Raw genomic sequence first — 56,045 nt, 5'->3', positions numbered from 1 at the left:
TTTCAGCAGGCTCATCCCGTATTCATGGGCGGCGACATTGGCCTCCCAGATCTTCAGGCTGGCCGGGTCCACCTCGCCCGCGAACAGCGTCCGCTCCAGCGCGGTGTAATAGCCGCTGATCATCGGGAAACAGTTCAGCGACAGGATGTCCCCATGCTTCAGCGCGCGGTTCGTCACCGGGTTATGGGCGCCGTCGGTGTTCAGCCCGGACTGGAACCAGACCCATGTGTCACGGTATTCGGCATCCGGGAAGCGGCGGGCGATCTCGCGCTCCATCGCGTCGCGGCCGGCCATGGCAATCTCCAGCTCGGTCGCGCCGATGCGGATCGCGTCGCGGATGGCATAGCCGCCCACATCGGCCACATTGGCGCCGTGCTTGATCAGCGCGATCTCGGCCGCGGATTTGCGCATCCTTTGTTCCATCGTGCCGGGCGAGATATCCATGCCGCGCTTCGGCTTCAGGAAGGTGTTCAGCTTCTCGGCCCGCTCCATCGTCAGATGGTCGGCCTCGCAGCCGATGGCCTTGCCGGTGCCTGTGACGCTGGCCACCGCGCGCCAGTAATTGTCGCGCGTCCAGTCTGTGTAGGTGATGTTGTCGCCGATGCTGCGCCGCCACGGCTGACCCGCGTCGATGCCCGCGCTGATGGTGATGCAGTCCTCGGCCGTCACCACAGCCGCATAGGGCCGCCCGAACGAGCAGTAGAGGAAGCCCGCATAATAGGCCACATTGTGCATCGAGGTCAGCACGACGGCATCCAGGCCGTGCAGCTCCATCAGATCGCGCAGACCGGCCAGCCGGTCATGATATTCCTGATCCGCGAAAGGCAGCGCGTCCTTCTGGCCACCATTGTGGTAGCGGTACATCTGCGGTCGGTCGAGGTTCGGGCGGTCGAGTGTCATGGAAGACCCCTTCATATGGGGCCGCATGTCTGGCGGACCCCGAAAGGTCCCGGCGTTCAGGACGGACGCGGTATCCCGCGGGCATCGGGGCCTATGCCCCTGTGGCGACGCCATCGCCACGGCCTGCACCTGTTGTGCCGCGCACCGCGCCCCGGGGCAAGCCGGAACGCGACGCGAAGCGCGGGAAAGCGACCTCAGGCCGCCCCCGTTCAGACCGCCCCTCTCAGACCGACCGCGTGATCCCGCCGTCCACCCGCAGGTTTTGCCCGGTGATATAGCCCGCCCCGTCCGAGACGAGGAAGGCCACGGTGGCCGCGATCTCCTCGACATGGCCATAGCGGCCCATCGGGATGCGGTCCCTGAAATGCGCCTTTTCGGGCAGGCTGTCGATGAAGCCGGGCAGCACGTTGTTGATGCGGATGCCGTCTTTCGCATGGGCATCGGCATAAAGCTTGGTAAAGGCCGCCAGCCCCGCGCGGGCCACCGCGCTGGTCGGGAAGGCAGGGTCAGGTTCAAAGGTGGCGAAGGTGGTGATGTTCACGATGGCCCCTTTTCCTTGGGCCGCAAAGATGGGCGTCACCGCGCGGATCGGGCGGATGGCCGACAGGAAATAGATGTCGAACCCCTGATGCCATGCCTCATCGGTGATTTCTGCCACCGGCGCGCGGGGGCCGTGGCCTGCGCTGTTCACCAAGGCGTCGATCCGGCCCCAGCGATCCATCGTGGCATCGACAAGGCGCTGGATATCCTCGTTCGACTGGTTCGATCCGGTGACGCCCAGCCCGCCCAGTTCCTGCGCCAATGCCTCGCCCCGGCCCGAGCTGGACAGGATCGCCACCTTGTAACCCTCCGCCGCCAGCTTGCGCGCGGCCCCCGCCCCCATGCCGGAGCCCGCCGCCGTGATGATCGCCACCTTTTCCATGTTGTCCTCCTGCGCTGTTTGCCGCCAGCATAGGCAGAATGATCCGGGGCGGAAGGGGGCGGCGGCGCAAGGGGGGCTGTCTGCCCCCCACGGGCGCAAAGGGCGCCCTCCCCCCGAGGATATTTGAGGACAGAAAATGCGGGCGGGGCCAAGAAATCTGATCACCGATGTGGCGGGGCTGCGGGTCGGCAATGCCTCGGACCGGGCGTTGCGGTCGGGCGTGACGGTGCTGACGGCGGACCTGCCCTTCGTGGCGGCGATGCATGTGATGGGCGGCGCACCCGGCACGCGCGAGACCGATCTTCTGGCCCCCGACCGCATGGTCGAAGCGGTGGATGCGCTGGTGCTGTCCGGCGGGTCGGCCTTCGGGCTGGACGCCTGTTCGGGCGTGGCCGAAGGGCTGCGCGCCGCGGGGCGGGGCTTTGCCGTGGGGCCGGTGCGGGTGCCAATCGTGCCCGGTGCGATCCTGTTCGACCTTCTGAACGGCGGGGCGAAGGAGTGGGCAATCAATCCCTATGCCGGTCTGGGCCGTGCCGCGCTGGCGGCGGCAGGGGCGGATTTCCCGCTGGGCACCGCGGGGGCGGGCTATGGCGCGATGACGGGGCGGTGGAAGGGCGGCCTCGGCTCGGCCTCCGCCGTGCTGCCATCCGGCATCACCGTGGGCGCGCTGGTGGCGGTGAATGCGTTGGGATCCGTCACCGCAGGGGATGGGCCATGGTTCCATGCCGCCCCGTGGGAGGAAGGGGCGGAATTCGGTGGGCTCGGCCCCGCGCCGCGCCTGCCGCCCGAGGATGCCCCGCTGCCGCGCAAACGGATGGGAGAGGCCACGACCATCGCCGTGGTGGCGACCGATGCGCGGCTGACCAAGGCGCAGGCGCAGCGGATGGCGGTGGCGGCGCATGACGGAATGGCGCGGTCTATCGTGCCCTCGCACACACCCCTGGACGGCGATCTGGTCTTTGCCGCCGCAACCGGCGCGCGTGAGATGGCGGAGCCGGTGACGGACGGATTCCAGATCGGCCATGCCGCGGCGACCTGTCTGGCGCGGGCGATTGCACGGGCAGTGTTCCTGGCCAGGCCGCAGCCGGGCGATCTGCAACCGGCCTGGGCCAGCCGCTTCGGCTGATCACCAACGGGTCAGCGCGTCCTCGTCACTGTCTTTGGCCGCGACCCAGACCGCCCCATCGGCGCCGGTCTCTTTCTTCCAGAACGGAGCGCGGGATTTCAGCCAGTCCATCAGGAACTCCGCCGCTTCGAAGGCCGCGGCGCGGTGGCGGGCGGCGGTGGCGACCATCATGATCGGCTCACCCGGGCGCAGGGTGCCGTGGCGGTGGATCACCAGCACATCCGTCAGCGACCAGCGGGCGGCGGCCTTTTCGACATAGGCCCGGATCGCGCGTTCGGTCATGCCGGGATAATGCTCGATCTCCATAGACGAAAGCGTGCCGCCCTCGTCCCGCACCAGCCCGGTAAAGGTGACCACGGCCCCCGCCCCGCCTGCGCCCGCGGCAAAAGCAGCAGTCTCGGCGCCGATGTCGAAGGGTTGGGCCTGAACGGAAACCCGCATCTCAGCCACCGGTCATCGGCGGAAAGAACGCCACCTCGCGCACGCCCGCCAAGGGAGCCGAGAAATCCGCCAGTTCCTGATCCAGTGCGACGCGCAGGCTGGCGGTATCGGCAAAGGCATAGGCGTGGTCTTCGTCCCGCGCGCGCAGTTCGTCGATCAGGTCGGCCACGGTGGCGGCCTGCGTCTCCACCCGTTCGCGCGGCAGGCCCACCCGCTCGCGCACCCAAGCGAAGTAGAGCACCTCGATCATTTCTCGTCCCGCAGATGCGGCAGGGCCTTGATGAAATATTCCAGCCCGGTGATCGCGGTCAGCAGGGCGGCGAACCAGATCAGCCAAAGCCCGATCAGATTGGCGAAAGAGGCGCAGTCGCGGCGGCCGCAGCCCAGAATGGGCTCTGCCGCGCCGTCCACCACCGCCTGCGCATATTGCTCGGGCGTCATGCCATGCATGGCCACGCCGTTCAGATATTCCAGCCCGGTGCCCAGAAACAGCGCGGCAATCGCCACCATCTGCGCCGTGGTCTTGATCTTGGCCAACCGGGTGACCTTCAGCAGCCCGGCCTTCGCCCCCAGAAATTCGCGCAGGCCGGAGACGAAGACCTCACGGAACAGGATCACCGTCGCCGGCAGGATCAGCCAGGGTGTCATGCCGTTGTAGCCGGTGATGACCATGATCGCGATCAGCACCATGGCCTTGTCGGCGATCGGGTCCATCATGGCGCCGAACTTCGATTCCTGCTTCCACAGCCGGGCCAGATAGCCGTCGAACCAGTCGGTGATGGCAGCCCCGATGAACAGCGTCAGCGCGAACCAGTCCGCCCAGGGCCGCTGGAAATACAGGAACATCACCGCCACGCCGGGCGCGGCCAGCAACCGAAGAACCGTCAGCGTATTCGGGATCGTCCATTTCATGTGCAAAGTCGTAACCGATGCCGCCGGAAGGGGGAAGGGGCTGGCTGCCGCATCTTTGCCGCGGCGGTCAGCCTGCGGTCAGATGGTCGACAAGGATCATCAGCCCCAGCCCGGCCAGTGCAATGCCGCCCAAGCCCTCGGCCCAGCGGCCGAAGCGCAGCCCGACCAGCCGTCCCGCCAGAATGCCTGCCGCGCTCATCACCGTGGTGGCAAGGCCGATGGCCAGCGCAATGATCACGATATTGACCTCCAGAAACGCCAGCGACACGCCGACCGCCATCGCGTCGATGGATGTGCCCACGGCCGTGGCGATCAGCGCCCAGCCTCCGGGCGGCGGCGCGGACTCTTCCTTTGCGCGCAAAGCCTGCATCAGCATCCGCCCCCCGACCGCCGCCAGAAGACCGAAAGCGATCCAGTGATCCACCTGCTGCACATATTGCGAAGCGACAACGCCCATGGCCCAGCCGATCAGCGGCGTCAGCGCCTCGATCACGCCGAACAGGAGGCCGGTGCGCAGGGCAAGGCCGAAACCCGGACGCCGGTGCTGCGCCCCCCGGCCCAGCGACGCGATGAAGGCATCGACAGACATGCTGACGGCGATCACGCCGATAGAGATCGGAGACATTTCATCCTCACACAGGGGCAGGCCGGACGGCACCGGGACCCCGCCCGCAGGGCCCCTCCGTCACGGTCTTGCAAGGCCCGAAGGCTGGCGCGCCACGCGGGACATCGCCCGCGAGAATGTTGACACGCCTCCGCTGCCGGTCAGGTGGCGGTTGCTACTCCCCGATGGGCGGGGGATAGGCCGCCGGACCGGCCCCGTCAAGACAGAATTCTGAAATTTCCTATAATAATCATATAGATAATACTGAGACGCATTTGCATTTGCAACTGCGCCATCAGTCCCGGTGAAAGAAGTTGTAGACCGTCTCGGCCATGGCTTCGGAAATGCCGTCCACCGCCATCAGGTCGGGCAGGGCCGCGCGGCTGACCGCCTTGGCGCTGCCGAAATGCGCCAGAAGCGCGCGTTTGCGCGCGGCACCGATCCCCGGGATTTCATCCAGCGGCGTGGCGCCCACGGTCTTCGCGCGTTTCGCCCGGTGGGCGCCGTTGGCCCAGCGGTGCGCCTCGTCCCGCAGGCGCTGGATGAAATAGAGCACCGGATCGTTCCGCTGCAGCGCCTTCACCGGCAGGCCCTGACGGTGGAATTCCTCCTTGCCGTGGTCGCGATCGATGCCCTTGGCCACACCGATCACCTGCACCTCATCCACGCCCAGTTCCGCCAAAATCCCCTCGACGGCCGAGACCTGCCCGGCGCCGCCGTCGATCAGCAGAAGGTCGGGCCAGCTGTCGGACTTGCGGTCGGGATCTTCCTTCAGCAGACGCTCGAACCGGCGCATCAGCACCTCGCGCATCATGCCAAAGTCGTCGCCCGCGGCGCCCGCTTCGCCCTTGATGTTGAACTTGCGATACTGGCCCTTCAGGAACCCCTCCGGCCCCGAGACCACCATGCCCCCCACGGCATGGGCGCCCTGAATATGCGCGTTGTCATAAACCTCGATCCGGCGCAGCGGGCCGTCCAGATCGAAGGCTTCGGCCAGACCTTCCAGAAGCCGGTTCTGCGTGGCGCTTTCCGACATGCGGCGGGCCAGGCTTTCGCGGGCGTTGCGGGTGGCGTTTTCCACCAGCTCGGCCTTTTCCCCCCGCTGCGGCACCGCAAGCTCCACCTTGCGGCCCGCGCGGTCCGACAGGGCCTCGGCCACCAGATCGGGGTCTTCCAAGGGGTGGGACAGGAGAATCAGCCGGGGCGGTTCCTTGTCGTCGTAGAACTGGGTCAGGAAGGCCTGCAGGATTTCCGGCTCTTCCGCGCCCGATCCGGTCTTGGGATAGAAGTCGCGGTTGCCCCAGCTCTGGTTCGCGCGGATGAAGAAGACCTGCACACAGGCCTGCCCGTGATCCAGATGCACGGCCACCACATCCGCCTCGGTCACGCCGCGGGGATTGATGCCCTGCGCCGTCTGCACCGCGGTCAGCGCCTTGATCCGGTCGCGCAGGGCGGCGGCGCGCTCGAACTCCATCTCATCGCTGGCGGTCTGCATCTGCGCGGCCAACGTGGCCTGAACGGCGGTAGATTTACCCTGCAAAAACCGCTCGGCATCGGACACCAGATCGGCATAGGCCAGCTCGCTGACCTTGCCCACGCAGGGCGCGCTGCACCGTTTGATCTGATATTGCAGGCAGGGCCGGGTCCGGGCAGCGAACATGCTGTCGGAACAGTTCCGCAGCAGGAACACCTTTTGCAACTGGTTCAGCGTGCGGTTCACTGCGCCCGCACTGGCGAAGGGGCCGAAATAGGCGCCCTTCTCCTTCTTCGCGCCGCGATGCTTCTTGATCTGGGGAAAGGCATGTTCCTTGCCGATCAGGATGTTCGGGAACGATTTGTCGTCCCGCATCAGCACATTGTAGCGCGGCTTCAGCTGCTTGACGAGGTTCTGCTCCAGAAGAAGCGCCTCCACCTCAGTCCGGGTGGAGAGGAACATCATCGAATGCGTCTCGTGGATCATCCGGGCGATCCGCGCCGAATGCTGCCCCGGCCGGGCATAGTTCGACACCCTCGCCTTCAGGTTGCGCGCCTTGCCGACATACAGCACCTCGGCCGCGGCATTCAGCATGCGGTAAACCCCCGGCGAGGAGTCCAGCGTGCGGAGGTAATCTGCGATCACCTCATATCCGGTGGCGGGGCGTTGGGTCATTCCGAAAGACGGGTCCTGAAGATCGCGATTCTGGGGCGGGGGCTGCAATGAACCACGCCCGGGGGCAAGAGGGAAGAAGTCCACCGTTTCTGTGGATAAGTTTGCGGAGAAGATTTCGCCAAGGCGGAATTTTCCTTGTTTTCGGCCCCTCTCCGCAAAGCGCCCAAAAAACAGGCAGTATTGCAAGGCATTGATTCATAAAGAAAGAAAAATTAACGCCTCGCAAATCCCTGAGAAATCAGACCCTTACGTCACAGCCTTGTTACAACTTGGGCCGCGGTGGACAACTTGCATGCCGTCACTCGCGTCCCAGCACATCCGGGGTGCGCCAGGCCAGATGCTGGCCACCGTCCACGGCGATCATCTGACCCGTCACGGCGGGGCTGTGCAGGAAGAAACGCAGGGCCGCCACGATGTCTTTTTCCCCCGCACCCCGGCCCAGAATGGTGGCCGCGCGCTGCCGGGTGAAATGGTCCTCCGGCTGGCGCGCGCCGCGCAGGGTGGGGCCGGGGCCGATGGCATTCACCCGGATGTGCGGAGCCAGCCCCTGCGCCGCCGTCTGCGTCAGCGCCCAAAGGCCCATCTTGGCGATGGTATAAGTGGAAAACTCCGGCGTGGGCTTCCAGATGCGCTGGTCGATCATATTGACGATCAGGCCCTGCGCCACCGGCTCTCCGGCGTCATCCGTCACCGCGGGCGGGCATTGGCGGGCGAAGGCCTGGGTCAGCACATAGGGCGCCCGCAGGTTGGACCCGATATGCCGGTCCCAGCTTTCCCGCGTGGCAGTGTCGATCCGGTCATATTCAAAGATCGAGGCATTGTTGACCAGCACGGTCAGCGGGCCAAGCGCCGCCACGGCCTGCGGGACCAGCGCCGCCGTCTCCTCCTCATCCAGAAGGTCCGCGCGCAGGGTCACCGCCCGGCGGCCCATGGCGCGCACCTGATCGGCCACCGCCTCGGCCTCATCGGCAGAGGTGGCGTAATGCACGGCCACGTCATGCCCGGCCTCGGCCAGAGACAGCGCCATCGCCCGGCCCAGACGGCGCCCGGCGCCGGTGACCAGCGCGGTCATGCCTTCTTCCCGCAGGCGCAGGGACCACGCCCGATCCGGGGCCGCCCGCAGGACGGGCATTTGGCAGCACCCCGCCCCAACCGGGCCGAGGCGCCGGGGAACATGAGCTTGCCGATCATCCCCACCAGAACCATGGCGCAGAGAAAGACGATGACGATTTTCCAGAGCATCCTAAAGCCCGTAGCGGGCCCAGAGGGCGCGCTCCTCAAGAGTGGACAGGGCGGTGTCGGCGGCCGCGAGGCCGAAGCGCGCCAGCAGGCCGCGTTTGGGCGACAGCGGCAGAAGCCGCACCTTGTCCCCGTACAGCGCCTGCAATTTGGGTTTCAGATGGGCCACGCCGTCGGCCAGCCCCAGCTCCACCGCCCGCGCGCCGATCCAGATATCGGCGTTGAACAGATCCGCCCCTTCTGTCAGCCGAGCACCGCGGCGGGCCTTCACATGGGCGATGAAGGTGTCGTGCAGCGGGGTCAGCAGCGCGCGGATACGGGCCACATCCTCTTCGGTCTGCGGGCGGAACGGATCGGCAAAGCTTTTCGACCGGCCCGCGGTATGGATCCGGCGTTCGATCCCGTGCTGTTCCATCAGCCCGGTGAAGCCGAACCCGGCAGAGATCACCCCGATGGAGCCGACGATGGAACTGGCATCAACCCAGATATCATCCGCCGCACAGGCCAGCCAATAGCCGCCCGAGGCCGCCACATCCTCGACAAAGGCATGGACCGGGATGCCCTTCTCCTCGGCCAGCCGACGGATGCGCCCCGCGATCAGGCTGGATTGCGCGGGTGATCCGCCGGGGGAGTTGATGACCAGCGCCACCGCCGCCGGTTTGGCGCGGAACGCCTTTTCAATCAGCGGGGCCAGGCCAGCATCATTCAGCCCGCGGCCCGAGGCGGCGATCTGCCCCTGCAGGCGGATCACCGGAACAAGGGGGGGCTTTTTCAGAAAGGGGATAAAGCGGCGCATGCGACATAGCTAAGCACAGTGCCCCTTGCGGGCAAGGACCCGTCGCGCCACCTTGGCCGCCATGATCGACAAGTTGCAGATGTTCATCGCCCTTGCCCGCGAGAGGCACTTTGGCCGTGCGGCCGAAGCCTGCGGCATCACGCAACCCTCGCTCTCCTCCGGCATCCGCCAGCTGGAGGAACAGCTGGGCGTGCAGCTGGTGCATCGCGGCAGCCGGTTTCAGGGCCTGACGCCCGAAGGCCAGCGGGTGCTGGACCGCGCGCTGCGGATCGTGGGCGATGTGCGCGCCCTGCGCGACGAGATGCGGGCCGCCCGCTCCGGCCTGTCCGGGCACCTGCGGATCGGCGTCATCCCGACCGCGCTGCCGATGGTGGCCGATCTGACCCGGCCTTTTCTGGACCGGCATCCGAATGTCTCGCTGTCGATCCTGTCACGCACTTCGGTCGAGATTCTCGCGGGGATCGAAAGCCTCGATCTGGATGCAGGCATCACCTATCTGGACAATGAACCCCTGGGCCGGGTGTCACAAGTGCCGCTTTATGCGGAATTCTATCGTTTCGTCTGCGCGCCCTTCAGCGAATATGCCGGGCGCGACCGGATCACCTGGGCCGAGGCGGCGCAGGCGCCGTTGTGCCTCTTGTCCAGCGACATGCAAAACCGGCGGATCGTCAACCAGCATCTGGTCGAGACGGGGGGCAATACCGCACCCACGGTCGAATCGAACTCGACCATCGTGCTGATCAGCCATGTGCAGACCGGGGCCTGGGCCTCGATCGTGCCGAAGCGGCTGGCCGACATGTTCACCGGCGGCGGGCGGCTGGTCTCTGTCCCGTTGGTGGAACCGGAGGCCGAGCATCTGGTCGGGCTGATCACCGCGCGGCGCGAACCGCAGACGCCGGTGCTGACCGCCCTGATGGACGAGGCGCAGCGCCTGTCGAGATCCCCGGCTTGATAGGCGTTCCCTATTGATCAACGGGCAATTCGGATTGATACGCCTATTATTCGGGCTAAACTTGGACGCGCTAGCCAAGGGTTGCCCGCAATGCTCGATACCGTCGATATGCTCGCGCGTGTGCGCGAAATCCTGGAAGACCATCGCACCACGGAGGGGGCGCTTCTGCCCATCCTGCATGATGTGCAGGCGGCTTTCGGTTACATTCCCGAAGGTGCGCTGCCTGTCATTGCAGAGGCGCTGACGATCTCGCGGGCCGAAGCCTATGGCGTGATGACCTTCTACCACGATTTCCGCGAAAGACCCGCGGGGCGGCATGTGCTGAAACTGTGCCGGGCTGAGGCATGCCAGGCCGTCGGGGCCGAGGGGATTGCCGCCCATGCCTGCGAAAAGCTGGGACTGGACTGGCACGAAACGGGCGCCGACGGCCGTGTCACGCTGGAGCCGGTGTTCTGCCTTGGCCTTTGCGCCTCTGGTCCCGCCGCAATGGTGGATGGCAAGCTGGTCGCCCGGCTGGACCGCGAAAAGCTGGACAAGATCATCGAGGGGTTGCGTTGATGCGGATTTACGTTCCCCTTGATGCCGCCGCCCGTGCCCTTGGCGCCGATGAGGTGGCAGAGGCCATCGCGCATGAAGCCGCGGCCCGCGGTCTGGATGTCACGCTGGTGCGCAACGGCAGCCGCGGCATGCTCTGGCTGGAGCCGCTGGTCGAGGTGGTCACAGATCTGGGCCGTCTGGCCTTTGGCCCGATGGAGCCCGCGGATGTGCCCGCGCTGTTCGATGACCTGACCGCCCATCCCAAGGCGCTTGGCCTGACCGAGGAACTGCCGTGGATGCTGCGCCAGACCCGGCTGACCTTTGCCCGTGTCGGCGTGATCGACCCGCTGAGCCTTGCGGAATACGAACTGCACCATGGGCTGAAAGGCCTGCGCCGCGCGCTGGAGATGACTCCCGCCGATGTGGTGAAGGAAGTCACCGATTCCGGCCTGCGCGGACGCGGCGGCGCGGGGTTCCCGACCGGCATCAAATGGAAGACCGTGCATGATGCGCCGGGCCCGCAGAAATACATCGTCTGCAATGCCGATGAAGGCGACAGTGCCACCTTTGCCGACCGCATGCTGATGGAAGGCGACCCCTTCACCCTGATCGAGGGCATGGCGATTGCCGGCATCGCCGTGGGGGCGACCCGGGGTTACATCTACACCCGGTCCGAATATCCCGATGCGATCAGCCAGATGACGAAGGCCATCGAGATCGCGCGCCGCGCCGGTGTCCTTGGCGCCTCGGTCCTCGGCTCCTCCCACGCCTTCGACATGGAGGTGCGCGTCGGTGCCGGTGCCTATGTCTGCGGCGAGGAGACCAGCCTGCTGAACAGCCTTGAGGGCAAGCGCGGCGTGGTTCGCGCCAAACCGCCCCTGCCGGCGCTTCAGGGTTTCATGGGCCGGCCCACGGTGGTGAACAACGTAATCTCGCTGGCCTCGGTCCCGGTGATCATGGACCGCGGGGCGGCCTTCTACCGCAACTTCGGCATGGGCCGGTCGCACGGCACCATGGCGCTGCAGCTGGCCGGAAATGTCCGCTATGGCGGGCTGTTCGAAACCGCCTTCGGCCTGACCCTGGGCGAGATTGTCAACGACATCGGCGGCGGCGCGGCCAGTGGCCGCCCGGTCAAGGCGGTGCAGGTGGGCGGCCCCCTGGGCGCCTGGTTCCCCCCCGCGCTGTTCGACACGCCTTTCACCTATGAAGACTTTGCCGCAAAGGGCGGGCTGATCGGCCATGCCGGGCTGACCCTCGCCGATGACAGCGTGGACATGCTGCGGATGGCGCGCTTTGCGATGGAGTTCTGCGCCATCGAAAGCTGCGGCAAATGCACCCCCTGCCGCATCGGTGCCGTCCGCGGGGTCGAGACGCTGGACCGCATCCACCGCGGCGACACTGCGGCCATCCCGCTGCTGACCGATCTGTGCGAGACGATGAAATCCGGCTCGCTCTGCGCGCTTGGCGGCTTCACCCCCTATCCGGTGATGTCCGCCCTGACCCATTTCCCCGACGATTTCGCCCGCGCGAAAGAGGCCGCGGAATGAGCGAACCTGTCAAAGGCCCCGCCTCATACTTCCCTTCGATCGAGGCGAAATACGGCCAGCCGGTGCAACACTGGCTGGACCTGATCGCCGGTCAGACAGGCCAGCCCCATATGAAGATCGTGGGCTGGCTGAAGGAAACCCACGGTCTTGGCCACGGCCACGCCAATGCGCTGGTTGCCCATGCGCTTCGCCAGAAGGATGCCTGAGATGAAAGACTTCATCATCCCCGACCGTGACTTCGGCACCCCTGCCGCGAAATCGAAGCAGATGGTCACGCTGACCATCGACGGGTTCGACGTGACGGTGCCCGAAGGCACCAGCATCATGCGCGCGGCAGCGGAACTGGGCATTTCGGTGCCGAAGCTCTGCGCGACGGACAGTGTCGATGCCTTCGGTTCGTGCCGGTTGTGTCTGGTGGAGATCGAGGGGCGGAACGGCACTCCGGCCAGCTGTACCACTCCGGTTGCGGCGGGGCTGAAGGTGCACACCCAGACCGGCAAGCTGAAGCAGCTGCGCCGCGGGGTGATGGAGCTTTACATCTCGGACCACCCGCTGGACTGCCTGACCTGCGCTGCCAATGGTGATTGCGAGTTGCAGGACATGGCGGGCGCCGTGGGCCTGCGCGATGTGCGCTATGAAGCGGAAGCCACCCATTTCAAGGCAAAAAACACCAGCGGCGAGGCCAATCCCGAATGGCTGCCCAAGGATGATTCCAATCCCTATTTCACCTATGATCCGGCCAAGTGCATCGTCTGCAGCCGCTGCGTCCGCGCCTGCGAAGAGGTGCAGGGCACCTTCGCGCTGACCATCTCGGGCCGGGGCTTCGACAGCCGCGTCCATGCGGGGGCCAAGAACGATACCTTCCTGTCGTCCGATTGTGTCAGCTGCGGCGCCTGCGTGCAGGCCTGCCCCACCGCCACCCTGACCGAAAAGTCGGTCATCGAGATCGGCACGCCGGACCGCGCCGTGATCACCACCTGCGCCTATTGCGGCGTCGGCTGCCAGTTCAAGGCCGAGATGCGCGGCGACGAACTGGTGCGGATGGTGCCCTACAAACATGGCAAGGCCAACCGCGGCCATTCCTGCGTGAAGGGCCGCTTCGCCTATGGCTATGCCAGCCACAAGGACCGCATCCTGAACCCGATGATCCGGGATTCGATCAACGATCCGTGGAAAGAAGTGTCCTGGGCCGAGGCGATGGAATTCGCCGCCGCCCGGATGACGGCCATCCAGCAGAAATACGGCCGTCAGTCGGTAGGGGTGATCACCTCCTCGCGCTGCACCAATGAGGAAACCTATCTGGTTCAGAAGCTGACCCGCGCGGTCTTCATGAACAACAACACCGACACCTGCGCGCGGGTCTGCCATTCGCCCACCGGCTATGGCCTGGGCCAAACCTATGGCACCAGCGCAGGCACGCAGGATTTTGACTCGGTCGAAGCGGCCGATGTCATTCTGGTCATCGGCGCCAACCCGCATTCCGGCCACCCGGTTTTTGCCAGCCGGATGAAGAAACGGCTGCGGCAGGGGGCAAAGCTGATCGTGGTCGACCCGCGGCGCACCGAAAGCGTGGAAGGCCCACATTACCGTGCGGCCCATCACCTTGCGCTGAAGCCCGGCACCAATGTCGCCATCGTCACCGCGCTGGCCCATGTGATCGTGACCGAAAAGCTGTATGACGAAGCCTTCATCCGCACCCGCTGCGACTGGGATGAATTCCAGGATTACGCCGAATTCATCGCAGATCCGCGCCACGCGCCCGAGGCGGTGGAGCTGCTGACCGGCGTGCCCGCAGCCGAGGTGCGCGGCGCAGCCCGGCTTTACGCCAAGGGCGGCAATGCGGCGATTTACTACGGCCTTGGCGTGACCGAGCATTCGCAGGGTTCCACCACCGTCATCGGCATTGCCAACCTTGCCATGCTGACCGGCAACATCGGCCGGGCGGGCGTGGGGGTGAACCCGCTGCGGGGGCAGAACAACGTGCAGGGCTCCTGCGACATGGGGTCCTTCCCGCATGAGCTGCCGGGCTATCGCCATGTGAAACTGCCCGAGGCGCGGGCGATCTTTGAAAAGGCCTGGGGCGTGACCATCGACCCGGAGCCGGGCCTGCGCATCCCCAACATGCTGGATGCCGCGGTCGAGGGCAGCTTCAAGGGCCTCTATTGCCAGGGGGAGGACATCCTGCAATCCGACCCCGACACCCATCACGTCGCCGCCGGTCTGGCCGCGATGGAATGCGTGATCGTCCATGACCTGTTCCTGAACGAGACGGCGAATTACGCGCATGTGTTCTTCCCCGGCTCGTCCTTCCTGGAAAAGGACGGAACCTTCACCAATGCCGAACGCCGGATCAACCGCGTGCGCAAGGTGATGGCGCCGAAACAGGGCTATGCCGACTGGGAGGTCACCCAGATGTTTGCCAAGGCCATGGGCGCGGACTGGGGCTATACCCACCCGGCCCAGATCATGGATGAAATCGCGCTGACCACGCCCTCTTTCGCAGGTGTCAGCTATGACAAGCTGGAGGAGCTGGGCTCGGTCCAGTGGCCCTGCAACGAAAAGGCGCCCGAGGGCACGCCGATGATGCATATCGACGGATTTGTCCGCGGCAAGGGCAAGTTCATCCGCACCGAATATGTGGCGACGGATGAAAAGACCGGCCCGCGCTTCCCGCTTCTGCTGACCACGGGGCGCATCCTCAGCCAATATAACGTGGGCGCGCAGACCCGGCGCACGGCGAATGTGGTCTGGCATGATCAGGATGTGCTGGAAATCCATCCGCATGACGCCGAAACCCGCGGCGTCCGTCAGGGGGACTGGGTGCGTCTGGCCAGCCGGGCGGGGGAAACCTCGCTCCGGGCCGAGGTGACGGACCGCGTGTCGCCCGGCGTGGTCTACACCACCTTCCACCACCCCGACACGCAGGCCAATGTCATCACCACCGATTTCAGCGACTGGGCGACCAACTGCCCGGAATACAAGGTGACGGCGGTGCAGGTCAGCCCCTCGAACGGCCCCAGCCAGTGGCAGGAGGATTATGCCGAACAGGCCCGCCTGTCGCGCCGCATCCTGCCCGCGGCCGAGTGATGCAGGGCGCGCGGCCCCTGCCCCGGCTGGCGTTCGGGGCCGGGATTTCCCCCGGAGAGCGGGTGCTGCCCGAGGAAACCGCCGTCGCGCTGTCCTTCAACGTCAGCACGCAGGCGGTGATGATGGCAACGCCCGCCGATCTGGAGGATTTCGCCTATGGCTTTGCCCTGACCGAGGGCATCGCCACCCCCGCTGAGATTGAGGCGGTCGAGGTGGCGCGGGGCCCGCGCGGGATCGACGTGCAGACTTGGCTGGTCCCCGCGGCCGAGGCGCGTCTGGCCACCCGGCGGCGGACCATGGCCGGTCCCGTGGGCTGCGGTCTCTGCGGGATCGATTCCATCGAACAGGCCCTGCGCGACCTGCCGCCGGTTCCGGTCAGCCCGTTCCGCCTGACACCCGCACAGGTTATGGCTGCGGTGGCGGCCCTGCCTGCCGGGCAGCCGCTGCATGATGCCACCCGCGCCGCGCATTGCGCGGGCTTCTGGTCCGCGGGCCAACTGGTCACGCGCGAGGACGTCGGCCGCCACAATGCGCTGGACAAACTGGCCGGCCATCTGGTGCGCCAGCCACCCGTGACGGGTGCAATCGTGCTGACCAGCCGCGTGTCGATCGACATGGTGCAAAAGGTGGCGGCCCTGCGTCAGCCGGTGCTGATCGCCGTCTCAGCCCCCACAGCCGATGCGGTGGCGCTGGCCGAGGCGCTGAACATCACCCTGATCGCACTGGCCCGCCCCGACAGGTTTGAGCTTTTCACCCATTCCGACCGTATTGCCGCAGAGGTGCCGCATGTCCGCTGACAAGATCATCCGCATGGCGAACCAGATCTCGAAATTCATGGAATCCAAACCCCATGACGAAGGTGTCACGGGGCTGGCCAACCACATCAATGACTTTTGGGAACCGCGGATGCGGCGTCAGTTCTTTGATCTGCTGGATGGCGGGGCCGATGGCTTCCGCCCGCTGGTGGTCGAGGCGGCGGCGAAAATCAGGCGCCCTCTGCCTGCCTGACATGGCGCCAATGGCCGGGCCCGGTGACCCGGACCAGCCGCAGCCATGTGAAAAGCCCGGTGAACAGACCCGCCGCCGCCAGCAGCGCGGCCACGATCAGCTGCGCGTCCTCCGCCGGCGCCGCCGTCAACGCCAGATAGCCGAAGGCCCAGAACCCGGACCAGCTGACCACGCACAGGATTGCGATCAGTTTCTTCATCGTCTTTTCCCCTCTGCCGGCAGGGCCGGCTCTCCTCAGGGGAAAGGATAGCGCGGAAATCCGGGCTGTCGCGACAAATCGTCGCTGCGATGCGGCATCAGAGCCAGGCCGCCGCCAGCAGAAACCCGCCCGACCGCGCAAGACGGCCCTGCAGCACATGGCCCGCCGCAAACGGCCCGGTCTCTTCGCGGAATGTGGCGGTGAACCCCTCGGGACCCGCCCGCAGGATCAGCCTGTCAAAGCCGAACAGCATCCGGCTCAGCGCATATTGGGCCTTATAGGCAGCCTCTTTCGCGCAGAAGGCCACCAGCGCCGGATTGGCGGGATCGGCGACCTCATCCTCTGGCAAGAGCACCAGATTGTGGATCTGGGGGTCCAGCGGGCGATCCGGTTCAAGATCCAGCCCAAGGCCGCGCATGCCCACGGAAACGGCGGCAAGGCAGGCCCCGTCGCAATGGGTGATAGTGCCCGCGACGCCCGCGGGCCAAACCGGCGCACGGTCCTGCCCCTGCGGGATCGCCACCGCGGGCAGGCCCAGCTGCGCCAGCGCCTGCCGCGCTGCATGGCGCCCGGCCGAAAATTCGGCCCGGCGCTTCGGCACCATGCCCGCGGTCTCCTCCCCCGGTATCAACGGATGCAGCACCCGGGGGTCGGCGGCCGCCACGGCACAACCCGGCGGCAGAAGCCCCCGGGCCAAGGCCGCCAGATCAGGCATCCACGCCCCGCCGCGCCAGACGCATCGCCCGCCGCCGCTCCATCGCATCGGCAAGACTGTCACCCTGCGGCGCGCCGGAGGCCACGAAGGGCTGCGGCGCCACCGGCACCGGCTTTGGCACCTTCGGCCCGTCGATATGGGCGGCCAGCTGCGCCAGCACGGGGAAGCGGAAGATGTCGGTGATCGACACTTTCGTCGCGCCCAAGGTATCGCGGATTTCCCGGTGGGCCTGCACCGCCAGCAGCGAATGGCCGCCAAGGGCAAAGAAATTGTCCTTGGCGCCCACCTTCGGCACGCCCAGCACCTTTTGCCAGATCGCGGCCAGCTGCGCCTCCACCCCTTCGACCGGGGCTTCGAACGACACCGGCGCGGGCGCGGCGGCCATGGGCGCGGGCAGCGCCTTGCGGTCGACCTTGCGGTTCGGCGTCAGGGGGAAGCTGTCCAGCCGCACGAAATGCGCGGGCACCATATGTTCGGGCAGTTCAGTCGCCAGCGCGGCACGCAGGGCCGGTTCATAGGCGGCGCCGGTGACATAGGCCACCAGCCGCAGGTCGCCGGGGCTGTCCTCGCGCGCCATGACCACCGCCTGCGTCACGCCGGGCTGGCGTTCCAGCACGGATTCAATCTCTCCCAACTCGATCCGATACCCGCGCAGTTTGACCTGATGATCGGCCCGGCCGATGAAATCCACCTTGCCATCGGCGCGCAGGCGCACAAGGTCGCCCGTGCGATACATCCGGCCCGGATGGAACGGGTTGGCCTTGAACCGCTCCTCCGTCAGATCGGGCCGCTGCCAGTAGCCGCGGGTCACGCCCTCTCCCCCGATCCAAAGCTCACCCTCCACGCCCGGCGGCACGGGTTCGCCCGCCTCGTCCAGCACATACATCTGCTGGTTCACCAAAGCGCGGCCGATATTTGAAATAGGTTCGACCGTGCCCACCTCCTCGACCGAGGACCAGATCGTGGTTTCGGTCGGGCCATACATGTTCAGCAGACGCCCCACCCCGGCCTTGCGCAGATCCTGCACCAAGGCACCGGGCAAAGCCTCGCCCCCCACCATCATGGTCTGCACGCGCGACAGGGCCATCCGGCTGTCGTCGTTCATGGCGATCATGCGCGCCATCGACGGGGTGCATTGCAGATGCGTCACCCCATGGCGCAGGATCTGCGCGGCGATCGAGAAGTCGTCGTCTTCCACCCCGCCCCCGGCATTGGCGCGGCGCACCACCTCGGCCAGCGGATAGAAACCCTCCAGCACCTTTTCTACCGCGATGCCGTAGTCGATCAGGCAGGCCACTTCGGAAACGCCGATCCGCTTCAGCTGCTCCACCCGGGCCAGCGCATCTTCGACCGTGCCGAACAGGCCCGAGTCTTCGAAATAGCGCTGGAAGGCGAAGTCGAGGATGGCGTCATTCTCCTCTGTGCTCAGCGTCCGCAGGTCGATGTCCATCGGATTGGTCACGCCCGCGGGTTTCTTGAAAGCCGGGAAGGCCCAGGCATATTGCTTCACCAGCCCCACGGCGGCGGCGAGATAGGCCTTCATCGGCCCTTCGGCCACGCGGCGCACCTGTTCGCGGTCGCGGCCCACATAGGTGTGCAGCATCAGGGTCACGATCCCGGTCTCGGGGTCGTGGCCTGCCTTGGCCCGCGCCTCACGGTAGATGCGGATCTTGCCTTCGACCTCGGCCACCGATTGGCCCAGAAGGTGGGTCAGCACATTGGCCCCCATCTCGCCCGCCTCACGCCACGTCTCGGGGTTGCCTGCCGTGGTCACCCAGAGCGGCAGTTCCGCCGACACCGGGCGGGGCTGCGTCACCACGGTGAACATGCTGCCGTCGGCCTTGGGGAACTCCACCCCCTCGCCCCGCCACAACCGGCGGACCTGATCGGCGGCCTCATACATGGCCTTCTTGTTGGCAGGCGGGGTGTTTTCCGGACGCAGCACGAAATCTTCTGGCTGCCAGCCCGAGGCGATGGCAATCCCGGCCCGACCGTTGGTCAGGTTGTCGATCACCGCCCATTCCTCGGCGATCCGGGCGGGATGGTGCAGCGGCACCACGCAGGACCCCGCGCGCACCGCCACATTGCGGGTGACCGCGGCCACCGCGGCGCCCGTCACCGACGGGTTCGGATAGGGTCCGCCAAAGGCGTGAAAGTGCCGCTCCGGCGTCCAGACCGCCACAAAGCCGTGCGTATCGGCAAAACGGGCGCCTTCCAGCAGCAGCTCATATTTCTTGGGGCCCGCGCCATCGTCATTGCCCCAGTAGTAGATGGAGAAATCCATCTTCTTTTCACTGGCGATCCGGCCCGAGGAGACCAGCGCCCGGTTTTCATCGGAGGAGATCACCACCTTGAACCCGCGGGCCAGCGTCCAGAACAGCTCCAGCACGGAAATGTCGAAGGACAGCGAGGTGACGGCCAGCCAGACGCCCGGCTGTGGGCCGATCCGGTCATCCATGCCCACGAAGAAGTTCACCACATTGCGGTTTTCGACCATCACCCCCTTGGGCCGCCCGGTCGATCCGCTGGTGTAGATCATATAGGCCACATCCTGCGGCGTGACGCCGGTTTCCGGATTGGTCGCAGGCGCCGCGGCCAGCCGCCCGTCGGTATCCAGTTCCAGCAGCTGCACATGGCCCGGCATCCGGGCCGCAAGCTCGGATTGGGTCACGATGACCGGGCAGGCGCTGTCCTCGGCGAAGAGGGCCAGCCGCTCGGCCGGATAGGCCGGGTCCATCGGCACATAGGCGCCGCCCGCCTTCTGGATCGCCAGCGCACCGACGACCAGATCAAGGCTGCGGCGGGTGGACAGCCCGACCAGCGTGCCGGGCGTGACGCCCATGGCGATCAGCACATGCGCCGCCCGGTTCGCCCGGGCATTCAACTGGGCATAGCTCAGAGTCGTGCCTTCAAAGGCGATGGCAGGCGCATCGGGGGTGCGCGCCACCTGCGCCTCAAACGCAGTATGGACCATCAGCCCGCGGTCGTGCTCGCGCGCGGTGGCGTTCCAGCGGTTCAGCACCTCCTCCCGTTCGGCGGGGGTGAGGGCGGGAATGTCCGTAAGCGGCGTTTCCGGCGCGCGGGTGACGATCTGGTCCGCCACATGGGCGATCCGCGCGGCCAGAGCCTGCGCCTGATCCGGCGCGATCCGGCCCGCATCGTAAAGCAACGCCGCGGGCGTCAGCGTGATCACGCTGCCCGCCACCGGGCCGATTTCGGACAAGGCCAAGGGCGGCGTCTGCAGCGCGGCCAAGGTGGTGTCGCGCGTCATCAGATCAAGGGGCCAGCCGGTCGCCGGACGGGCCAGCGCCTGTTCCACCGTGGCCAGAGCAGCGCCCACGGGGCCGGAAGTCAGCCGCAGCGGCTCCCATACGGCCAGATAGCCGGGCAGGCCGGGCGCGGCGCGCGCCACATCCCCCGCCTCGGCCCCAAGGGCACGCAGGGTAGCCAGCGCGAGCACCGGAAGCGCGCCAGAAAGCGCCACCTGCCGCCAGTCCGCAGGACCGGAGGCGGTGCCCGGCAACACCAGCGGGGACAGCGCGGCCAGTGCCTTGCGCTGCGCGCCGTCGCGCGGCGCTTGTGCGGCATGGGCGGCAGTCAGGCGCGCGGCCTCATCGGCCGTCAGCGCGGGCAGCGTGGTCTCGGTCAGGGTCGAGGGGCAAACGGGCAGGCCCTTCACCTGACAGGTCAGCCGGTTCAGCCGCACCGCGCCGGTGCCGCAGGCGACCACCAGCCCCTCGGGCGTGGCGGAGAGGACCGTGCCGGGCGCGCCCGAACCCTCGGCCAGGTCAGCGGTGCCTACGTTCAGCACCCGGGTCCCGGTGTCGATCTTCGCCGTGGTCAGCGGGTTCCAGTAGCGGCCGTGATCCAGCGCGCGGACCAGCCGCACCACACCCTCGGCGGGTTGCGCAAAGTCGATCCGGCCAAAGGCTGCGGGCCGGTCCGACCGCAGATGCAGCTGCCGCGGGCCACTGTCTTGCGCGCGCGGTTGCACCCCGGCCTCGATCTGCGCCACCACCGCGGGAAAGCTCTCCAGCCCGGCCTCGAAGCAGCGGGTGTTCAGGGTCAGTGCCGTTTCGCCCGGCGCAATGTCGAACCGGCGCTCTTCCAGCACCCGGCCCTCATCCACGCCGCCTTCGATCAGGTGCCATGTCACGCCATGCTGCGCCTCACCCGCCAGCAGCGCCCAGACCGGCGCATTCAGCCCGGCATGGGCGGGCAACGGCCCGTCGTGGAAGTTCACCGCCCCCTGCGACGCACGGGCCAGCACCTCCGGCCGCAGCACGGTCAGGTTCGCCACCGAAAACAGCCAGTCCACCGCCGGAAGACCGGCGCCATAGGGCAGGACGGTCAGGCCGCGCCCCTCGGCCCAGCGGCGCACCTCGGCCGCATGGGTGACCACTGCGGAAATCCGGTGGCCGCGGGCCAGCAGGATCTCTCCGCACTGGCTGGTCAGGGTTTCATTGCCGAAGAGAAGGGCCGTAATCGTCATGTCTCACGTCCTTGCCCGCAGGGGGCGGATGGGGGTTTGCGCGTTCCCCTGAAAAACGAAACCATGGCGCAGGTGATGCGCCAGCATGTCACGCAGATACCGCGGCGGCTCGCCCCGGTCCTTGCGCTGGATCATCAGCCGCAGACGCCACAGCGCGCCTGCCAGTGCCGCCGAAGCGGTGGCCGCCGCGGCATAGGCGCGGCCATGGGTCTTGGCGAAGTAGTGCAGCCGCGAGTCGAGCCAGAATCCCGGAATCCGCGTCCATTTCTTCATACCGGTCGAGACCGATCCGATGTGCATGACCCGGCTTTCCACCACATAATCGGTGGGCCAGCCCGCCCGCGCCGCGCGGTGACAGAGATCGGTCTCCTCGAAATACAGAAAGAAGGTCTCGTCAAACAGGCCGATGCGGTCCAGCACATCCTGACGCATCATCAGGCTGGCACCCGCCAGCCAGTCCACCCGCTGCGTCTGTGCGGGGATGGGCTGCGCCACGATATGCCGCCGCAACAGGCGTGAGACGAGGCCAAGCCGCAGATGCGCCTCGAACTCTCCCGCGACCGAGGGGAAGCGGAAGGCAGTGCGGTGCGGGGCACCATCCTCGCCGAAGATATAGCTGCCCGCAAAGCCGGTGGCGGGATGGGTCTCCAGATGCGCCATCAGCGCGCGGATCGCGTCCTTTTCAGGGAAGGCGTCCGAGTTCAGCAGATAGACGTAATCCGGCCGCCCGCCATCCGGTAGGCCCGCGTGGATGCCGTGGTTGTTGCCGGCGCCAAAGCCGCCGTTGCGCCCCGATTGCAGCACGCGCACCCGGTGCGGACCGGTATCCCAGCCCCGCGCCGCAACTTCGGCCAGCATCTTCTCATAGGAGCCATCGTCCGAAGCATTGTCGACGATGGTCAGCGCCCCTTCGATCCCCTCCATCGCGGCAAGCCCGGCCTCGGCCGCGCGCAGGGTCATGTCAGGCGTGCGCCAGTTCAGAACGACGGTCAGCAGGTTTGCCATGCGCTTACTCCGCCGCCATGGCGATGACCTGTCCGCCCGCGGATTCCGCCGTGACGATCAGTTCGCGCAACCGGGCCGCCAGAACGCGGACATTCGGCTCCAGCACCATGGAATCGTGATCTCCGGGCACCTCAACCACCTGAAGGGCGGGGGCAAAGCGGGTCAGGTCATTGTCGGCAAAGACATATTCCTTGGCCGCACTGACCCATTTTCCACCCGATACCTTCCAGTGCAGATCCAGCGGCGGGCGGAACAGCACGGTCGCCCCCTGACGCGGTGTCATCTGATAACCGGGAAGCGCGGCACGGAAAGCCGCCTCGATCCCGGCGTTGTTGAAGGCGCCGCCCTCCTCCGCCATGGGCTGGCCCTGACGACGTTTCCACTCGGCCCGCGCCTGCATCCACTCGGCCAGATAGCCCGGACCCTTGGCCCGGAACTCGGCCAGTTTGATCAGCGCCTTGTCAGTGCGCGAGAGGACGGGGCGCATCGGCAGCGGCGTGTCCAAGAGCGTCAGAAGCGATACCTGTTCCCCCGCAGCCTCCAGCTGGCGGGCGATTTCCCATGCGATCAGCCCGCCGCCCGAGAAGCCGCCGACCAGCCACGGCCCCTGCGCCTGAACCTGCCGCATCTCGGCAATATAGTCGCGGGCGGCTTCGGTGAAATCGGTATGCGGCTTGTCCTCGCCATAGAGCCCGCGGGCCTGCAACCCGTAGAACGGCCGGTCATGGCCCAGAAGCTGCGCCAGATGCCGCAGGTTCAGCACGTTGCCGAACATGCCCGCGACAAGGAAGAACGGCGTCTTCGGCCCGCCCTCGCCCTGATGCATCGGCACCAGATGGGTAAACCGGCGGCGCGGGGCCGCAGGGGCCGCCGTGGCGGGTGCATCGCCCGTATCGGGGGTGATCCCGGCGGCCTCGGCAATCAGCGCGGCGCAGGCGGCAATCGTCGGCGCCTCGAACAGGACCGAGATCGGGAATTCCACCCGGAACGCCTTTTTCACCATGGCGAACAGGCGCACGGCAATCAGGCTGTGGCCGCCAAGGTCGAAGAAGCTGTCTTCGACCCCCACGCGGCCCACGCCCAGCAGCTCCTGCCAGAAGCCCACAAGGGTGCGTTCGATGTCATTCCGCGGCTCGACATAGTCATTGTCCAGATCGGGCCGTTCGAAGGCCGCGCCCTCGGGCCGCGTCGTCTCGGCCGCGGCAGCGGTCTGGCGCACAAGCGCAGGCAGGTCCAGCGAGGAGACGATCACCTGCGGCAGGTCCAGCGACAGGGCACGCACGAAAGCCTCGGCCCCTTCCTCGGGACGGATGCCCTGCCGGAAGGCGGCGACCAGCCGTTCCTCGGCGGGCGACAGCGGCTTTTGCGCGGCGTCATCGGTCTCCAGCGCGCGCGGATCGGGCGCGGGGAAGCTGAGCCCGCCCTCCAGCCGCCTGATGGTGAAGCCGGTGATTTCCACCAGCACCTGCCCCGCGGGTGTGGCGAGGGTGATGTCAAAGACCGCCGTCGCACGATCCGCCGTATTGGCGGCGGCATTGCGGATATGGCTGACGATCTCGGCCGGGACGGGGGCAAAGACCTGCATCCGGGCATAGGACACCGGCACCCAGAGGTGATCCGGCCGGTAGCCCGCGATCAGCCCCATGGCCCAGCCCGTGGCAAGGTCCATCAGCGCCGGATGCAGCCGCCATTCCCCCGCCTCGGCGGCAAAGGGCGCGGGCAGGGCCAGACGGGCCAGACCCTCGGTGGCAGACGTCGCGCGGCTGGTCAGCACGCGCCAGCGCGGACCAAAGGCCAGATGCGCCTCTTGCGGAGAGCGCAGGCCCTGCCCCACCTCGGCCACGGGCAGCCGGGCGGCAATCGCGCCGGGGTCGATCTGCGGCGCGGTGCCGGTCAGCGGCAGCAGCCGGGCGGTGGCATGGGTCATCCATCCCTTGCGGCCTGCGGCGGTCACCTCGGACTGGATGTCCAGCCCATAGCCCTCATCGCTACGGGTCAGGCGGACGCGGACCGGGCGCGTCTCGCCCCCGGCCACGTCCATCGCGCGCAGGAAGGTCAGATCGCGCAGCTCGAACCCGCCGGTTTCCCCCTGCGCGGCCCAGGCCTCAGCCGCCAGTTCCAGATAGCCGGTGCCGGGGATCAGCGCCCGGCCATCGGCGGTGCGGTGACCGTCCAGCACCCAGCGGTCCAGCGTGTACTCCGCATGGAACACCCGGTTGCCCTGCCGGTCGAACCCGGCCTCGTCCAGCATCGGCAGATCCAAGGGCAGCCGCGGCGCAGGCGGGGCGCCCATCCGGTCGGCCAGCGATTCCGCCGCCATGCCGACGCCCTGCCAGATGCCCCAGTTCAGCGCGACCACGCGGGTCTTGCCGCCCGCGCGGGATTTGGCATAGGCGTTCAGATATTCGTTCGCCGCCACATAATCCACCTGTCCCGCGGGCCCGGTGACGGTGGAGGTGGAGGCGAAGAGCACCAGCAGCGCAAGCGTGCCATCGGGGAACAGCCGGTGCAGAACCTGCGTGCCGTGCAGCTTGGGCGCAAATACCTCTTCCGCTTCGCCCGGCTGCTTGGCCAGCAAGGGACCATCGGCCACCACGCCCGCGGCATGGATCACCGCATGGACGGGACCGAACTTCGCCACGCCCGCATCGCGCGCAGCCTCCATCTCGAACACGTTGGCGACATCGGCCTGTGCCACATGGATTTCGCCGCCCAAAGCCTCCAGCCGTTGCAGGGAGAGGATCCGGCGCGAGACCGGGTCATTCGCATCGTTCTTCGCCAGCCATGCCCGCCACAGATCGCGCGGCGGCAGCTTGCGGCGGGCGATCAGGGTGATCTTCACGCCGTGGCGGCGGATCAGCTCCTCGGCCACGGTCAGGCCGATGCCGCCGAAACCGCCGGTGATCAGCACATGCGCGCCCTGCGGCAGATCGAACCCCGCGGCGGGCAGCGCCTGCGGACGGACCCCGGCCTCATACCGCCGGCCATCGCGCAGCGCGGCCACGGCAGGGCCATCGGCCATGGCCTCCTCCAGCGCAAAGCCCGCCAGCCGGTCCACAGCGCCCTCCAGCGCAAGGTCCAGCGCCGACAGCGTGACACCGGGCAGTTCCTTGCCGCCCACGCGGACGGGGCCCAGGACCATGGCCTTTTCCGGCCAGCGCAGCGCCTCACCCTTCACCTTGGCGGCGCCGTTGGTCAGAACGGTCAGCTTCACCGGGCGTGGCAGGCTTTCGCCCTCCACCGCTTGCAACAGGAACAAGAGCGACCAGAACCCCTGTTCCAGATTGCGGTGCAGGAAGCTGGAGCCGGGGCGGAAAGTCTCATCCGCGGTGACCAGCCAGCCGTGCAGGATGCGGTCGGGCGCCAGATCGCGCGCCACCAGATCGCGGAGGAGAAGGTCATAGCCCTCACGCCCGCGTTCGGGGGCCAGAACATAGCCCTCACCTTCGCGGGCGAAAGTGTCGCCCGCCCGCACGGTCACCACCCGGTGCCCCGCGGTGCGCAGGCGGGCGGCGGCAGCGGCGGTCAGGCCCGCGGTATCGCTGAACAGCAGCCATGTCTCTGCCGCCGTATCGGCCAGATCGTCGATGTCGAACCCGGCGGGCGCGGGTTTCCAATGCGGCTTCCACCCCCATTGCGCCAGATCGGCGATGCGCTCCGGCCCTGCCTCTTCGGCAACCGCGGCGGTGCCCGGTTCGATGAAATAGGGCTTCTTCTGGAAGGCATAGGTCGGCAGCGGCACCCGGTTGCGCCGTGCGCCACCCCAGACGGGCGCCCAGTCCACCGGCACGCCGCAGGCCCAAAGCCGCGCCATGCTGGCCATGTGCCAGGCATCATCGGCCATCTTCTGTTCCGGATGGCGCAGCGCGGGCACCACCTGCCCGGCGGGCACACCATTCGCCTGCGCCAGCGACGACAGCGCCCGGCCCGGCCCCATCTCCATGAAAACACGGGCGGGCTCCGCCATCAGCGTGGCCATACAGGACTGGAAATCCACCGTATTGCGCAGATGCTGCACCCAATAATCCGGGTCAGTCGCCTGTGCCGCGGTCAGCGGCTGGCCGCTGCGGTTGGAGATGATCGGCAGTTGCGGCGGATTCAGCCGGACCCCTCGCAGATAGGCGCCGAAATCGGCAAGGATCGGCGCCAGCATCCGGGAATGGGCCGCGATGTCGATGGCCACGCGCTGCGTCTCGACCCCCTGCCCGGCCAAGGTGGCGGCCAGCGCCTTCAGCGCCGCATCGGGGCCGGAGACGACGCAGAGCCCCGGCGCATTGACCGAGGCCATGTCCAGATCGCCGGTGACATAGGGGCGCAGGTCACCCTCAGCCATGGGCACCGACAGCATCCCGCCCGCGGGCACGGTATCGAACAGCCGCCCACGCAGATGCACAAGGCCGATGCAATCCTCAAAGCTCATCACGCCCGCCAGCGCGGCGGCGGTGTTTTCGCCCATGGAATGGCCGACCAGCGCGGCGGGCGTGACGCCCCAGCTTTCATACAGCTTCGCCAGCGCATATTCGGTGATCATGATCAGCGGCAGTTGCACGGAGGGACGCTTCAGCGCCGCATTCGCCGCGGCCTCCGCCCCCGCTGGGGGGAGCCAAAGCGCGCGCAGGTCATAGTCCAGCTTCGGCTCCAGCACCGCCAGCCCGCGGTCCATCCAGTCGGCAAAGACCGGCTCCGTCTCATACAGGTCGCGCGCCATGCCCGCATATTGCGCGCCGCCGCCGGGGAACATGAACACGACTTCGGGCGCGTCCAACCGGTCATGATTGAACACGCGGCGCGGATCGGCCCCTTCCAGCAGGCGGGCGGCCTCCTCATGGCTTTCGGCCACGATCACCCGGCGCTTGTCAAAGGCGCGGCGGCCTTCCTTCAGGGTATAGGCCACATCGGCCAAAGGCTGTTCTGGATGCGCGCGCAGATGGGCGGCCAGACGGGCGGCCTGCGCGTCCAGCGCGGATTTCGACCGGGCCGACAGGACCAGCGGCTGGAACGGCCACAAGCTTTCGTCGGAGGCCGCGCGGGCGGGCGCCTCTTCCAGCACGGCATGGGCATTGGTGCCGCCGACGCCAAGGCTGTTGACGCCCGCGCGCAGGACAGGCGCCTGCCAGTCGGTCAGCCGGTCATTCACCCGGAAGGGCGAGGTTTCGAAATCAATCGACGGGTTCGGCGCTTCATACCCCAGCGAGGGGGGCAGCTGCCGGTGATGCAGCGACAGCGCCACCTTGATGAGGCTGGCCACCCCCGCCGCGGTGTCCAGATGGCCGATGTTGGTCTTGACGCTGCCGATCCGGCAGCTGCCCACGGCATCGGTGGTTTCGCGGAAAGCGTTGGTCAGGGCGGCCACCTCGATCGGGTCGCCCAGATAGGTACCGGTGCCGTGGCATTCGACGTAAGAGACGGTTTCCGCCAAAACCCCGGCAATCATCTGCGCCTCGGCGATGCAGGCGGCCTGCCCATCCACCGAGGGCGCCAGATAACCCGCCTTGGCCGCGCCGTCGTTGTTGATCGCGCTGCCCTTCAGGATGGCCCAGATATGGTCGCCGTCGCGGATCGCATCCTTGGCGCGGCGCAGCACCACGCAGCCTGCGCCCGAGCCGAAGACGGTGCCCTGCGCCCGGTGGTCGAAGGCGTGGCAATGGCCGTCGGGCGACAGGATCTCGCCCTCCTGATACAGGTATCCGCGCGCATGCGGCAGTTCGATGGTCACGCCCCCGGCCAGCGCCATGTCGCATTCGCCGGAAAGCAGCGCCTGCGCCGCAAAATGCACCGCCACCAGCGAGGTGGAGCAGGCCGTCTGCACATTGATCGACGGACCCTTCAGATCGAAGATGTTCGAGACACGGGTGGCCAGAAAATCCTTGTCATTGCCGGTATGGCGCAACAGGAACATCCCGGTCTGATCGACCAGATCGCGGTTGGAACACAGGTTGAAATAGAAATACGACCCCATGCCGCAGCCGGCATAGACGCCGATGGCGCCGGGGAACCCTTCGGGCGGGTGGCCCGCGTGTTCCAGCGCCTCCCAGGCCACCTCAAGGAAATGGCGGTGCTGCGGATCAAGGATCGCGGCCTCTTTCGGAGAGAAGCCGAAGAATTCGGCATCGAATTCCTTGAACCCCTCCAATTCGGCGGCGGCGGGCACGTAATTCGCCCGCCCGATCCGGGCGCGGCTTTCGCCATTGGCCAGCAATTCGTCCTCGGACAGCACGCGGATCGATTCCACGCCCCCCTTCAGGTTCTGCCAGTAGGTCGCCACATCGGGCGCACCCGGCAGATGCGCGGCCATGCCGACAATGGCGATGTCGGTCTCGGCCACGGAAGAGAGGTCGATCTTGCTCACGGTCATGCCCCGTCCTGAACTGGTCCGGATATGGGAGGCACGGGTCCGCAAGACCAGTCCACCCCCTTTCCGGCCCCTGAAACCTAACGCAAAAAGCGGTTTCGCGATACCCGCCGCAACCCGCGCAAAGGATCATGTCCCCATCGGCGACAATGCCACAAAACCGCCACATTCGCGCCCGGAACCGGGGCGTCCGGGCGGTCAATTGCGGCAGCCCGGACGCCCCGGACACACAATGCGCAAGCTTTAGGCAGGCATTGTTAACCAGATTGCCCGCAATGGCAGGACAATCGCGGGCGGTCAGATCACCGTGCGCGTGGGTGCGGGCAAAACGCGGGCCACCTGCGCCTCGGCCCGGCGCAGGGCACGGGCGCGTTTCAGTTCCTCGGCCTGTCCCAGCAGGGCGCCCGCCATCAGCCAGGTCAGAGGCACGATGGTCGCATTGGGCAAAAGGTCCGCCAGATTGAAGGCCAGCATCAGCGCCACCGCCCCCACCACCGGCGGGATCGCTGCGCCGCGCGCAAAAGCCTCGCGCAGCAGAAGCCACAGCGGCAGGCACAACAGGCCGAATTCTGCGATATAGCCCAGCCAGCCGAACTGGCCGATGCGGATGATCCAGTGGCCGTCCGCCACCGTCCAAGCCCGACCGGTGACCGGATCGTGGATAAAGTTCCGCGCATAGCCGCCCCAGCCGAACCAGGGCCGTTCGGCCGCGCGGGCCAAGAGCAGCTCTTCATTATTCAGCCGGTATTCCAGCGACCAGGCTCGTTCGGCGTTGATGCCGGTCACGAAATGCAGCAGGTCCCAGATCGGCACCAGATGCAGGCCGCGCAGCAGCGGATAGGCGATCACCACCATCGCCACCAGCCCGGCCACCATGATCTGCAGCCGCGGCGGCGCCAGAAAGATCAGCGGCAGGCCCGCCATGGCATAGGCCGCCGGGCCAAAGCTCTTGCAGGCATAAAGCACGAAGGCCAGCCACAGCACCGCGGCCAGCTGCTTCGGCCGCGCTTCGGCCGGGCCTTCGCGCAGGAACACCGCCGCCGCCAGCAGACAAAGGAGCGCATAAAAGGCCAGCCATAGACCGTGCGGGGTGAACACCACCGGACGATAGCCGCCAAAGCGGATGGTCTGCGAAAAGTCGTGCTGGAAATACCCGTAGATCCAGCGGTTCAGCTGGGGTGAGATCCGCGTCTCCAACAGCATCGGAATGGAATACAGAAGCCCCGTCAGCACCAGCACCTTCAGCAGATCGCGCAGCGCCTGCGGCGTGGCCAGATCCCGGCGCGCCAGAACCATCGGCAGGATATACAGGATCTGCGTCGCCACGGTGGAAAAGCTGTCGTAAAGCCGCATGCCGGGAATGTCCGGCGCCAGCTGGATCGGAATGGCGTCGGGGTTCATCACCACGGTGACGAAGGGCGCCAGCACAAACATCGCCAGAAGCCCGCGCCCAAGCCAGCTTTGCGGCAGGAAGGACACCTTTTCGCGCAGGATGAACACCAGAATGATCAGCGCGGACAAAGCGGGCAGCGTGTCTTTGTCCAGATCCGGGATCAGCGGCAGGTCGAATTTCGTCAGGGGCGGCAGCAGCAGATAGGCCGCAACCACCGTCCAGATCAGCGCGCGGCCCGCATCCATGCGCGTATACAGCTTCCAGACCACATAGGGCCAGAAAGCCAGAACCGCATAGGCAAGCGGGTTGGGCGAGATCACGGGGCGAGCGGGTCCTGTCTGCGGTCAGGGTCATGCCCGGACGACAGGAGCCTAGCACGAAAGCCGGGCACAGGCGATGCTGCACGGCCGGAAACAGAGTGTTTGCGGCCCATCTGCATCGCAGGGCACCGTTTTTCATGCTAAGGGGCCGGCATGCAGTTCCGCTTTGACCAGACCTCCATCCGCCTGACCCATCCTGATCGGGACGGGCTTTTGTCCGATGTGGCCGCCCATTTCGCCCGGGGGCAGGGCTTTGCGCTGGCGACGATAAATCTGGATCATCTGGTGAAGCTGCGGGCCGATCCGGCCTTCCGCACCGCCTATGCCGCACAGGACATGGTGGTGGCAGATGGCAATCCGATCATCTGGTTGTCCGCCCTTGCCGGAGAGAAGGCAGAGCTTCTGCCCGGATCGGACCTTGTGCTGCCCCTGTGCCGGGCCGCCGCCGCCGCAGGGCTGCCGGTGTCGATGCTGGGCGCGACGGAAGCCGCCTTGCAGGGCGCGGCCGATCATCTGGCGGCGCAGGTCCCGGGCTTTCGCGCAGGCGCGCTGATCGCCCCGCCGATGGGATTCGACCCCGAAGGCCCGGCGGCGCAGGCCGCACTGGCAGAGATTGCCGCCCTTGGCCCCGGCCTCTGCCTGATCGCACTTGGCGCCCCCAAGCAGGAGCGGTTTGCCGCGCTTGGCCGCCAGCTGGCGCCGCAGACCGGCTTTGCCTCGGTCGGTGCGGGGGTGGAGTTTCTGTCGGGCCATCAGGCCCGTGCGCCCCGATGGGTGCGGGCGATTGCAATGGAATGGCTGTGGCGCGCGCTGTCGGCGCCGCGGCGGCTGATCCCGCGCTATGCCCGCTGCTTTGCCATCCTGCCCGGACAGACGCTGGCGGCGTGGCGGCAGCGCCGCGCCTGATCATTTATACTCGATCAGCCCGCGCTTGCGACCGCGCAGCCGGCCAAGGTGGTATTCCAGCACCCCCAAAGCCTCGGGCAGTTTGCCCAGCACGCTGAACACCGCCGCCTGCGGATCCTGCCAGCGCCGCGCCAGCCGCAGCACCTGCAGCGGCCAGAGCAGGATCAGCAGAAACCCCGCGGGATGGATCAGCCCGGCCAATAGCGCCGCCACGGGCACGCCCAGCCCCCAAAGCAGGGCGCGCCGCGTCTCGGCCACCCAATGCCGGTCCGGCCCCTGCCCGTGCAGTGCCGCCCCTTCGGCAAAGGCATGGCCCGCGCGGCGGGTCCGCTTCCACCACTGGCCAAAGCGCGTCATCGCCGCATCATGCCATGTCATCTCGGCGTCGATGCGCCAGATCTGGCCGCCCGCGCGGCGCAGGCGCTGGCACAGTTCCGGCTCCTCTCCGGCGATCAGGTCCTCGCGGTAGCCGCCCACGGCCTGCACCGCCGCCAACCGCATCAACGCATCGCCGCCGCAAGCCATCGCCTCGCCCAAGGGCGTGTCCCATTCCCGGTCGCACAGCCGGTTCCACAGGGTCGCCTGTGGAAACCGTTCCCGCCGCCGGCCGCAGACCACCACCGCACGGGTATGATCCGCAAAGGCCGCCAGCGCCGCGGCAACAAAGCCGTCGCGCAATTCGCAGTCGCCGTCGATCAGCTGGACGAATGCCGCCTGATCCGGACCCGCCAGCCGCGCCAGCCCGGCATTGCGGGCGCGGGCTGCGGTGAAAGGCCGGGCCATGTCCAGCGCCACCACCTCGGCCCCCATTGCCGCGGCCGCCTCAGCAGAGCCGTCCGTCGATCCGCTGTCCACATAGATCACCCGCCGCACCTGCCCCCGCAGCGCGGCCAGACAGGTCAGCAGGCGTGCCCCTTCGTTGCGGCCGATGACGACCGCATCCACCGTTTGCGAAGGGTCCGCCAAGGGCTGCATGCGGGCAGTCTAGGCTGCGGTGCAGCAAGCTCCAACCCCCCGGGCAGGCTTTCTTTTTGGGCGCATCTCTGCTATCAGGGCGCATCGGGCGGGGGCCCGGAAACTGCAGGTCGGCAAGGCGAAACGGGGCATCCCGCGTCGTCTGCCCAGGGGCAATCCGGTCGCCGGTCCGCTGCAAGGCGGGTCAACATTCCGTCGGGCGCATCCGCGCGCCGCCCTGCTGCAAAGGCCCGTTGGGACCATGAGCCGACACGAAATCTTGGGGCCGATCACGCCAGATGCACGAAATCACGGGCAATTTCTGATGCCGGACCAGGAAAACCGGGACGATCCGCCGACCGCACAGGCCGCACGCACAGGCCATGTGCCCCTGTTCCGTCCGGGCCAGCCGGTCGTCGCCTCTCCCATCACGCTGGACCAGCGCACGGGGCGCGAGATCTTTCACACCCCCGTCAGCTTTGCGCCGATGAACCCTGCCAAAGTCTGGGAATCGCTGACCGAAATCAGCCCGGACCGTGACAGGATGGCCGGAAACGGTCTGTTTACCGGCGGAGAACAGACGCCTGTGGTGCAGACTTTCGACATGCTGCGCACCCGGGTTTTGCAGGCCATGGCCAAGCATGGCTGGTCGCGTCTGGCCGTCACTTCGCCGGGGCCGGGTTGCGGCAAATCCTTTGTCGCCGCCAATCTCGCGCTCGCGCTTGCGCGGCTGCCGTCCTGCCGGACGGTGCTGCTGGACATGGACCTGCGCAATCCGGGGCTTGCCCCGCTGTTCGGCCAGACCGAGACGGCCCCCCTGCTGGAGTTTCTGACCGGAGAGCAGCCGCTGGAATCCCATTTCCGCCGTCTGGGCCGCAATCTGGCGCTTGGGCTGAACGGTGCGCCGGTGACGCTGGCTGCGGAAACGCTGCAGGATCCGGAATGCATCGCCGCCCTCTCGGCCCTGCGCGAGATGCTGGAACCCGATCTGATGATCTTCGACACCACGCCCGCACTGGCGCGGGATGACATGATGGCGCTGGCGCCGCAGGTGGATGCCGTGCTTCTGGTGACGGATGGCACCGAAACCACACCGGCCGAGGTCACCGAATGCGAGCGCATGTTTGAAGGCCGGGTGCCGCTTCTGGGCGTGATCCTGAACCGTGCGCAGGACCGCGGGCTGAAAAAGGGCCGCTTCGGCCGGGGCTGGTTCGGGGGGCGCCGCTGAATGGGACAGATCCAGTCGATCGAGGACCTGCTGAACTTTCTCTGGCGCCGCCGGTTCATCATCTTTGCCGTGGTGGTTCTGGGCTGCGTCCTCTCGGCCATCTATGCCAAGACCCGGCCCGACACATTCGAATCCACCGCCGCCATTCAGGTGCAGGGCGCGCAGGTCGGCAGCGACGGCACGGCCGCGGGATCGGCGCAGGTGCTGCAATCCATCGAACAGCGCCTGACCACCCGTGATGCGCTTCTGGAGATGATCGGGCGTCATGGGCTTTATGCCGATCTGGCCGCGCTTTCGGATGAGGAGAAAGTGGCCCTGCTGCGCAGTTCGGTGGCGTTTCAGGCCATCGAATCCGCGGCCCCCGCCAGCTATGGTCAGCCGGCCCAGATCTCCGCCATCCTGATCACCGCCCGCTACGGCACGGCCGAGGGCGCGGCGCGGATCGCCAATGACTTTGCGCAAGGTGTTCTGGACATGTCGGCCTCGGGCCAGCTGGACCGCACCCGCGAAACCTATGCCTTCTATCTGGAAGAACAGGCCCGGCTGTCAGGGCAGATTGCCGCGCTGGAGGGTCAGATCGCCGATTTCAAGAACAGCAATGCCGAAGCCCTGCCCGCCCAGGCCGAAATCCGGCGCGAGGAACTGGTCAGCGTGCAGAATGAGCTGCGCGCGCTGGATCAGCAGATGGTGGCCCTGCAGGAAGAGCAGCGGCAGCTGTCCGCGCGCGGTGACCTGCGCGCGACCGAGCGGCGGCGGCTGGACGAGCTGAACGGGCAGATCTCGGTGCTGACCGAACAGATCGCCGCGCTTCAGACCCGGCGCGATGCGGCGCAGGCCGCCATCGGCCGCCTGCCCGAGGTAGAGCGCGGCCTCTCGGGGATGGAGCGTGACCTTGCCCTGTTGCAGGCCGCACTGACCACCGCCACCGCTCGGCTGGGCGATGCGGAAACCGCGCAGCGGTTGGCCGAACGGCAGCAGGGAGAACGGTTCGCGCTTCTGGACCGCGCGGTCACGCCGGAATATCCGCTGAACTCCAACGGCAAGAAGATGTTTGTCGCCGGGGCCTTGGCCAGCCTGATCATTGGCATCGGCATCGCCTTCGTGCTGGATCTGATGCAGCCGGTCGTCCGCACCTCTGCCCAGATGGAACGGCAGCTGGGTCTGCGGCCGGTGGTCGCCATTCCCGAGCTGAATTTCGGGGGCATCCGCCGCCGGACGGCACGGCATGACCGGGCTTTGGCCAAGGCCAAAGCGCTTGGCCGCCAGCTGGCCGGGGCCCCGCGCTTCGTTCTGGTCTGCACCGGGCTGACTTTGGCACTGCTGACCGCATCGGCCTTTGTCTGAGGCCAGCCCCCGAACAAGCAAAAGGCCCGCCTGATCCGGCGGGCCTTTTCTTTTGGGATGCAGCGGCAGCCTGTCAGCAGCCGGTGCCCTTGAACACCACGGCAACCGTGCGCCACAGGATGCCCAGGTCGCCCTTTAGCGAAACCCCGGCCTCATAGGCGTCGTCGAACTCCGCCCGCGCCTCAAAGGTGGTGCGGTTGCGGCCTGCCGTCTGCCAGAAGCCGGTCACCCCGGGGCGCAGCGCATAATAAGCCGTTCCGGGATAGAGCGTCTGCTGGTTCACCATCATCGGCCGCGGGCCCACAAGGCTCATATCGCCCAGCAGCACGTTCCACAGCTGCGGCAGCTCGTCCAGCGAGGTGCGGCGGATGAACCGGCCGAAGCGGGTGATCCGGGGATCGTTGCGCAGCTTCTGCGTGCTGTCCCATTCGGCCCGGGCCGCGGGATTGGCGCGCAGATAATCCTCCATCCGCTGATCCGCATCGGTGACCATGGAGCGCAGCTTCCACATCCGGAACGGCTTGCCGTTCAGCCCCACACGGGTCTGGGTGTAGAAGGGCTGTCCGCCATCGCGGGCCACCGCAAAGGCAAGCCCGGCCACCAGCGGCAGCACCACCGGCGCCGCGGCCACGATGGCCGTGACATCCAGCGCCCGCTTGAACCAGCGGCGGTAAAGCCCGGTCTTCTGCGGTGCGGCAACCGCGGCTGCACGCATTGCGGCCTGCGGATGAGGCACAGCAAGGCTGCGCTGCGGCTCAGGAAAACTGATCGTCATTGTCAGCGCTCCGCGAACAGAAAACGCGGGAACTGGTCGTCATAGCGTTCCGCAGCGGCCAGAACCGCAGCGAAGGCTTCGTCGCAAATGCGCATTTGGCAGCACATGACTAGAACCCGGTAAGAACGCCCCCATCTGCATTTTACCGAATGCGCGCCCCCCTTGACCATGGGTCAGGACTTTTGCGGCCCGTATTTACGCCACGTTTACCCTGTTTTTTTGCCGTATTCTGGACACAAACTGTTCCACCCCTGTTCGCCAACAACCCAGGGTGGAAAAATGCCTAAGATCGCCCGCAAGAGGCGATCAAGGGGCAACCGAGTGATTCGTCAGAAAGAGAGATGCGGCTAAGGCAGCGGGCCGAAGTTGCGCTGAATCCACTGTTTCGGGATTACGAACGATCAGAGGTCGGCCGGATCCCCCTCCCGCGCGAGGGTGACCATCAGGGACAGGGCAGCGCAGAGACCCGAGAGCACATAGACCGCAAGCCATGCCAGAGGCGGATGACCGGCCAGCATCGAACACAGGACGGAAAAGCCGCCTGCGATAACCGACACTGCAACCATTGCGGCAACCATTTGAACCCGACTCTCCTGTTAACCATCCATAAAGCGATATTGTGCGCGATTTGCGAACATTTCCAGCATGTTTTTCACGATAAGCGCCCAATCGTTAATAAACGGCAAAGATCGGCCCCGGGTTCCCGGGACAATCAGGGACAATACAGTTCAAATGCGATGTTACCCGCCCAAGGCCGCCAGATCGGCCCGGAACAATGCGCCGATCGCCAGAACCAGCAAAAGCGCAAGCACTCCGGCAATCAGATCATGCCGCGCATCCCAGGCGCCATGCCGCCACGCCAGCCACCCGATCAGCGGATGCGCCAGCGCCAGCGCCAGCCCCTGCCCCAGCAGCGCACCGCCAAGGCCGCCGAAATGTGCCCCCAGCAGAAAGGCCGCTGTCTGCAGGGCCGCCTTGGCCGCAAGCAGCAGAAAGAAGCCGCGTCCGTCCCCTGCGGCCAGCGCGGCCTGATCATATCCCATCCCGATCACCGCGGGCATCTGCGCCAGCGCCACCGCGGTGACAATGGCCCCCGCCGCAAGATAGCGGTCATCATACATCACCCGCACCAGCGGGCCGCCGGCCAGCGCCATGGCCGCCAGCATCAGGAGAACCGCCACCGAAAGCCCGATTTTCAGCCGCCGCATCCGCCGCAGATTGGCCTCGGATGCCGCGGGCGGATGGTCGCGGTAGAGCGGGATCATGATCCGGCTGACCACCGTGCCCGCCATCAGCATCGGAAAGGACGCCAGAAACCAGCCGATGTTGTAGATCCCCAGCTCGGTCATGGTCAGGTAAAGGCCCAGAATGGCCTTGTCCCCCTGCGCCAGCAGAAAGCCGCAGGCGGTGGAGAGAAAGATCCACTTGCCGAACTGCACCAGTTCGCGCGCGGCCTCCGGCTCCCAGCGGAAGCGGTTGGTCGGCCCGGGCAGGCCGTAGTGCATCAGCAGAAGCCGCGCCACGGCCCCCGCCACCGCTCCGGCCGCCAAGGACCAGATCGACCCGGTGGCCCAGGCCAGCAGGATCATCGCGGCAATGCCAAGCGCCTGCGCCGCAAGGTCCAGCACCGTGACCCGTCCCAGCAGCAGATGCCGGTTCGCCGTGTCGATCCGGGTGGGGCTGAACCCGGCAATCAGCAGCGACAACCCCGCCACCGGCAGAAGCGCGGTCAGATCGGGCACCGCATAAAGCTGCGCCGCGGGCCAGGCCAGCGCACAGGACAACAGCCACAAGAGCCCGCCGCGGATCACATTCACCGTCCAGGCGGTGTTCAGGAAATCCGGCTCATCCCCGCGCGGGCTGCGGCTGATGGCGGGGCCAATCCCGGCATCCGAAAACATCTGCAGACCGACCAGCACCACCGTGACCAGCGCCATGACCCCAAACGCCTCGGGAAACAAAAGTCGCGTCAGCACAAGGTTCGAGGCCAGCCGCAGCGCCTGCGCCGCCGCATAGGCACCCGCCGTCAGCGCCCCGCCGCTGAGCGCGCGGGAAAACAGCCCCCTGCGGTTATCCGTGCCCGTCATGCGCCCACCCTTCATCTGTCGTCGCGGCGGAGCCTATTTCCGAACTGGGGCGCAAAATAGGCGCAACGCGGCGCATCCCTGCGGCAGGGGTGGACCTAAGGCTTTGATGCAACGCCGGTCGCACCATCCCCGCCCGGCCGCAGCTTGCCCCTTGCGCGATGCCGTGCCGGACCCGATCCTGCCGCGCAGTTGCCCCGATCTCCCGGATCCCATGAAACTCGCCTATCTCGTCAACAGCTATCCCCTGCCCTCCCACACCTTCATCCGGCGCGAGGTTCAGGCGCTGGAGCGGATGGGCTGGCAGATCCACCGCTTTGCCATGCGGTCGGCCCACGACACGTTGGTCGAAGCGGCGGATATTGCCGAGGATGGCCGGACCGAGCATCTGCTGAAGCACGGTCTTCTGCGGCTGGCGCGGCAGGGACTGCCCTTCGCGCTGCGGCGGCCCAGAGCGGCGCTCAGGGCGCTGCGGCTGGCGCTGGCCTGCGGGGCGCGCGGCGCGGGCGGACCGGCGGGCACGGGCGGGCGGCTGCGGCATCTGGTCTATTGGGTGGAGGCGGCCGAGGTCGCGCGGCGCTGCCATGCGCTGCGCCTGCCGCATATCCATGCGCATTTCGGCACCAACTCGGCCACGGTTGCCATGCTGGCCGCCGAAATCGGGGGTCTGGGCTATTCCTTCACCACCCATGGGCCCGAGGAATTCGACGCCCCCCACGCGCATTCGCTGGGGGAAAAGACCGCGCGGGCGGCATTTTCGGTGGCGATCTCGTCCTTCGGGCGGTCACAGCTGTGCCGCTGGACCGGCTTTGCCCATTGGCCGCGGCTGCATGTCGTTCATTGCGGGATCGAGCCGTGGCGGTTCCCCGAACCCGCGCCCCTGCCCGGCGGGCCGCTGCATCTGGTCGCCATCGGGCGGCTGGCGGAACAGAAAGGCTTTCCGCTGCTGGTCGAGGCGATGGCACTGGCGGCGCGAGACGTCCCGGGGCTGCATCTGACGCTGGTGGGCGACGGCCCGTTCCGCCCGGCGCTGGAACGCCAGATCGCCCGGGCCGGTCTGGATGGGCAGATCACCCTGGCCGGGTGGAAAGATGAAACCGGCGTGCGCGAGGCTTTGGCCGCGGCCCATGCGTTGGTGCTGCCCTCTTTCGCCGAGGGCCTGCCGATGGTGGTGATGGAGGCCTTTGCCGCCGGGCGCCCCGCCATTGCCACGGCGATTGCCGGGGTGCCGGAGTTGGTGACCCCGGACACCGGATGGCTGGTGCCCGCGGGGGACCCGGCCGCGCTGGCCGGGGCGATCCGGCAGGCTGCCGCCACCCCACAGGGAACGCTGGCCCGGATGGGCCGGGCCGCACGGGAGCGGGTTCTGGCCCGCCACGACATCGACCGCGAGGCGGAGAAGCTGGCGGCCCTCTTCGCCTCGAAGGGCAATCCCTGATCAGGCGGGGCGGAGCGAGGCCAGGGGCCGTTCGCGCACCGGCAGATGGACCAGCGCCGAGAACGCGCCCACCCCCACGCCGATCCACCAGACCAGCGTATAGTCGCCGTTCAGGTCATACATCTTGCCGCCCAGCCAGACCCCAAGGAACCCGCCGATCTGGTGGCTGAGGAAGACGAAGCCATAAAGCGTGCCCATGTAGCGGATGCCGTAGATATGCGCGACAAGGCCCGAGGTCAGCGGCACCGTGGCCAGCCAGAGCGACCCCATCACCGCCGAGAAGACCAGAACGCTGGTGGGGGTGATCGGCATCAGGATGAACACCGCCGCGGCGATGGTCCGCCCGACATAGATGCCGAACAACAGGTATTTCTTGGTATAGCGCTTGCCCAGCCAGCCCGCCGTCAGCGTGCCCGCAATGTTGAACATGCCGATGACCGCAATCGAAATGGCCCCAAGCGCCGAGGTGGTGGTGATCCCGATGGCCGACAGCATGCCATTCGGGTCGATCGGGCCGCACAGCTCGGTCACGAAGGCAGGGAAATGCGCAGTGATGAAGGCCAGCTGATAGCCGCAGGAGAAGAAGCCCAGGAAAATCAGCGTATAGGACGGGTCCTTCATCGCCTTGACCAGCACCTGCCCCAAGGTCTCTTCCAGTTCGGCCTTGCTGGCCACATGGGGAGAGCGGATGAAGGGCAGCGCGAACAACGTCAGCATGATCACGCAGGCAAAGATCACGAAGACCATCTGCCAGCTGTAATATTGCAGCAGGAATTCTGCCGCCGGGGCACCGAACACCTGCCCGGCCGATCCCGCAGCCGTGCCGATGCCAAGCGCCATCGAACGGTTTTCCGGTGCGGCCGCCCGGCCCACAATGGCCAGGATCACGCCAAAGCCGGTGCCCGCGATGCCAAAACCCACAAGGATCGCCAACCACTGGTGCTGCCACGGCTCCACCGCGAAAGCCGACAGCACAAGGCCAAGCGCATAAAGCAGCGCGCCACCGACAATCGCCTTGCGGTCTCCGAACCGCTCTGCCACCGCGCCGAACAACGGCTGACCGATGCCCCAGGCCAGATTCTGGATGGCGATGGCCAGCGAGAATTCGCTGCGGGCCCAGCCGAACTCCTGCGCAACCGGGATCTGGAACACGCCGAAACTGGCGCGGATGGCAAATCCGATCATCAGGATCACCGAACCGGCGATCAGCACCGGAGTGATCAGGGGGGCCTTGGTCGTGGTCATCGCGCGCTCCTCTGCGGGCCGCGAAACTGCGCCTGCGGCGCGGCAGCGTCAAATGCTGAATTGTGATGCACACAAGAAGCATTCGTGATGCCGGTGCGGCAGGTGGCTTGCATCAGGGCCAGCGGCTTGGGACAAAAGACAAAACAAAGGGGGGAACAGTGGGGATCGAGACATTGGCGGCGGCCGTGCTGGCCGGGATGATCTATGTTCTGGTGCCGGGACCCGCGACGCTGGCCACCCTGTCGCTGTCCGCCACCCGCGGGCGCGGGGCGGCGCTGCGGTTTCTGGCCGCACATCTGGCGGGCGATGTGACATGGGCCGCGCTGGCGCTGATGGCGCTGGCGGGCGTGTCGCGGCTGAGTCCCGGCCTTTTTGACGCACTTGGTCTGGCCTGCGGCGCCTATCTGGTCTGGCTGGGGGTAAAGGCGCTGCGATCTACCGCCGGGCAGGCCGCGCCTGTGGTGGCCGATCCGGTCCGCGCGGGGCTGGCCTTCGGGCTGACCAATCCCAAGGCCTATCCTTTCGCGCTGGCCATGCTGACCGCGCTTCTGGGCCGCGACGCCGCCGCGCTGACCCTGCCGGGCGCCTTGTCCCTGCTGGGTGCCTGCACCGCCGGGTTCATCCTGGCCGATCTGATCGTGGTGTTCTGGACCGGCCTTGCCCCGGTCCGCAGGCTCTACCGCCGCTTTGCCACCCCCATCGGACGCGCCATGGGTGTTCTTTTCATCGCCTTCGGGCTGAAATCCGCGGCGGACGCGGTGCATTCCTTCTGGGGGCGGGCATGAGCGACTGGTGGAAAGGCGCGGTGACCTATCAGGTCTATCCCCGCAGTTTTCAGGATTCGAACGGCGATGGCGTGGGCGATCTGCCCGGCATCACGGCCCGGCTGCCCTATCTGGCCGATCTGGGGGTGGATGCGGTCTGGCTGTCGCCCTTTTTCCGCAGCCCTATGAAGGACATGGGCTATGACGTGTCCGATTATACCGATGTGGACCCCGTCTTCGGCACGCTGAAGGATTTCGACACCTTCACCGCCCGCGCGCATGAGCTGGGCCTGAAGGTGATGATCGACCAGGTGCTGTCGCATTCCTCGGACCAGCATCCGTTCTTTGCCGAAAGCCGCGCCAGCCGGACCGGGCCGAAGGCCGACTGGTATGTCTGGGCCGACCCGAACCACGACGGCACCCCGCCCACCAACTGGCTTTCGGTCTTCGGCGGCCCGGCCTGGACCTGGGACGGGCGGCGGCGGCAGTTCTATCTGCACAATTTCCTGACCGAGCAGCCGGATTTCAACTATCACAACCCGGCCGTGCAGGATTGGGCGCTGTCCGTGCTGCGCTTCTGGCTGGACCGCGGGGTGGACGGGTTCCGCTTCGATACGGTGAACTACTTCTTCCACGATCCGCTTCTGCGATCGAACCCCGCCGATCCGCGCGACAAGGCCGAGCCGGAGGCCAATCCCTACGGCATGCAATATCACCTGTTCGACAAGAACCGGCCCGAGAATCTGGTATGGCTGTCGCGCATCCGTGCAGTGCTGGACGAATACGGCGCCACCTCGGTGGGCGAAGTGGGCGAAAGCCATCATGCGATCCGGATGATGGGCGAATATTCGGCGCCGGGCCGCCTGCATCAGTGCTACAGTTTCGAGATGCTGGGGCCGGATTTCTCGCCCGCGGCCTTCCGCCAGAAGATCGGCGATTTCTTCACCGACGCGCCCGAAGGCTGGCCGATGTGGGCCTTCGGCAATCATGACGTGCCGCGGCAGGTGACGCGCTGGCTGTCGCATGGCGCCGGGCAGGATGAAATCGCCCGCCAGTCCGGGGCGCTGCTTTTGTCCTTCGAAGGCTCCGTCTGTCTCTGGCAGGGCGAGGAGCTGGGCCAGACCGACACCGAACTGGCCTTCGAAGAACTGACGGATCCCCAGGGCATCGCCTTCTGGCCTGCGCCGGTCGGGCGCGACAATACCCGAACGCCGATGGTCTGGGACGACGGCCCGCAGGGCGGGTTCACCACAGGCACACCCTGGCTGCCGGTGAAGCCACCGCAGCTTGCGCGGAACGTGGCTTCGCAACTGGGGCAGCCCGGCTCGGTGCTGGAATTCTACCGCAGCATGCTGGCCTTCCGCCGCGCGACCCCGGCGCTGCGCCATGGCAGGACCAGTTTCCTCGACACGCCCGCCCCGGTTCTGGCCTTCCAGCGGGGCACCGGGCCGGGCGCCGTGCTCTGCCTCTTCAACCTCTCGCCCGCAACAGTGGCGCTGGATTTCCCCGGCCCGGTGGCGTTGACCGGCCCGGTGCAGAATGCCGAACTCTCAGAGGGCGTGCTGACCCTCGGCCCGAATGCCGTGGCCTTCTTCCCCCTGCCGGGCTGACCCGCAGCCCTTTCATCTTGGCCGAAATATCCTCGGGGGGAGACGCCCCCCCGGGCGCCGTGGGGGGCGGCCCGGCTGCGGCCTAGCGTGCCGCCTCCCATGCGGCGACCAGCGCCCGGGCACGGACGCCCACCTCCTCGGCCGTGAGGCCCGGGATATAAAGCGCGGTGCCAATGCCGAATCCGTCCGCCCCGGCCGCAATCCACTGGGCAAAATTCGACGGCCCCGCCCCGCCCACGGCATAGACCTGCGTGCCCTTCGGCAGCACGGCACGGATCGCCTTCAGCCCCTCCGCCCCGACCAGCGTGCCGGGAAACAGCTTCAGCCCGGTCGCCCCGGCCTTCAGCGCGGCAAAGCATTCCGTGGGCGTCATCACCCCCGGCCAGCTTTCCATCCCCAGCCGCCGCGTCTCGGCAATCACCTGCGCATCCGCATTGGGCGAGACGATCAGCGTGCCCCCGGCCGACTGCACCTCGCGCACCTCCTCCACCGCCAGCACCGTGCCGGCGCCGATCTGGGCATGCGGGCCGAATTCCCGGGCCATGGCCGCGATCGACGTCATCGGATGCGGCGAATTCAGCGGCACCTCGATCCGGGTGATGCCGGCATCCATCAGCGCGGCGGTGACGGGCAGCGCATCGGCGGGGGTGATTCCGCGCAGAATGGCGATCAGCGGACGATGGGTCATCATGCCTCCTTCGGGCGGTAAAGCGCGGTCAGCCCGGCCAATGTGCAGGCGGTGTCACCCATCAGGCGCGCGGTCACGCCCTGCGCAGCCAGGGCCCGGGCATAGGCCGCGCACAGCCGGGAGGAGCCGACCAGCGCCACCGCCTGCCCCAGCCAATAGGGCCGCGCCGCCGCCAGTTCCATCCCGATCAAGAGCCCCGACAGCCGCGCCCGCGCCGTGACGGGCGGCAGCCCGTGCAACAGCCCCTCGGCCCTCAGCGCGAAAAGCCGTGCCCCGATCTTTTCCGGGCGGGACAGTGCATCCGAAACAGCGGTATCAAACGCCTCCGGATCGTCACCCTCTGCCCCGGTCAGCCCGTGCCGCAGCACCGACTGCCGCGACAGCAGGTCGAACATCTCGCCCGTCATGAAGGTCTGGAAACTGACCACCTCACCCGCGCTGACATGGGCCCATTTGCAATGGGTGCCGGGCAGACAGATCACCCCGTCAAACCCCGGCTCCTGCGCCAGAACCCCGGCGATCTGCGTCTCCTCGCCGCGCATCACATCGGCGGGCCGGTCCTGCGACAGGCCGGGCGCGATCCGCACCGAAAGCCGCGGGTCCCGCGCGGGCGCGACGGTCATCGCCGCGGCATCGACCGGGGTGCAGGGCACGGCGCGATAGGCGGCCTCGACCCAGCCTTGCCGCGCACCGACCATGCCACAGGCCACCACCGGAGTGACGCCCGCGCCCAGCCACGCCCCGGCCAGCCGCAACAGTGCCGGCTCGAACCCGTGGCGCGACAGCTTGCCCATCCCCTCGTCAGAGCCTGCAGCGGCCAGAACCCGGCCATCGGCGGCCATCGCCCAGACCCGCAGGTTCGAGGTGCCCCAATCCGCCGCGATCCAGTCTGCCGTGATGCCGTCCGCACCCATGCCGCGCCCCGCTGTTTGCGTTAACGGCCGCAGGGTTCCCCGATCCGCCCCCGAAGGTCAAGCCGCAGATGTCGCGGCCTCCGGCGGGGATATTTGGACCAGTATGAAAGACCCTCTCCCCCGGCTTTCATACTGGTCCAAATATCCCGGGGGAGTCCTTGCGGCACGCAAGGACGGGGGCAGCGCCCCCTCTTCCGCGCGGTCAGGCCAGATGGGCGCGGAAGGCGCGGACAACTTCCTCATAGACCGCGCGTTTGAACGGCACGATGGAGGCCACCATCTCCTCCGCCCCGATCCAGCGCCAGGACCCGAATTCCGGATGTTCGGTGTCGATGCGGATCTGGTCATCAGTGCCCAGATAGCGGAGCAGGAACCATTTCTGCTTCTGCCCGCGATACTTGCCGCCCCAGACGCGGCCCAGCAACTCCGGCGGCAGGTCATAGGTCACCCAGCCATGGGTCTTGGCCACCTTCTCGACCAGATCCCGGGTCACGCCGGTTTCTTCCCACAATTCCCGATAGGCCGCATCCGAGGGCTTTTCGCCCTCGTCGATCCCGCCCTGCGGCATCTGCCAGGCCGGGGCGGGGTTATCCAGACGCTGGCCCGCGAAGACGAGGCCGTCGCGGTTCACCAGCATGACGCCCACGCAGGGGCGGTAGGGCAGATCTTCGGTCATGACGGCCTCAGGGCGTTTCCGAGGGTGCCAGCTTGGTCAGGCCCTTCAGGATATCCACCGCATAGGCCAGCTGGTAATCCTCATCCCGCAGCTTGGCGGATTCCTCGGCAGCGGCCTGCTCTTCCAGATACTGCCGCTTCTCATCCTCGGTCATCGAATCGTTCGAGATCGCGCCGCGCAGGCTGGCCTCGCTGCGTTCGCGCGCGGCGGTGGCCTTTTCCTCCTCGGCCGCGGCCGCGGTGCCCGGCGGGGGCGAGGCGGGCTGCTGCACCACGATATCGGGCGAAATGCCAAGCGCCTGGATCGACCGGCCCGAGGGCGTGTAATACCGCGCCGTGGTCAGCCGCATCGCACCATCGCCCTTCAGCGGTATCAGCGACTGCACCGACCCCTTGCCAAAGCTCTTGGTGCCGACAACGATGGCCCGGTGATGGTCCTGCAGGGCGCCGGTCACGATTTCCGAAGCGGAGGCAGAGCCGCCGTTGATCAGGATCACGATGGGCTTGCCGTCGATCAGATCGCCCGCGCTGGCGTTGTAGCGCTCGCCGTCCGAGGCGCTGCGGCCACGGGTGGACACGATCTCTCCGGTTTCAAGGAAGGCATCCGAGACGGTGATCGCCTCATCCAGCAGACCGCCCGGGTTGTTGCGCAGGTCGATGACCACACCCTCCAGATTGTCCTTGCCGCCCAGTTCCTCGATCCCCTTGTTCAGGGCATCGACCAGACCGCTTGTCGTCTGGTCGTTGAAGGTGGTGATGCGCAGGATCACGGCCTTGCCCACGACCCGGCCCTTCACGGCCTGAAGCTTGATCCGGTCGCGGATGATCGACACGTCGAAGGGTTCCTGAACGCCTTCGCGCACCACGGTGATGATGATCTCGGATCCGATCGGCCCGCGCATCATATCCACCGCCTGATCCAGCGTCAGGCCATTGATCGCCTCGCCGTTGACATGGGTGATGTAATCGCCGGCCTTGATCCCCGCCTTGTCGGCAGGCGTGTCATCCATCGGCGAGATGACCTTGACGAAGCCCTCTTCCTGCGTGACCTCGATCCCAAGGCCGCCGAATTCGCCCTTGGTCTGCACCTGCATATCCTCAAAGTCCTTGGCGGACAGATAGGACGAATGCGGATCCAGCGAGGTGAGCATGCCGTTGATCGCGGCTTCGATCAGCTTGTCGGTCTCCACCGGCTCCACATACTGGGCGCGGATGCGTTCGAAGATGTCGCCGAACAGGTCCAGCTGCTCATAGACCGAGCTGTCGCGCTTTGCCTCGTCGGCGATCAGCGGCCCGACCTGGCTGGTCAGCGCCACACCCACGAGTGCACCGCCCACCGCGGCAAAGGCCAGTTTCTTCATCGGGTCTCAGTCTCCTGTCGTGGCGGTTGCCGCAAACCATTCCGTCGGATCGACCGGCGCGGCGCCCAGCCTCAGTTCCAAGTAAAGCGTTTCCGTGTCCTGCGCGCCAGCCCCCGCGGAGGGGGTGGCGATATCCGGCGTGGCGGCCTCTGCCCCGCCCATCAGCCCAAGGGGGGCCCCTGCGGCAACCACCTCTCCCACCTCGCCATAGACCGTGCCCAGACCGGCGAGAACCAGAAGATAACCGTCTCCGGGTTCGAGGATGATCACATTTCCGTAGTCCAGCAGGGGACCCAGATAGCGGATCGTTCCGGGCCAGGGCGCGGTGACCAGCGCGCGGGGCCGGGTGGCCAGTGCCATGCCGGGGCGGCGGACACCCGCGGCATCGGCCTCATCGGGGCGGCGGATCAGCGTGCCGATCACCGGCAGCGGCAGATGGCCCATCGTGCTGATGAAGGGCCGCAGCGCACCGCCTTCGGTCGAGGACAGCGCCAGACCGGCGGCAAAGGATTCCATCGTATCGGCCGATTCCAGCAGCCCCTTCAGCGTTCCGGCATCTTCGGTGAACCGCTTCGGCAGGTCTGTCCGGTCCGAAATCGCCTTGGAGAGCGCCGTCCGCGCGGCCTGTGCCGACGACAGGCCGACCGTCAGCGTCTCCGCCGCGGAGAGTTGCAGCGCGCGCAGGTCGGCCAGTTCCTGCAATTCCAGCCGAAGCTGCGCTGCCTCGGCCTGAAGGGCGGGCGCCACCTCGGCCAGCATCATGCCGGACCGCGCCGTGCCCAAAGGCCCGGCGGGATGCAGCAGGAGAAGCGGACCCGGCGTCTGTTCCATCCGCGCCAGAACGGCCAGAAGCTGGCCCACCCGTTCCCGCTTGGCCTCGAACTGCAGCTTCAGCGCCGCCTCGCGCAATTCCGCCTGACGCAATGCCTCGCGCACGGCGGCAAGGCCCTCCTCATAGGCGCGGATCGTTTCGGTCAGGGCCGAAACCTGCTCACGCCCACCCGACGCCGTCTCCAGCGCGGCCACAGCGGTGCGCAGCTGTTCGGCCGCCTGTGCCGCCTGTTCCGCCACCGTGGCAGCCAAGGCGGGACCGACCGGCAGCGGCGCTGCGGCCAGTGTGGCCGAAAGAAACAGGGCAGCGGCCGCGCGGCGGATCATGCGGTGATCAGGCTTTCGCCCGTCATCTCGGCCGGTTTCGGCAGACCCATCAGCGCCAGAAGCGTCGGCGCCAGATCGGCCAGCCGTCCGCTGCGCAGATGCGCGCCCTGCTGGCCGCCAACCAGTATGACCGGGACGGGGTTCACCGTATGGGCGGTATGCGGGCCGCCGGTCACCGGATCCACCATCATCTCGCAATTGCCGTGATCGGCGCAGACGATCATCGCGCCGCCCACCTTTTCCAGCGCAGCCACGGCGCGGGTCAGGCCGCGGTCCACCGCCTCGACCGCCTTCACCGCGGCGGGCAGGCTGCCGGTGTGGCCCACCATGTCGGGATTGGCGAAATTCACCACGATCAGGTCGAAGCGGCCTTCGATCGCCTCGACCAGACGGTCGGCCACTTCGGGCGCCGACATTTCGGGTTGCAGGTCATAGGTGGCGACCTTGGGCGATTTCGGCATCGCCCGCTCTTCCCCCGCAAAGGGCGCCTCGCGCCCGCCGTTCAGGAAGAAGGTGACATGGGGGTATTTCTCGGTCTCGGCCAGCCGGAACTGGGTCTTGCCCTGCTTGGCCACCCATTCGCCCAAGGTGTTCACGATGTCCTGCTTGGGGAACATCGTGGTCATATAGGCATTATGCGCCTCGGAATAATCCACCATGCCCAGCCGCGCCACCAGATGCGGGCGCGGGCCGGGGTCAAAGCCGTCAAAGTCCGGCGCGCCGATGGCGGCAAGGATTTCCCGCGCCCGGTCGGCCCGGAAATTCAGGAAGAACAGGCCATCGCCGTCCTTCATCCCCGTATAGCCGGCCAGAACGGTCGCAGGCAGGAATTCGTCCGTCTTGCCTGCAGCATAACCCGCGGCAATCGCCTCCTGCGCGGTGGCGGCCGTGGCGACGCCCTGCCCCTGCACGATGGCGCGGAAGGCTTGCTCCACCCGCTCCCACCGGTTGTCGCGGTCCATGGCGAAATAGCGGCCGATCACCGTAACGATCTGCGCGCCCGGGGGCAGCGCGCGCTCCAGCTCTGCCACCTGCGCCGCGGCAGAAGACGGGGCCACATCGCGCCCGTCAGTGATGGCATGGATGGCGACCGGCACGCCTTCGGCGGCAATGATCCGTGCCGCCTCCAGCATATGGGCCTGATGGGCATGGACGCCACCCGGCGAACACAGGCCCGCAAGATGCGCGGTGCCGCCGCTGACCTGCAGCGCCGCGATGAATTCGCGCAAGCTGGCATTGGTGGCAAAGCTGCCGTCTTCGATGGCAAGGTCGATCTGGCCCAGATCCATCGCCACGACCCGGCCCGCGCCGATATTGGTGTGGCCCACTTCGGAATTGCCCATCTGCCCGGTGGGCAGGCCCACATCGGGACCGAAGGTCACCAGCGTGGCATGGGGACATTCCGCCATCAGCCGGTTGAAGGTGGGCACATCCGCCTGTGCCGGGGCCGAGGTTTTCGGGTCCGGGCCGATGCCCCAGCCGTCAAGGATGCACAGGACAACGGGCTTCGGTGCAGGCATGAGGCGTCTCCTTCCGGTTCGCCCGTGTTCTACGCCTGCGGCGCAGGCGCGGCAACGGCCCTATCCCGCACGCCCCTGCTTTTCCCGCACCCGCTGACGCCACAGGGTGAAAAGACCGGCCCCCACCACGATCGCCGCCCCGATCAGCACATTAGCCCGCAGATTTTCCGAGAACATCACGAAGCCCAGAGCCGAGACGAAGGGCAGCTGGAAATAGGCGAAGGGCTGGATCGCCGAGGCTTCGGCCACGTCATAGGCCTTGATCAGCAGCCAATGGCCCAGCACGGCCGAACAGCAAAGCATTGCCATGAAGCCCCAGTCGGTGGGAGACATGGTTTCCCAATGCATCAGCCCGAAAGGTGTGATCGCGATGGCGCCGATGATCCCGGTCCAGAAGAAACTGACCGAGGGGGCATCGCGCTGCGCCACATAGCGCGTCAAAAGACCATAGACCGCGAACATCAGCGCCGCCACGCCGGGCAACAGCGCCCAGACCGTGAAAACGCCGCTGCCCGGCTGCAGGATCACCAGAACGCCCGCGAAACCCACCAGCACCGCAAGCCAGCGCCGCCAACCCACCTTCTCACCCAGGATCGGGCCAGAGAGCATCGACACCAGCAACGGATAGCAGACAAAGACCGCATGCGTCTCGATCAGGCCCAGCTTCACGAAGGCCATGACCATGACGCAGATCTCTGCGATCAGCAAAAGCCCGCGCAGGGTCTGGATCAGCGGATGTGCCGACCGGAGCGCCGCAGGAATCCCCCCAGGAGAGCGCGCCGCGACCGCGCTGACGAAAACCGCCATGAACCAGAACCGCACCGCAACGACCATATAGACATTGGTCGCCTCGCCCAGATGGCGCGACAGCCCGTCCTGAAGCGCGAAGACCGCACTGGTGGCGATCATCAGCCAGATGCCGAGGCGGGTGTTCTGTTTGCTTGCCATGATGGCGCCGCCCTAGCATGCCGCCCGGGCCGGGTGAAGCCTGTGTCAGAGCTCGCGCGCTTCACTGACCAGCATAACGGGTATGCCGTCGCGAACGGGGAAGGCCAGGCCGGCGGATTTCGACACCAGCTCCTGCCGCTCGGCATCCCAGGTCAGGGGGCCTTGGGTGACCGGACAGACCAGCGCCTCCAGCATGCGGCGATCAGATTCGGGAACAGATCCGGGGGCAGAGGTCATTGCAGGGGGTTCTCGCTCGTGCCGCCCCGCAGGGCGAATTCCATCAGGGTGACAAGGGTTTCGCGGCGGGTGGGCAGGCTGGGCGCTTCCAGCAGGGCCTGCTTGTCCTCGGGCGGGAAGGGCCCGATCATCGACATGGCATTGATCAGATCCTCATCCCCGGCCGCGGCCAGCGCCTGCGCGTCGATGGACAGGTTGCGCGTCCCCAGAAACCGGGTGAACAGCGGCAAAAGCGCCCCGCGGTCCAGCCCGGGGTCGGTTTCCTGTGGGCCAAGGTCGCGGGCAAAGGGCGTCCAGTCCGCATGGGCCCGGCGCCAGGGCGTGAAACCCGCCACCTCGTCCCGCAGACGGAACCGCGACACGCCGGTCAGGGTGATCATCAGCCGCCCGTCGTCCATTTCCTGAAACCGGGTGATCCGCCCGGCACAGCCGATGGGCGACAACCGCACACCTTCGGGCTGCGGATCGGCCGCGGGGCTGCCGGCCGTGGCAATCATGGCAATCAGACGCAGCGGACTGCGGAGCGCATCTTCGACCATCGCCAGATAGCGCGGTTCGAAGATGTGCAGCGGCAGGTTCGACCGGGGCAGCAGAAGCGCCCCGGGCAGCGGGAAGAGCGAGACGACCTCGGGCAGATCAGCCGGGCCGATGCGGCGGGAGGCCACGCCCGCCCCTCAGGAGAAGATCATCGAGGACAGGCGGCGACGACCTTTCAGGACAATCGGGTCCTGCGGTTTCAATGCGTCGAAAATGGTGAAGAGCTGCGTCTTCGCGGCACCCTCGTTCCATTCGCGGTCACGGCGGAACAGGTCCAGCAGCTGGTCCACCGCCTCATCGACCTTGCCGCTCGCGTTCAGGGCCACGGCCAGATCGAACCGGGCCTGATGGTCGTCCGGATTGGCCTCGACCGCGGCGTGCAGCTCGGCCTCGGGTCCGGCATTTGCTGCCTGACGGGCCAGTTCCAGCTGCGCCTTCGCGGCCTCCACCTCCTGCGATTTCAGCAGGGCGGGCGAGGCGGTGGCAAGGAAAGCCTCGGCCTGATCCAGATCGCCCGCGGCAATATAGGCGCGGGCCAGACCGCCATAGGCCGCCGCATTCTCCGGCTCTTCGCCAAGGATGGCGCCGAAGGTTTCCACCGCATCGGCCACAGCACCCGTGGCCAGCATCTCTTCGGCGGCGGCGATCGCCTCACCCAGACCGCCGTCCCCGGCCAGTGCCGCCAGCTTGTCGACGAATTTCTTCACCTCGGAGCCGGGCAGCGCACCCTGAAAACCGTCGACCGGCTGACCCTGCCAGAAGGCATAGACGGTGGGGATCGACTGGATCCGCATCTGCTGGGCGATCATCTGGTTCTGATCGACGTCGATCTTCACCATGCGGACCTTGCCCTTCGCCTCGGCCACGGCTTTTTCCAGCGCCGGGCCAAGCGTCTTGCACGGGCCGCACCATGTGGCCCAGAAATCCACGATGACCGGCACCTCGCGCGAGGTTTCGATCACATCTGCCATGAAGCTGGCTTCGGTGCCGTCTTTCACCAGACCGGCGGGCGCGGGGGCGGGCTTTTCGCCAAGACCAAGCATGTTTCCCTCATCTTCATCGGTTTGCAGCCTATATGCGCGCCCGGCGCCGCTTCGCCAAGAGGCGTCAGGCCAGTGCGGCACATTCGGCATGCTGCGGACAGGTGATCAGGTGGTCGTTCACCATCCCCGTGGCCTGCATGAAGGCATAGGTGATGGTCGGGCCGCAGAATTTGAACCCCCGCGCCTTCAGCGCCTTCGACATGGCGGTGCTTTCGGGGGTGAAGCCCTGCGCCGCCGCCATGGACGGCAGGCTGTTTTGCAGGCTGCGCCCGCCTGTGAAGGACCAGATGAACGGGGTAAAGCCCTCTCCCGCCTCGATCTCCAGCCAGGCGCGGGCGGCGGCGATGGTGCCTTCGATCTTGCCGCGGTGACGGATGATGCCCGGATCGGCCAGCAGGCGCAGCACCTCCTCCTCACCCCAAGTGGCAATCTCGGCCGGTTCAAAGCCGCGGAAGGCGGCGCGGAACGTCTCGCGCTTACGCAGGATGGTGATCCAGGACAGCCCGGCCTGGAACGCCTCCAGCATCAGCATTTCCCAAAGCGCGCGCGGATCGCGCTCGGGGCGGCCCCATTCGGTGTCGTGGTAGTGGACATACAGCGGATCGGTGCCGCACCAGGGGCAGCGTGTGGTTTCGGTCATGGGTCCCCCGGATTATGCGGCAGAATTGAAACAAATGCAGAACGTTCAGCCCGGGTTTACCCTGTCCTGCGCAATCTGTCACCCGGGTGATGCGACGGGTGCGACGATGGCATTTCTGAACGGGAGACGGCAGCGTTTCGATATCAATGCCGAAGAGGCATCGCCGCTGGCCGCGGCCTTCTCCAGCGCGGAACGCGGTACATTGGCCATGGTGCGGCAGGCACTGGCAGAAAAACGTATGCGGCTTGCGTTTCAGCCTGCGGTCTATGCTGCAGATCCCGGGATCATCGGCTTTTACGAAGGCTATATCCGCCTGCTGAACCGCGAAGGTCTGGTGATTCCCGCGCGCGATTTCATGGAACTGGCCGAACGGCAGGAACTGGGGCGGGAAATCGACGTGGCCGCCCTGCGGCTTGGCCTGCTGACGCTGCAACGCAACCCCGGCATCCGCATTGCGGTGAACATGTCGGCGCGGTCCGTCGGCTACAAGCCATGGACACAGCTGCTGCGGGCCGCCCTGCGTCAGCTGCCCGATCTGGGCAAGGGCCTGATCCTTGAAATCAATGAGGATTCGGCCATGCAGATGCCCGATGTGCTGATCCCCTTCATGGCCGAATTCCGCCCCGCAGGCATTGCCTTCACGCTGGACGACTTCGGCGCGGGCGCCACCTCGCTGGAACTTCTGAACGAATACGGCTTCGACATCGCCAAGATCGACAGCAAGTTCATCCGCGACTGCCACCGCTCTGCCCGCAACCAGCCCATCGTTCAGGCCGCCATCAGCATGGCGCAGGCCTTCGACATGTTCCTTGTGGCCGAAGCGGTGGAAACCAATGACGAGGCGGTCTGGCTGCGGGATCAAGGGGTTGGCTGCCTTCAGGGCTATCTTTTCGGCAAGCCCGAGGTGGAGCCGGATTTCCGCAGGTTCCGCCGCGCCCGCGCCCCGGCCTAAAGACGTGCCAGGCCGGACTGTGCAGTTGCGGCAATCCCTGACGCAACAATCTTGCCATTTCCTTGCGATTCTGCCTCTCATCCCCTAGGCCGGTAGGAACGCGCGGCCGGCGCGGAACATGGGAGAGAGTTCTATGACCAATGTGGTAATCGTTTCGGCGGCGCGGACCGCCGTGGGCAGCTTCAACGGCGCTTTTGCCAGTACCCCCGCGCATGAACTCGGCGCCAGCGTGATCGAGGCGGTCGTCGCCCGCGCCGGGATCGACAAGGCCGAGGTCGAGGAAACCATTCTGGGTCAGGTGCTGACCGCCGGTCAGGGCCAGAACCCCGCCCGTCAGGCCGCCATTCTGGCCGGTCTGGCCAAAGAGGCCAGCGCCTGGTCGATCAACCAGGTCTGCGGCTCGGGCCTGCGGACCGTGGCGCTTGGCGCGCAGCATGTTCAGCTGGGCGATGCCAAGATCGTCGTCGCCGGCGGTCAGGAATCCATGTCGCTGTCGCCCCATGTCGCGCATCTGCGCGCGGGCCAGAAGATGGGCGACATGAAGATGATCGATTCCATGATCAAGGACGGGCTGTGGGATGCCTTCAACGGCTATCACATGGGCCAGACCGCCGAAAATGTCGCCAATCAGTGGCAGATTTCCCGCGAACAGCAGGACGAATTCGCGCTGGCCAGCCAGCACAAGGCCGAAGCCGCGCAGAAGGCCGGCAAGTTCAAGGATGAAATCGCAGGTTTCACCGTGAAGACCCGCAAGGGTGACATCGTGGTGGATTCCGACGAATACATCCGCCACGGCGCCACGCTGGAAAGCATGCAGAAGCTGAAGCCCGCCTTCACCAAGGATGGCTCGGTGACCGCGGCCAATGCCTCGGGCATCAACGATGGCGCCGCCGCCGTGCTGCTGATGACCGAGAAAGAGGCCGAACGCCGCGGCCTGACCCCGCTCGCCCGCATCGCCAGCTATGCCACCGCCGGGCTGGACCCTTCGATCATGGGCGTGGGCCCGATCTTCGCCAGCCGCAAGGCGCTGGATAAGGCGGGCTGGAAGGTCGGCGACCTTGATCTGGTCGAGGCGAACGAAGCCTTCGCCGCGCAGGCCTGCGCCGTGAACAAGGATATGGGCTGGGATCCGTCCATCGTGAACGTGAACGGCGGCGCCATTGCCATCGGCCACCCGATCGGTGCTTCGGGCTGCCGTATCCTGAACACGCTGCTGTTCGAAATGGCGCGCCGCGATGCGAAGAAGGGCCTTGCCACGCTGTGCATCGGCGGCGGCATGGGCGTGGCCCTGACGGTCGAACGCTGAGCCGCCGAGAATTGACGGGGCGCGCAGGGCACAGGTCCTGCGCGCCCCTTTGTTTTCCGCAGCTGCCACATATTTGAAATATTGCTGCGATTGCAAAATAAATTTTGCAATAATATTGCGTCACCCTTTCCGGTCAGCTAGCAATGACCAAAGGCATTCTGTCGAGGAGGAATCATGTCCAGGGTTGCACTTGTTACCGGCGGTTCGCGCGGGATCGGCGCGGCGATTTCGGTCGCGCTGAAAGCGGCGGGCTACAAGGTTGCCGCGAATTACGCCGGCAATGACGAGGCGGCAAAGGCCTTTACCGCCGAAACCGGCATCCCGGCCTATAAATGGTCGGTTGCGGATTACGATGCCTGCAAAGCGGGCATCGCGCAGGTCGAGGCGGATCTAGGCCCGGTCGATGTTCTGGTGAACAATGCCGGGATCACCCGCGACGCGATGTTCCACAAGATGACGCCGCAACAGTGGAAAGAGGTGATCGACACCAATCTGACGGGTCTGTTCAACATGACCCATCCGCTGTGGTCGGGCATGCGCGACCGCAAGTTCGGCCGCGTGATCTCGATCTCGTCGATCAACGGGCAGAAGGGGCAGGCCGGGCAAGCCAACTACTCGGCGGCGAAATCGGGCGATCTGGGCTTCACCAAGGCGCTGGCCGCCGAAGGCGCCCGCGCGGGCATCACCGTGAACGCGATCTGCCCGGGCTATATCGCCACCGAGATGGTGAAGGCCATCGACGAAAAGGTCCTGAACGAGCGCATCATTCCGCTGATCCCGGTGGGCCGTCTGGGCGAGCCGGAAGAGATTGCCCGCTGCGTGGTCTTCCTCGCCTCGGACGAGGCCGGGTTCATCACCGGATCGACCCTTTCGGCCAACGGCGGTCAGTTCGTCGTCTGATCCTGCCGCACGGCACCTTGGAGGCCTGCCTTCGGGCAGGCCTTTTGCTTTGCGGGGCTTGATGCTGCGGGCGGCCCGGGGCACCAAGGCGGGGCAAAGGGGACGCTTCGCCATGACACGCA

At 66.9% G+C, this 56,045-nt stretch carries 49 protein-coding genes (2 of these 49 only partly in view); 18 read left to right on the top strand and 31 right to left on the bottom strand.

Annotated elements, in window-relative coordinates; genetic code table 11:
- Window positions 1–900, bottom strand: partial view of a M24 family metallopeptidase gene (locus ACO2Q5_RS12585; protein WP_423291509.1) — the 5' portion only. Its footprint begins 330 nt before the window's first position; 900 of the gene's 1,230 nt are visible here — the first part of the coding sequence; the start codon lies at window positions 898–900; the stop codon falls past the left edge of the window.
- A gap of 223 nt (window positions 901–1,123) precedes the next feature.
- Entirely contained in the window at window positions 1,124–1,822 is a 699-nt protein-coding gene (locus ACO2Q5_RS12580) for an SDR family oxidoreductase (RefSeq protein ID WP_423291507.1), read from the bottom strand.
- A 136-nt stretch (window positions 1,823–1,958) separates the two neighbouring features.
- Between ACO2Q5_RS12580 and ACO2Q5_RS12575 the strand changes: the two genes are divergently transcribed.
- Window positions 1,959–2,948: a P1 family peptidase gene (locus tag ACO2Q5_RS12575; RefSeq protein ID WP_423291505.1), complete on the top strand. Its 990-nt coding sequence runs from the start codon at window positions 1,959–1,961 to the stop codon at window positions 2,946–2,948.
- On the opposite strand, the gene ACO2Q5_RS12570 is transcribed toward ACO2Q5_RS12575, so the two are convergent.
- The 7 genes from ACO2Q5_RS12570 to ACO2Q5_RS12540 form a co-directional block, all read right to left on the bottom strand.
- Complete coding sequence (locus ACO2Q5_RS12570; RefSeq protein WP_423291503.1) at window positions 2,949–3,389, bottom strand: molybdenum cofactor biosynthesis protein MoaE; 441 nt, start codon at window positions 3,387–3,389, stop codon at window positions 2,949–2,951.
- Window position 3,390: 1 nt separating this feature from the next.
- Window positions 3,391–3,639 carry a molybdopterin converting factor subunit 1 gene (gene moaD, locus ACO2Q5_RS12565; protein ID WP_423291501.1) on the bottom strand — a complete coding sequence of 83 codons (249 nt, stop codon included), beginning with the start codon at window positions 3,637–3,639 and terminating at the stop codon, window positions 3,391–3,393.
- Window positions 3,636–4,301: a CDP-diacylglycerol--glycerol-3-phosphate 3-phosphatidyltransferase gene (pgsA, locus tag ACO2Q5_RS12560; RefSeq protein WP_423291499.1), complete on the bottom strand. Its 666-nt coding sequence runs from the start codon at window positions 4,299–4,301 to the stop codon at window positions 3,636–3,638. Before pgsA ends, moaD begins: the two co-directional genes overlap by 4 nt.
- A 67-nt stretch (window positions 4,302–4,368) precedes the next feature.
- Complete coding sequence (locus ACO2Q5_RS12555; RefSeq protein WP_423291497.1) at window positions 4,369–4,926, bottom strand: manganese efflux pump MntP family protein; 558 nt, start codon at window positions 4,924–4,926, stop codon at window positions 4,369–4,371.
- A 274-nt stretch (window positions 4,927–5,200) separates the two neighbouring features.
- Window positions 5,201–7,054, bottom strand: coding sequence for an excinuclease ABC subunit UvrC (gene uvrC, locus ACO2Q5_RS12550; RefSeq protein ID WP_423291495.1), 1,854 nt, complete (start codon window positions 7,052–7,054; stop codon window positions 5,201–5,203).
- Window positions 7,055–7,352: 298 nt separating this feature from the next.
- On the bottom strand, window positions 7,353–8,126 hold the full coding sequence (locus ACO2Q5_RS12545) for an SDR family oxidoreductase (RefSeq protein WP_423291493.1): 774 nt from the start codon (window positions 8,124–8,126) through the stop codon (window positions 7,353–7,355).
- Between the two features lie 171 nt (window positions 8,127–8,297).
- Window positions 8,298–9,089 carry a S49 family peptidase gene (locus ACO2Q5_RS12540; RefSeq protein ID WP_423291491.1) on the bottom strand — a complete coding sequence of 264 codons (792 nt, stop codon included), beginning with the start codon at window positions 9,087–9,089 and terminating at the stop codon, window positions 8,298–8,300.
- Between the two features lie 61 nt (window positions 9,090–9,150).
- Between ACO2Q5_RS12540 and ACO2Q5_RS12535 the strand changes: the two genes are divergently transcribed.
- From ACO2Q5_RS12535 to ACO2Q5_RS12505, 7 genes are all read left to right on the top strand, one after another.
- Window positions 9,151–10,041 carry a LysR family transcriptional regulator gene (locus ACO2Q5_RS12535; protein WP_423291563.1) on the top strand — a complete coding sequence of 297 codons (891 nt, stop codon included), beginning with the start codon at window positions 9,151–9,153 and terminating at the stop codon, window positions 10,039–10,041.
- A 90-nt stretch (window positions 10,042–10,131) separates the two neighbouring features.
- Window positions 10,132–10,599, top strand: coding sequence for a formate dehydrogenase subunit gamma (locus ACO2Q5_RS12530; RefSeq protein WP_423291489.1), 468 nt, complete (start codon window positions 10,132–10,134; stop codon window positions 10,597–10,599).
- Window positions 10,599–12,125: a formate dehydrogenase beta subunit gene (locus ACO2Q5_RS12525; protein ID WP_423291487.1), complete on the top strand. Its 1,527-nt coding sequence runs from the start codon at window positions 10,599–10,601 to the stop codon at window positions 12,123–12,125. Before ACO2Q5_RS12530 ends, ACO2Q5_RS12525 begins: the two co-directional genes overlap by 1 nt.
- On the top strand, window positions 12,122–12,331 hold the full coding sequence (locus tag ACO2Q5_RS12520) for a DUF4287 domain-containing protein (protein ID WP_423291485.1): 210 nt from the start codon (window positions 12,122–12,124) through the stop codon (window positions 12,329–12,331). The genes ACO2Q5_RS12525 and ACO2Q5_RS12520 overlap by 4 nt, the downstream gene beginning before the upstream one ends.
- 1 nt (window position 12,332) lies before the next feature.
- Entirely contained in the window at window positions 12,333–15,212 is a 2,880-nt protein-coding gene (gene fdhF / locus ACO2Q5_RS12515; protein WP_423291483.1) for a formate dehydrogenase subunit alpha, read from the top strand.
- Complete coding sequence (fdhD, locus tag ACO2Q5_RS12510; protein WP_423291481.1) at window positions 15,212–16,009, top strand: formate dehydrogenase accessory sulfurtransferase FdhD; 798 nt, start codon at window positions 15,212–15,214, stop codon at window positions 16,007–16,009. The genes fdhF and fdhD overlap by 1 nt, the downstream gene beginning before the upstream one ends.
- A complete protein-coding gene (locus ACO2Q5_RS12505; RefSeq protein ID WP_423291479.1) occupies window positions 15,999–16,220 on the top strand; it encodes a formate dehydrogenase subunit delta in 222 nt (73 codons plus the stop codon). The genes fdhD and ACO2Q5_RS12505 overlap by 11 nt, the downstream gene beginning before the upstream one ends.
- On the opposite strand, the gene ACO2Q5_RS12500 is transcribed toward ACO2Q5_RS12505, so the two are convergent.
- From ACO2Q5_RS12500 to ACO2Q5_RS12475, 6 genes are all read right to left on the bottom strand, one after another.
- Window positions 16,198–16,419 carry a hypothetical protein gene (locus tag ACO2Q5_RS12500; RefSeq protein WP_423291477.1) on the bottom strand — a complete coding sequence of 74 codons (222 nt, stop codon included), beginning with the start codon at window positions 16,417–16,419 and terminating at the stop codon, window positions 16,198–16,200. The two genes, ACO2Q5_RS12505 and ACO2Q5_RS12500, sit on opposite strands and share 23 nt — an antisense overlap.
- A 97-nt stretch (window positions 16,420–16,516) precedes the next feature.
- Window positions 16,517–17,134: a 4'-phosphopantetheinyl transferase family protein gene (locus ACO2Q5_RS12495; RefSeq protein ID WP_423291475.1), complete on the bottom strand. Its 618-nt coding sequence runs from the start codon at window positions 17,132–17,134 to the stop codon at window positions 16,517–16,519.
- A complete protein-coding gene (locus tag ACO2Q5_RS12490; RefSeq protein WP_423291473.1) occupies window positions 17,127–21,626 on the bottom strand; it encodes a MupA/Atu3671 family FMN-dependent luciferase-like monooxygenase in 4,500 nt (1,499 codons plus the stop codon). Before ACO2Q5_RS12490 ends, ACO2Q5_RS12495 begins: the two co-directional genes overlap by 8 nt.
- A 3-nt stretch (window positions 21,627–21,629) precedes the next feature.
- Window positions 21,630–22,631: a glycosyltransferase family 2 protein gene (locus ACO2Q5_RS12485; protein ID WP_423291471.1), complete on the bottom strand. Its 1,002-nt coding sequence runs from the start codon at window positions 22,629–22,631 to the stop codon at window positions 21,630–21,632.
- A 4-nt stretch (window positions 22,632–22,635) separates the two neighbouring features.
- Window positions 22,636–28,986: a type I polyketide synthase gene (locus tag ACO2Q5_RS12480; protein ID WP_423291469.1), complete on the bottom strand. Its 6,351-nt coding sequence runs from the start codon at window positions 28,984–28,986 to the stop codon at window positions 22,636–22,638.
- A 294-nt stretch (window positions 28,987–29,280) separates the two neighbouring features.
- The gene (locus ACO2Q5_RS12475) at window positions 29,281–30,696 is read right to left on the bottom strand and encodes a hypothetical protein (protein ID WP_423291467.1); all 1,416 of its coding nucleotides are present in this window, start codon (window positions 30,694–30,696) and stop codon (window positions 29,281–29,283) included.
- A gap of 153 nt (window positions 30,697–30,849) precedes the next feature.
- Between ACO2Q5_RS12475 and ACO2Q5_RS12470 the strand changes: the two genes are divergently transcribed.
- Window positions 30,850–31,602 carry a WecB/TagA/CpsF family glycosyltransferase gene (locus ACO2Q5_RS12470; RefSeq protein WP_423291465.1) on the top strand — a complete coding sequence of 251 codons (753 nt, stop codon included), beginning with the start codon at window positions 30,850–30,852 and terminating at the stop codon, window positions 31,600–31,602.
- Here ACO2Q5_RS12470 and ACO2Q5_RS12465 read toward each other — a convergent pair whose 3' ends face one another.
- Complete coding sequence (locus ACO2Q5_RS12465) at window positions 31,603–32,577, bottom strand: glycosyltransferase family 2 protein (RefSeq protein WP_423291463.1); 975 nt, start codon at window positions 32,575–32,577, stop codon at window positions 31,603–31,605.
- 304 nt (window positions 32,578–32,881) lie between these two features.
- On the opposite strand from ACO2Q5_RS12465, the gene ACO2Q5_RS12460 reads away from it, so the two are divergent.
- Entirely contained in the window at window positions 32,882–33,784 is a 903-nt protein-coding gene (locus ACO2Q5_RS12460) for a CpsD/CapB family tyrosine-protein kinase (RefSeq protein ID WP_423291461.1), read from the top strand.
- Entirely contained in the window at window positions 33,785–35,128 is a 1,344-nt protein-coding gene (locus ACO2Q5_RS12455) for a GumC family protein (protein ID WP_423291459.1), read from the top strand.
- Between the two features lie 73 nt (window positions 35,129–35,201).
- On the opposite strand, the gene ACO2Q5_RS12450 is transcribed toward ACO2Q5_RS12455, so the two are convergent.
- The 3 genes from ACO2Q5_RS12450 to ACO2Q5_RS12440 form a co-directional block, all read right to left on the bottom strand.
- Entirely contained in the window at window positions 35,202–35,843 is a 642-nt protein-coding gene (locus ACO2Q5_RS12450; protein ID WP_423291561.1) for a sugar transferase, read from the bottom strand.
- Between the two features lie 461 nt (window positions 35,844–36,304).
- Window positions 36,305–36,481, bottom strand: coding sequence for a hypothetical protein (locus tag ACO2Q5_RS12445; protein WP_423291457.1), 177 nt, complete (start codon window positions 36,479–36,481; stop codon window positions 36,305–36,307).
- 162 nt (window positions 36,482–36,643) lie between these two features.
- Window positions 36,644–37,990 carry an oligosaccharide flippase family protein gene (locus tag ACO2Q5_RS12440; protein ID WP_423291455.1) on the bottom strand — a complete coding sequence of 449 codons (1,347 nt, stop codon included), beginning with the start codon at window positions 37,988–37,990 and terminating at the stop codon, window positions 36,644–36,646.
- Window positions 37,991–38,201: 211 nt separating this feature from the next.
- On the opposite strand from ACO2Q5_RS12440, the gene ACO2Q5_RS12435 reads away from it, so the two are divergent.
- Window positions 38,202–39,425 (top strand): glycosyltransferase, encoded by a 1,224-nt coding sequence (locus ACO2Q5_RS12435; protein ID WP_423291453.1) that lies wholly within the window; start codon window positions 38,202–38,204, stop codon window positions 39,423–39,425.
- On the opposite strand, the gene ACO2Q5_RS12430 is transcribed toward ACO2Q5_RS12435, so the two are convergent.
- Entirely contained in the window at window positions 39,426–40,670 is a 1,245-nt protein-coding gene (locus tag ACO2Q5_RS12430; protein WP_423291451.1) for an MFS transporter, read from the bottom strand.
- 158 nt (window positions 40,671–40,828) lie between these two features.
- Between ACO2Q5_RS12430 and ACO2Q5_RS12425 the strand changes: the two genes are divergently transcribed.
- Together ACO2Q5_RS12425 and ACO2Q5_RS12420 are read left to right on the top strand one after the other, a co-directional pair.
- Window positions 40,829–41,455 (top strand): LysE family translocator, encoded by a 627-nt coding sequence (locus ACO2Q5_RS12425; protein ID WP_423291449.1) that lies wholly within the window; start codon window positions 40,829–40,831, stop codon window positions 41,453–41,455.
- The gene (locus ACO2Q5_RS12420) at window positions 41,452–43,044 is read left to right on the top strand and encodes an alpha-amylase family glycosyl hydrolase (RefSeq protein WP_423291447.1); all 1,593 of its coding nucleotides are present in this window, start codon (window positions 41,452–41,454) and stop codon (window positions 43,042–43,044) included. Before ACO2Q5_RS12425 ends, ACO2Q5_RS12420 begins: the two co-directional genes overlap by 4 nt.
- A gap of 82 nt (window positions 43,045–43,126) precedes the next feature.
- On the opposite strand, the gene ACO2Q5_RS12415 is transcribed toward ACO2Q5_RS12420, so the two are convergent.
- The 11 genes from ACO2Q5_RS12415 to ACO2Q5_RS12365 all read right to left on the bottom strand — a co-directional run bounded on the left by ACO2Q5_RS12415 (window position 43,127) and on the right by ACO2Q5_RS12365 (window position 52,765).
- Window positions 43,127–43,732, bottom strand: coding sequence for a 2-dehydro-3-deoxy-6-phosphogalactonate aldolase (locus tag ACO2Q5_RS12415; protein ID WP_423291445.1), 606 nt, complete (start codon window positions 43,730–43,732; stop codon window positions 43,127–43,129).
- Window positions 43,732–44,646, bottom strand: coding sequence for a 2-dehydro-3-deoxygalactonokinase (locus tag ACO2Q5_RS12410; protein ID WP_423291443.1), 915 nt, complete (start codon window positions 44,644–44,646; stop codon window positions 43,732–43,734). Before ACO2Q5_RS12410 ends, ACO2Q5_RS12415 begins: the two co-directional genes overlap by 1 nt.
- Before the next feature lie 202 nt (window positions 44,647–44,848).
- Window positions 44,849–45,322 (bottom strand): RNA pyrophosphohydrolase, encoded by a 474-nt coding sequence (locus tag ACO2Q5_RS12405; protein WP_423291441.1) that lies wholly within the window; start codon window positions 45,320–45,322, stop codon window positions 44,849–44,851.
- A gap of 7 nt (window positions 45,323–45,329) precedes the next feature.
- Complete coding sequence (locus tag ACO2Q5_RS12400) at window positions 45,330–46,682, bottom strand: S41 family peptidase (RefSeq protein ID WP_423291439.1); 1,353 nt, start codon at window positions 46,680–46,682, stop codon at window positions 45,330–45,332.
- A 6-nt stretch (window positions 46,683–46,688) separates the two neighbouring features.
- Entirely contained in the window at window positions 46,689–47,840 is a 1,152-nt protein-coding gene (locus ACO2Q5_RS12395; RefSeq protein WP_423291437.1) for a murein hydrolase activator EnvC family protein, read from the bottom strand.
- A complete protein-coding gene (gene gpmI / locus ACO2Q5_RS12390) occupies window positions 47,837–49,360 on the bottom strand; it encodes a 2,3-bisphosphoglycerate-independent phosphoglycerate mutase (protein WP_423291435.1) in 1,524 nt (507 codons plus the stop codon). The genes ACO2Q5_RS12395 and gpmI overlap by 4 nt, the downstream gene beginning before the upstream one ends.
- Before the next feature lie 60 nt (window positions 49,361–49,420).
- Window positions 49,421–50,308 carry a DMT family transporter gene (locus ACO2Q5_RS12385; RefSeq protein WP_423291433.1) on the bottom strand — a complete coding sequence of 296 codons (888 nt, stop codon included), beginning with the start codon at window positions 50,306–50,308 and terminating at the stop codon, window positions 49,421–49,423.
- A 45-nt stretch (window positions 50,309–50,353) separates the two neighbouring features.
- The gene (locus ACO2Q5_RS12380; RefSeq protein ID WP_423291431.1) at window positions 50,354–50,545 is read right to left on the bottom strand and encodes a Trm112 family protein; all 192 of its coding nucleotides are present in this window, start codon (window positions 50,543–50,545) and stop codon (window positions 50,354–50,356) included.
- Window positions 50,542–51,210, bottom strand: coding sequence for an LON peptidase substrate-binding domain-containing protein (locus ACO2Q5_RS12375; RefSeq protein ID WP_423291429.1), 669 nt, complete (start codon window positions 51,208–51,210; stop codon window positions 50,542–50,544). Before ACO2Q5_RS12375 ends, ACO2Q5_RS12380 begins: the two co-directional genes overlap by 4 nt.
- 9 nt (window positions 51,211–51,219) lie before the next feature.
- On the bottom strand, window positions 51,220–52,125 hold the full coding sequence (gene trxA, locus ACO2Q5_RS12370) for a thioredoxin (protein ID WP_423291427.1): 906 nt from the start codon (window positions 52,123–52,125) through the stop codon (window positions 51,220–51,222).
- Window positions 52,126–52,189: 64 nt separating this feature from the next.
- Window positions 52,190–52,765 carry a DNA-3-methyladenine glycosylase I gene (locus ACO2Q5_RS12365; protein WP_423291425.1) on the bottom strand — a complete coding sequence of 192 codons (576 nt, stop codon included), beginning with the start codon at window positions 52,763–52,765 and terminating at the stop codon, window positions 52,190–52,192.
- 106 nt (window positions 52,766–52,871) lie between these two features.
- Here ACO2Q5_RS12365 and ACO2Q5_RS12360 point away from each other — a divergent pair, with 106 nt between their 5' ends.
- The 4 genes from ACO2Q5_RS12360 to ACO2Q5_RS12345 all read left to right on the top strand — a co-directional run.
- A complete protein-coding gene (locus ACO2Q5_RS12360) occupies window positions 52,872–53,717 on the top strand; it encodes an EAL domain-containing protein (RefSeq protein WP_423291423.1) in 846 nt (281 codons plus the stop codon).
- Between the two features lie 133 nt (window positions 53,718–53,850).
- A complete protein-coding gene (locus tag ACO2Q5_RS12355; protein ID WP_423291421.1) occupies window positions 53,851–55,023 on the top strand; it encodes an acetyl-CoA C-acetyltransferase in 1,173 nt (390 codons plus the stop codon).
- A gap of 174 nt (window positions 55,024–55,197) precedes the next feature.
- The gene (locus ACO2Q5_RS12350; RefSeq protein WP_423291419.1) at window positions 55,198–55,923 is read left to right on the top strand and encodes a beta-ketoacyl-ACP reductase; all 726 of its coding nucleotides are present in this window, start codon (window positions 55,198–55,200) and stop codon (window positions 55,921–55,923) included.
- 112 nt (window positions 55,924–56,035) lie between these two features.
- Window positions 56,036–56,045: the 5' portion of a DMT family transporter gene (locus tag ACO2Q5_RS12345; protein ID WP_423291417.1), read on the top strand. Its footprint extends 857 nt past the window's final position; only the first 10 of its 867 coding nucleotides appear in the window; its start codon is at window positions 56,036–56,038; its stop codon lies beyond the right edge, outside the window.

It is taken from the genome of Neotabrizicola sp. VNH66 (genome assembly GCF_049445895.1).
In the GTDB taxonomy this organism is placed as follows: Bacteria; Pseudomonadota; Alphaproteobacteria; order Rhodobacterales; family Rhodobacteraceae; genus Pseudogemmobacter.
The sequence above is the reverse complement of the archived record's forward strand: the minus strand, read 5'-3'. Positions and strand labels throughout refer to the sequence as shown.

What these genes read in the sequence shown, in the direction of transcription:
- ACO2Q5_RS12540 (WP_423291491.1), bottom strand. Translation starts at nt 9,089, where the DNA reads ATGCGCCGCTTTATCCCCTTTCTGAAAAAGCCCCCCCTTGTTCCGGTG.
- ACO2Q5_RS12465 (WP_423291463.1), bottom strand. Translation starts at nt 32,577, where the DNA reads ATGCAGCCCTTGGCGGACCCTTCGCAAACGGTGGATGCGGTCGTCATC.
- ACO2Q5_RS12365 (WP_423291425.1), bottom strand. Translation starts at nt 52,765, where the DNA reads ATGACCGAAACCACACGCTGCCCCTGGTGCGGCACCGATCCGCTGTAT.
- moaD (WP_423291501.1), bottom strand. Translation starts at nt 3,639, where the DNA reads ATGATCGAGGTGCTCTACTTCGCTTGGGTGCGCGAGCGGGTGGGCCTG.
- ACO2Q5_RS12460 (WP_423291461.1), top strand. Translation starts at nt 32,882, where the DNA reads ATGCCGGACCAGGAAAACCGGGACGATCCGCCGACCGCACAGGCCGCA.
- ACO2Q5_RS12555 (WP_423291497.1), bottom strand. Translation starts at nt 4,926, where the DNA reads ATGTCTCCGATCTCTATCGGCGTGATCGCCGTCAGCATGTCTGTCGAT.
- ACO2Q5_RS12445 (WP_423291457.1), bottom strand. Translation starts at nt 36,481, where the DNA reads ATGGTTGCCGCAATGGTTGCAGTGTCGGTTATCGCAGGCGGCTTTTCC.
- ACO2Q5_RS12350 (WP_423291419.1), top strand. Translation starts at nt 55,198, where the DNA reads ATGTCCAGGGTTGCACTTGTTACCGGCGGTTCGCGCGGGATCGGCGCG.
- ACO2Q5_RS12485 (WP_423291471.1), bottom strand. Translation starts at nt 22,631, where the DNA reads ATGGCAAACCTGCTGACCGTCGTTCTGAACTGGCGCACGCCTGACATG.
- ACO2Q5_RS12575 (WP_423291505.1), top strand. Translation starts at nt 1,959, where the DNA reads ATGCGGGCGGGGCCAAGAAATCTGATCACCGATGTGGCGGGGCTGCGG.
- trxA (WP_423291427.1), bottom strand. Translation starts at nt 52,125, where the DNA reads ATGCTTGGTCTTGGCGAAAAGCCCGCCCCCGCGCCCGCCGGTCTGGTG.
- ACO2Q5_RS12415 (WP_423291445.1), bottom strand. Translation starts at nt 43,732, where the DNA reads ATGACCCATCGTCCGCTGATCGCCATTCTGCGCGGAATCACCCCCGCC.
- ACO2Q5_RS12410 (WP_423291443.1), bottom strand. Translation starts at nt 44,646, where the DNA reads ATGGGTGCGGACGGCATCACGGCAGACTGGATCGCGGCGGATTGGGGC.
- fdhF (WP_423291483.1), top strand. Translation starts at nt 12,333, where the DNA reads ATGAAAGACTTCATCATCCCCGACCGTGACTTCGGCACCCCTGCCGCG.
- ACO2Q5_RS12380 (WP_423291431.1), bottom strand. Translation starts at nt 50,545, where the DNA reads ATGACCTCTGCCCCCGGATCTGTTCCCGAATCTGATCGCCGCATGCTG.
- ACO2Q5_RS12525 (WP_423291487.1), top strand. Translation starts at nt 10,599, where the DNA reads ATGCGGATTTACGTTCCCCTTGATGCCGCCGCCCGTGCCCTTGGCGCC.
- ACO2Q5_RS12435 (WP_423291453.1), top strand. Translation starts at nt 38,202, where the DNA reads ATGAAACTCGCCTATCTCGTCAACAGCTATCCCCTGCCCTCCCACACC.
- ACO2Q5_RS12400 (WP_423291439.1), bottom strand. Translation starts at nt 46,682, where the DNA reads ATGAAGAAACTGGCCTTTGCCGCGGTGGGCGGTGCACTCGTGGGTGTG.
- ACO2Q5_RS12490 (WP_423291473.1), bottom strand. Translation starts at nt 21,626, where the DNA reads ATGACGATTACGGCCCTTCTCTTCGGCAATGAAACCCTGACCAGCCAG.
- ACO2Q5_RS12450 (WP_423291561.1), bottom strand. Translation starts at nt 35,843, where the DNA reads ATGCGTGCAGCCGCGGTTGCCGCACCGCAGAAGACCGGGCTTTACCGC.
- uvrC (WP_423291495.1), bottom strand. Translation starts at nt 7,054, where the DNA reads ATGACCCAACGCCCCGCCACCGGATATGAGGTGATCGCAGATTACCTC.
- ACO2Q5_RS12395 (WP_423291437.1), bottom strand. Translation starts at nt 47,840, where the DNA reads ATGATCCGCCGCGCGGCCGCTGCCCTGTTTCTTTCGGCCACACTGGCC.
- ACO2Q5_RS12580 (WP_423291507.1), bottom strand. Translation starts at nt 1,822, where the DNA reads ATGGAAAAGGTGGCGATCATCACGGCGGCGGGCTCCGGCATGGGGGCG.
- pgsA (WP_423291499.1), bottom strand. Translation starts at nt 4,301, where the DNA reads ATGAAATGGACGATCCCGAATACGCTGACGGTTCTTCGGTTGCTGGCC.
- ACO2Q5_RS12495 (WP_423291475.1), bottom strand. Translation starts at nt 17,134, where the DNA reads ATGCCTGATCTGGCGGCCTTGGCCCGGGGGCTTCTGCCGCCGGGTTGT.
- ACO2Q5_RS12355 (WP_423291421.1), top strand. Translation starts at nt 53,851, where the DNA reads ATGACCAATGTGGTAATCGTTTCGGCGGCGCGGACCGCCGTGGGCAGC.
- ACO2Q5_RS12480 (WP_423291469.1), bottom strand. Translation starts at nt 28,986, where the DNA reads ATGACCGTGAGCAAGATCGACCTCTCTTCCGTGGCCGAGACCGACATC.
- ACO2Q5_RS12440 (WP_423291455.1), bottom strand. Translation starts at nt 37,990, where the DNA reads ATGACGGGCACGGATAACCGCAGGGGGCTGTTTTCCCGCGCGCTCAGC.
- ACO2Q5_RS12455 (WP_423291459.1), top strand. Translation starts at nt 33,785, where the DNA reads ATGGGACAGATCCAGTCGATCGAGGACCTGCTGAACTTTCTCTGGCGC.
- ACO2Q5_RS12470 (WP_423291465.1), top strand. Translation starts at nt 30,850, where the DNA reads ATGCAGTTCCGCTTTGACCAGACCTCCATCCGCCTGACCCATCCTGAT.
- ACO2Q5_RS12545 (WP_423291493.1), bottom strand. Translation starts at nt 8,126, where the DNA reads ATGACCGCGCTGGTCACCGGCGCCGGGCGCCGTCTGGGCCGGGCGATG.
- fdhD (WP_423291481.1), top strand. Translation starts at nt 15,212, where the DNA reads ATGCAGGGCGCGCGGCCCCTGCCCCGGCTGGCGTTCGGGGCCGGGATT.
- ACO2Q5_RS12500 (WP_423291477.1), bottom strand. Translation starts at nt 16,419, where the DNA reads ATGAAGAAACTGATCGCAATCCTGTGCGTGGTCAGCTGGTCCGGGTTC.
- ACO2Q5_RS12505 (WP_423291479.1), top strand. Translation starts at nt 15,999, where the DNA reads ATGTCCGCTGACAAGATCATCCGCATGGCGAACCAGATCTCGAAATTC.
- gpmI (WP_423291435.1), bottom strand. Translation starts at nt 49,360, where the DNA reads ATGCCTGCACCGAAGCCCGTTGTCCTGTGCATCCTTGACGGCTGGGGC.
- ACO2Q5_RS12385 (WP_423291433.1), bottom strand. Translation starts at nt 50,308, where the DNA reads ATGGCAAGCAAACAGAACACCCGCCTCGGCATCTGGCTGATGATCGCC.
- ACO2Q5_RS12420 (WP_423291447.1), top strand. Translation starts at nt 41,452, where the DNA reads ATGAGCGACTGGTGGAAAGGCGCGGTGACCTATCAGGTCTATCCCCGC.
- ACO2Q5_RS12430 (WP_423291451.1), bottom strand. Translation starts at nt 40,670, where the DNA reads ATGACCACGACCAAGGCCCCCCTGATCACTCCGGTGCTGATCGCCGGT.
- ACO2Q5_RS12530 (WP_423291489.1), top strand. Translation starts at nt 10,132, where the DNA reads ATGCTCGATACCGTCGATATGCTCGCGCGTGTGCGCGAAATCCTGGAA.
- ACO2Q5_RS12570 (WP_423291503.1), bottom strand. Translation starts at nt 3,389, where the DNA reads ATGCGGGTTTCCGTTCAGGCCCAACCCTTCGACATCGGCGCCGAGACT.
- ACO2Q5_RS12520 (WP_423291485.1), top strand. Translation starts at nt 12,122, where the DNA reads ATGAGCGAACCTGTCAAAGGCCCCGCCTCATACTTCCCTTCGATCGAG.
- ACO2Q5_RS12405 (WP_423291441.1), bottom strand. Translation starts at nt 45,322, where the DNA reads ATGACCGAAGATCTGCCCTACCGCCCCTGCGTGGGCGTCATGCTGGTG.
- ACO2Q5_RS12535 (WP_423291563.1), top strand. Translation starts at nt 9,151, where the DNA reads ATGATCGACAAGTTGCAGATGTTCATCGCCCTTGCCCGCGAGAGGCAC.
- ACO2Q5_RS12360 (WP_423291423.1), top strand. Translation starts at nt 52,872, where the DNA reads ATGGCATTTCTGAACGGGAGACGGCAGCGTTTCGATATCAATGCCGAA.